Source organism: Lachnoclostridium sp. Marseille-P6806 (assembly GCF_964238185.1).
In the GTDB taxonomy this organism is placed as follows: Bacteria; Bacillota; Clostridia; order Lachnospirales; family Lachnospiraceae; genus Brotaphodocola.
This window is the reverse complement of the sequence record NZ_CAXSLG010000002.1, coordinates 115343-173013: the sequence shown is the minus strand read 5'-3', so window position 1 is coordinate 173013 and position 57671 is coordinate 115343. Positions and strand designations below refer to the sequence as shown.

At 46.2% G+C, this 57671-nt stretch carries 56 protein-coding genes (2 of these 56 running past the window's edge); 48 read left to right on the top strand and 8 right to left on the bottom strand.

Annotated elements, in window-relative coordinates; translation table 11 throughout:
- A protein-coding gene (gene polA / locus ACESON_RS02885) for a DNA polymerase I (protein ID WP_373108400.1) crosses the window boundary here: on the top strand, positions 1 to 1427 show its 3' portion. Its footprint begins 1219 nt before the window's first position; 1427 of the gene's 2646 nt are visible here — the last part of the coding sequence; the start codon falls outside the window, past its left edge; it ends in the stop codon at positions 1425 to 1427.
- 32 nt (positions 1428 to 1459) lie between these two features.
- Here polA and sfsA read toward each other — a convergent pair whose 3' ends face one another.
- Positions 1460 to 2149: a DNA/RNA nuclease SfsA gene (sfsA, locus tag ACESON_RS02880; protein WP_177959011.1), complete on the bottom strand. Its 690-nt coding sequence runs from the start codon at positions 2147 to 2149 to the stop codon at positions 1460 to 1462.
- 167 nt (positions 2150 to 2316) lie between these two features.
- Here sfsA and ACESON_RS02875 point away from each other — a divergent pair, with 167 nt between their 5' ends.
- The 7 genes from ACESON_RS02875 (at position 2317) to ACESON_RS02845 (ending at position 7742) form a co-directional block, all read left to right on the top strand.
- Positions 2317 to 2796: a 2-thiouracil desulfurase family protein gene (locus ACESON_RS02875; RefSeq protein ID WP_177959012.1), complete on the top strand. Its 480-nt coding sequence runs from the start codon at positions 2317 to 2319 to the stop codon at positions 2794 to 2796.
- 79 nt (positions 2797 to 2875) lie between these two features.
- Complete coding sequence (locus ACESON_RS02870) at positions 2876 to 3334, top strand: SseB family protein (RefSeq protein ID WP_177959013.1); 459 nt, start codon at positions 2876 to 2878, stop codon at positions 3332 to 3334.
- Entirely contained in the window at positions 3334 to 3930 is a 597-nt protein-coding gene (gene coaE, locus ACESON_RS02865) for a dephospho-CoA kinase (RefSeq protein ID WP_177959014.1), read from the top strand. The genes ACESON_RS02870 and coaE overlap by 1 nt, the downstream gene beginning before the upstream one ends.
- Positions 3917 to 4714: an MBL fold metallo-hydrolase gene (locus ACESON_RS02860; RefSeq protein WP_177959015.1), complete on the top strand. Its 798-nt coding sequence runs from the start codon at positions 3917 to 3919 to the stop codon at positions 4712 to 4714. The genes coaE and ACESON_RS02860 overlap by 14 nt, the downstream gene beginning before the upstream one ends.
- Positions 4715 to 4816: 102 nt before the next feature.
- Positions 4817 to 5089, top strand: a complete 273-nt coding sequence (locus ACESON_RS02855) for an ACT domain-containing protein (protein WP_177959016.1) — start codon at positions 4817 to 4819, stop codon at positions 5087 to 5089.
- A 78-nt stretch (positions 5090 to 5167) separates the two neighbouring features.
- A complete protein-coding gene (locus ACESON_RS02850) occupies positions 5168 to 6532 on the top strand; it encodes a PFL family protein (RefSeq protein WP_373108397.1) in 1365 nt (454 codons plus the stop codon).
- Positions 6533 to 6557: 25 nt separating this feature from the next.
- Positions 6558 to 7742 (top strand): SAM-dependent methyltransferase, encoded by a 1185-nt coding sequence (locus tag ACESON_RS02845; protein ID WP_373108395.1) that lies wholly within the window; start codon positions 6558 to 6560, stop codon positions 7740 to 7742.
- A gap of 90 nt (positions 7743 to 7832) precedes the next feature.
- Here the strand turns inward: ACESON_RS02845 and ACESON_RS02840 are convergent, their stop codons facing one another.
- Positions 7833 to 9158: a nucleotidyltransferase family protein gene (locus ACESON_RS02840; RefSeq protein ID WP_373108393.1), complete on the bottom strand. Its 1326-nt coding sequence runs from the start codon at positions 9156 to 9158 to the stop codon at positions 7833 to 7835.
- A gap of 189 nt (positions 9159 to 9347) precedes the next feature.
- Here ACESON_RS02840 and pta point away from each other — a divergent pair, with 189 nt between their 5' ends.
- From pta to ACESON_RS02815, 5 genes are all read left to right on the top strand, one after another.
- Positions 9348 to 10346: a phosphate acetyltransferase gene (gene pta / locus ACESON_RS02835; protein ID WP_177959019.1), complete on the top strand. Its 999-nt coding sequence runs from the start codon at positions 9348 to 9350 to the stop codon at positions 10344 to 10346.
- Between the two features lie 89 nt (positions 10347 to 10435).
- Positions 10436 to 11629, top strand: coding sequence for an acetate/propionate family kinase (locus ACESON_RS02830; protein WP_177959020.1), 1194 nt, complete (start codon positions 10436 to 10438; stop codon positions 11627 to 11629).
- Positions 11630 to 11941: 312 nt separating this feature from the next.
- The gene (locus ACESON_RS02825) at positions 11942 to 12469 is read left to right on the top strand and encodes a YceD family protein (protein WP_177958681.1); all 528 of its coding nucleotides are present in this window, start codon (positions 11942 to 11944) and stop codon (positions 12467 to 12469) included.
- 3 nt (positions 12470 to 12472) lie between these two features.
- Entirely contained in the window at positions 12473 to 12655 is a 183-nt protein-coding gene (gene rpmF, locus ACESON_RS02820; RefSeq protein ID WP_177958682.1) for a 50S ribosomal protein L32, read from the top strand.
- A 229-nt stretch (positions 12656 to 12884) separates the two neighbouring features.
- Positions 12885 to 14753 carry a diguanylate cyclase gene (locus ACESON_RS02815; RefSeq protein WP_373108391.1) on the top strand — a complete coding sequence of 623 codons (1869 nt, stop codon included), beginning with the start codon at positions 12885 to 12887 and terminating at the stop codon, positions 14751 to 14753.
- A gap of 126 nt (positions 14754 to 14879) precedes the next feature.
- Here ACESON_RS02815 and ACESON_RS02810 read toward each other — a convergent pair whose 3' ends face one another.
- Both ACESON_RS02810 and ACESON_RS02805 read right to left on the bottom strand, forming a co-directional pair.
- On the bottom strand, positions 14880 to 16481 hold the full coding sequence (locus ACESON_RS02810) for an AraC family transcriptional regulator (RefSeq protein WP_177958684.1): 1602 nt from the start codon (positions 16479 to 16481) through the stop codon (positions 14880 to 14882).
- A 32-nt stretch (positions 16482 to 16513) separates the two neighbouring features.
- Complete coding sequence (locus ACESON_RS02805) at positions 16514 to 18307, bottom strand: sensor histidine kinase (RefSeq protein ID WP_373108388.1); 1794 nt, start codon at positions 18305 to 18307, stop codon at positions 16514 to 16516.
- A gap of 252 nt (positions 18308 to 18559) precedes the next feature.
- Between ACESON_RS02805 and ACESON_RS02800 the strand changes: the two genes are divergently transcribed.
- From ACESON_RS02800 to ACESON_RS02695, 22 genes are all read left to right on the top strand, one after another.
- Entirely contained in the window at positions 18560 to 19891 is a 1332-nt protein-coding gene (locus tag ACESON_RS02800) for an extracellular solute-binding protein (RefSeq protein ID WP_177958686.1), read from the top strand.
- A gap of 71 nt (positions 19892 to 19962) precedes the next feature.
- Positions 19963 to 20865: a carbohydrate ABC transporter permease gene (locus tag ACESON_RS02795; RefSeq protein ID WP_373108386.1), complete on the top strand. Its 903-nt coding sequence runs from the start codon at positions 19963 to 19965 to the stop codon at positions 20863 to 20865.
- A 12-nt stretch (positions 20866 to 20877) separates the two neighbouring features.
- Complete coding sequence (locus tag ACESON_RS02790) at positions 20878 to 21705, top strand: ABC transporter permease subunit (protein WP_177958688.1); 828 nt, start codon at positions 20878 to 20880, stop codon at positions 21703 to 21705.
- 49 nt (positions 21706 to 21754) lie between these two features.
- Positions 21755 to 22933, top strand: a complete 1179-nt coding sequence (locus ACESON_RS02785; RefSeq protein ID WP_177958689.1) for a glycoside hydrolase family 88 protein — start codon at positions 21755 to 21757, stop codon at positions 22931 to 22933.
- 110 nt (positions 22934 to 23043) lie between these two features.
- The gene (locus ACESON_RS02780) at positions 23044 to 24435 is read left to right on the top strand and encodes a sulfatase-like hydrolase/transferase (RefSeq protein WP_177958690.1); all 1392 of its coding nucleotides are present in this window, start codon (positions 23044 to 23046) and stop codon (positions 24433 to 24435) included.
- Positions 24436 to 24508: 73 nt separating this feature from the next.
- Entirely contained in the window at positions 24509 to 25441 is a 933-nt protein-coding gene (locus tag ACESON_RS02775; protein ID WP_177958691.1) for a sugar phosphate nucleotidyltransferase, read from the top strand.
- Positions 25441 to 26568 (top strand): phosphotransferase, encoded by a 1128-nt coding sequence (locus tag ACESON_RS02770; RefSeq protein WP_177958692.1) that lies wholly within the window; start codon positions 25441 to 25443, stop codon positions 26566 to 26568. The genes ACESON_RS02775 and ACESON_RS02770 overlap by 1 nt, the downstream gene beginning before the upstream one ends.
- 18 nt (positions 26569 to 26586) lie before the next feature.
- Positions 26587 to 27534 carry an ROK family glucokinase gene (locus tag ACESON_RS02765; protein ID WP_177958693.1) on the top strand — a complete coding sequence of 316 codons (948 nt, stop codon included), beginning with the start codon at positions 26587 to 26589 and terminating at the stop codon, positions 27532 to 27534.
- Between the two features lie 382 nt (positions 27535 to 27916).
- Positions 27917 to 28483, top strand: coding sequence for an alkyl hydroperoxide reductase subunit C (ahpC, locus tag ACESON_RS02760; RefSeq protein ID WP_177960124.1), 567 nt, complete (start codon positions 27917 to 27919; stop codon positions 28481 to 28483).
- Positions 28484 to 28495: 12 nt separating this feature from the next.
- The gene (locus ACESON_RS02755; RefSeq protein ID WP_177960123.1) at positions 28496 to 29185 is read left to right on the top strand and encodes a thioredoxin family protein; all 690 of its coding nucleotides are present in this window, start codon (positions 28496 to 28498) and stop codon (positions 29183 to 29185) included.
- 345 nt (positions 29186 to 29530) lie between these two features.
- Entirely contained in the window at positions 29531 to 30100 is a 570-nt protein-coding gene (locus ACESON_RS02750) for a glycerol-3-phosphate responsive antiterminator (protein WP_177960122.1), read from the top strand.
- Between the two features lie 73 nt (positions 30101 to 30173).
- A complete protein-coding gene (gene glpK, locus ACESON_RS02745; protein WP_177960121.1) occupies positions 30174 to 31670 on the top strand; it encodes a glycerol kinase GlpK in 1497 nt (498 codons plus the stop codon).
- Positions 31671 to 31728: 58 nt separating this feature from the next.
- Entirely contained in the window at positions 31729 to 32433 is a 705-nt protein-coding gene (locus ACESON_RS02740; RefSeq protein WP_177960120.1) for an MIP family channel protein, read from the top strand.
- Between the two features lie 166 nt (positions 32434 to 32599).
- Entirely contained in the window at positions 32600 to 34036 is a 1437-nt protein-coding gene (locus ACESON_RS02735) for an NAD(P)/FAD-dependent oxidoreductase (protein WP_373108383.1), read from the top strand.
- A gap of 18 nt (positions 34037 to 34054) precedes the next feature.
- Positions 34055 to 35320 (top strand): NAD(P)/FAD-dependent oxidoreductase, encoded by a 1266-nt coding sequence (locus ACESON_RS02730; RefSeq protein WP_373108381.1) that lies wholly within the window; start codon positions 34055 to 34057, stop codon positions 35318 to 35320.
- Between the two features lie 3 nt (positions 35321 to 35323).
- Positions 35324 to 35689, top strand: a complete 366-nt coding sequence (locus tag ACESON_RS02725) for a DUF1667 domain-containing protein (protein WP_177960117.1) — start codon at positions 35324 to 35326, stop codon at positions 35687 to 35689.
- A 136-nt stretch (positions 35690 to 35825) separates the two neighbouring features.
- Entirely contained in the window at positions 35826 to 36029 is a 204-nt protein-coding gene (locus ACESON_RS02720; RefSeq protein ID WP_177960116.1) for a hypothetical protein, read from the top strand.
- Between the two features lie 100 nt (positions 36030 to 36129).
- Positions 36130 to 37119 (top strand): dihydroxyacetone kinase subunit DhaK, encoded by a 990-nt coding sequence (gene dhaK / locus ACESON_RS02715; protein WP_177960115.1) that lies wholly within the window; start codon positions 36130 to 36132, stop codon positions 37117 to 37119.
- A gap of 19 nt (positions 37120 to 37138) precedes the next feature.
- Positions 37139 to 37765, top strand: a complete 627-nt coding sequence (gene dhaL, locus ACESON_RS02710) for a dihydroxyacetone kinase subunit DhaL (RefSeq protein WP_177960114.1) — start codon at positions 37139 to 37141, stop codon at positions 37763 to 37765.
- Positions 37766 to 37781: 16 nt separating this feature from the next.
- The gene (gene dhaM / locus ACESON_RS02705; RefSeq protein ID WP_177960113.1) at positions 37782 to 38165 is read left to right on the top strand and encodes a dihydroxyacetone kinase phosphoryl donor subunit DhaM; all 384 of its coding nucleotides are present in this window, start codon (positions 37782 to 37784) and stop codon (positions 38163 to 38165) included.
- A 122-nt stretch (positions 38166 to 38287) separates the two neighbouring features.
- On the top strand, positions 38288 to 38896 hold the full coding sequence (locus ACESON_RS02700; RefSeq protein WP_177960112.1) for a chromate transporter: 609 nt from the start codon (positions 38288 to 38290) through the stop codon (positions 38894 to 38896).
- Positions 38886 to 39464 (top strand): chromate transporter, encoded by a 579-nt coding sequence (locus tag ACESON_RS02695; RefSeq protein ID WP_177960127.1) that lies wholly within the window; start codon positions 38886 to 38888, stop codon positions 39462 to 39464. The genes ACESON_RS02700 and ACESON_RS02695 overlap by 11 nt, the downstream gene beginning before the upstream one ends.
- Before the next feature lie 14 nt (positions 39465 to 39478).
- Here the strand turns inward: ACESON_RS02695 and ACESON_RS02690 are convergent, their stop codons facing one another.
- Positions 39479 to 40381 (bottom strand): LysR substrate-binding domain-containing protein, encoded by a 903-nt coding sequence (locus tag ACESON_RS02690; protein WP_177960111.1) that lies wholly within the window; start codon positions 40379 to 40381, stop codon positions 39479 to 39481.
- Positions 40382 to 40420: 39 nt separating this feature from the next.
- Positions 40421 to 41299, bottom strand: coding sequence for a LysR substrate-binding domain-containing protein (locus ACESON_RS02685; RefSeq protein ID WP_177960110.1), 879 nt, complete (start codon positions 41297 to 41299; stop codon positions 40421 to 40423).
- A gap of 172 nt (positions 41300 to 41471) precedes the next feature.
- Here ACESON_RS02685 and ACESON_RS02680 point away from each other — a divergent pair, with 172 nt between their 5' ends.
- A complete protein-coding gene (locus ACESON_RS02680; RefSeq protein WP_177960109.1) occupies positions 41472 to 42371 on the top strand; it encodes an FAD-dependent oxidoreductase in 900 nt (299 codons plus the stop codon).
- A 64-nt stretch (positions 42372 to 42435) separates the two neighbouring features.
- On the opposite strand, the gene ACESON_RS02675 is transcribed toward ACESON_RS02680, so the two are convergent.
- Positions 42436 to 43317 (bottom strand): aldose 1-epimerase family protein, encoded by an 882-nt coding sequence (locus ACESON_RS02675; protein WP_177960108.1) that lies wholly within the window; start codon positions 43315 to 43317, stop codon positions 42436 to 42438.
- Between the two features lie 19 nt (positions 43318 to 43336).
- Positions 43337 to 44413, bottom strand: a complete 1077-nt coding sequence (locus ACESON_RS02670) for a LacI family DNA-binding transcriptional regulator (RefSeq protein ID WP_373108379.1) — start codon at positions 44411 to 44413, stop codon at positions 43337 to 43339.
- 297 nt (positions 44414 to 44710) lie between these two features.
- Between ACESON_RS02670 and ACESON_RS02665 the strand changes: the two genes are divergently transcribed.
- The 12 genes from ACESON_RS02665 to plsX all read left to right on the top strand — a co-directional run.
- Positions 44711 to 45499 carry an ABC transporter permease subunit gene (locus ACESON_RS02665; protein WP_177960106.1) on the top strand — a complete coding sequence of 263 codons (789 nt, stop codon included), beginning with the start codon at positions 44711 to 44713 and terminating at the stop codon, positions 45497 to 45499.
- Positions 45478 to 46266: an ATP-binding cassette domain-containing protein gene (locus tag ACESON_RS02660; RefSeq protein WP_177960105.1), complete on the top strand. Its 789-nt coding sequence runs from the start codon at positions 45478 to 45480 to the stop codon at positions 46264 to 46266. The genes ACESON_RS02665 and ACESON_RS02660 overlap by 22 nt, the downstream gene beginning before the upstream one ends.
- 108 nt (positions 46267 to 46374) lie before the next feature.
- A complete protein-coding gene (locus ACESON_RS02655) occupies positions 46375 to 47478 on the top strand; it encodes an ABC transporter substrate-binding protein (protein ID WP_373108378.1) in 1104 nt (367 codons plus the stop codon).
- A gap of 167 nt (positions 47479 to 47645) precedes the next feature.
- Positions 47646 to 49091 carry a sensor histidine kinase gene (locus ACESON_RS02650; protein ID WP_373108613.1) on the top strand — a complete coding sequence of 482 codons (1446 nt, stop codon included), beginning with the start codon at positions 47646 to 47648 and terminating at the stop codon, positions 49089 to 49091.
- On the top strand, positions 49088 to 49756 hold the full coding sequence (locus tag ACESON_RS02645; RefSeq protein WP_177960102.1) for a response regulator: 669 nt from the start codon (positions 49088 to 49090) through the stop codon (positions 49754 to 49756). The genes ACESON_RS02650 and ACESON_RS02645 overlap by 4 nt, the downstream gene beginning before the upstream one ends.
- 85 nt (positions 49757 to 49841) lie before the next feature.
- The gene (locus ACESON_RS02640; protein WP_177960101.1) at positions 49842 to 50663 is read left to right on the top strand and encodes a glucosamine-6-phosphate isomerase; all 822 of its coding nucleotides are present in this window, start codon (positions 49842 to 49844) and stop codon (positions 50661 to 50663) included.
- Between the two features lie 30 nt (positions 50664 to 50693).
- Positions 50694 to 51845 (top strand): N-acetylglucosamine-6-phosphate deacetylase, encoded by a 1152-nt coding sequence (gene nagA / locus ACESON_RS02635; protein ID WP_177960100.1) that lies wholly within the window; start codon positions 50694 to 50696, stop codon positions 51843 to 51845.
- 39 nt (positions 51846 to 51884) lie between these two features.
- Positions 51885 to 53081 carry a diphosphate--fructose-6-phosphate 1-phosphotransferase gene (locus ACESON_RS02630; RefSeq protein ID WP_177960099.1) on the top strand — a complete coding sequence of 399 codons (1197 nt, stop codon included), beginning with the start codon at positions 51885 to 51887 and terminating at the stop codon, positions 53079 to 53081.
- On the top strand, positions 53078 to 53914 hold the full coding sequence (locus tag ACESON_RS02625) for a triose-phosphate isomerase (RefSeq protein ID WP_177960098.1): 837 nt from the start codon (positions 53078 to 53080) through the stop codon (positions 53912 to 53914). The genes ACESON_RS02630 and ACESON_RS02625 overlap by 4 nt, the downstream gene beginning before the upstream one ends.
- A gap of 72 nt (positions 53915 to 53986) precedes the next feature.
- The gene (locus ACESON_RS02620) at positions 53987 to 55438 is read left to right on the top strand and encodes a lactate racemase domain-containing protein (RefSeq protein WP_177960097.1); all 1452 of its coding nucleotides are present in this window, start codon (positions 53987 to 53989) and stop codon (positions 55436 to 55438) included.
- A 59-nt stretch (positions 55439 to 55497) separates the two neighbouring features.
- A complete protein-coding gene (locus ACESON_RS02615) occupies positions 55498 to 56652 on the top strand; it encodes a ketose-bisphosphate aldolase (RefSeq protein WP_177960096.1) in 1155 nt (384 codons plus the stop codon).
- Positions 56653 to 56880: 228 nt separating this feature from the next.
- A protein-coding gene (gene plsX, locus ACESON_RS02610) for a phosphate acyltransferase PlsX (protein WP_373108374.1) crosses the window boundary here: on the top strand, positions 56881 to 57671 show its 5' portion. 223 nt of this gene lie beyond the right edge of the window; 791 of the gene's 1014 nt are visible here — the first part of the coding sequence; the start codon lies at positions 56881 to 56883; the stop codon falls past the right edge of the window.

The window sequence follows — 57671 nt, the reverse complement described above, 5'->3', positions numbered from 1 at the left end:
ATCCTTTGAAAGATACGTATGACTATGATGATCTGGCAAGAGATTATCTAGGAATGACGGTTCCCTCTCAGGCAGATCTTCTGGGAAAGGCAGATTTTTGTGAGACATTTGCGCAGGGAAAACAGGAAGCAGTTACCTGCGCCTGCTATATGGCTTATATTGCGTGGAAATCGCTTCCTGTGCTGAAGAGCAGACTGGAGGAGGAGGGAATGCTGTCTTTGTTCCTCCAGATGGAAATGCCTCTGATATACAGCCTTTATCACATGGAGCAGGCAGGTGTCCGGGTGGACAGAGAACAGCTGAAGGTCTATGGAGAGCAGCTAGAGGTGAAGATCCAGAAGCTGGAGCAGGAGATTTACCAGCTGGCCGGGGAGACGTTTAACATTAACTCTCCCAAACAGCTGGGAGAGATCCTTTTTGAGCGGATGCAGCTTCCTCATGGAAAGAAGACAAAGACAGGGTATTCTACAGCGGCGGATGTGCTGGAAAAGCTGGCTCCGGAATATCCGGTTGTTCAGATGATTCTGGAATACCGTCAGCTGACCAAGCTGAATTCTACTTATGCTCAGGGTCTGGCTGGTTTTATCCGGGAGGATGGCAGAATTCATGGAAAATTCAACCAGACCATTACGGCAACGGGACGTATCAGCAGCACAGAGCCGAATCTGCAGAATATTCCGGTTCGCATGGAGCTGGGACGGGCTATTCGGAAGGTGTTTGTGCCAGAGGAGGGCTATGTATTTGTAGATGCGGATTATTCGCAGATTGAACTTAGAATTCTGGCCCACATGTCTCAGGATGAACGTCTGATTCATGCGTATAGAGACGCTCAAGACATTCATGCCATTACGGCTTCGGAGGTATTCCATACTCCTCTTGAACAGGTGACACCACTGCAGAGAAGAAATGCCAAGGCTGTGAATTTCGGAATTGTATATGGAATCAGTGCTTTTGGACTCAGTGAGGATTTAAGCATCAGCAGAAAAGAGGCGCTGGAATATATTAACAAGTATTTTGAAACCTATCCGGGAGTGAAAGCATTTTTGGATGAGCAGGTGCGTCTGGGAAAGGAACAGGGGTATGTGACTACGCTGTACGGCAGAAAACGTCCGATTCCAGAGCTGAGATCAGCCAACTTCATGCAGCGCTCTTTTGGTGAGCGGGTTGCCATGAATTCCCCGATTCAGGGAACTGCAGCCGACATTATGAAGCTGGCAATGATTGCGGTGGATCAGGAACTGAAGGAGAGAAGGCTGGATGCACGGATTGTTCTGCAGGTTCATGATGAGCTGCTGGTAGAGGTGAGGGCTGAGGAGGCAGAGACGGTAGCGGCGCTTCTTACAGAAAAAATGAAGCAGGCAGCGCAGCTGAAGGTTTCTCTGGAGGTAGAGGCCCATACAGGTTCTACCTGGCTGGATGCCAAATAAAACGAGATGAGCCAGGGCAGCACAGCTGCGCTTTAAACAAAGGCCACAGGAACCGGGCGGTCAATATCCAGAGAATTGGGCGTGACATGGCAGTCATAGGCAAGAATATGGACGCCATGGGCTGCGGCATGGGCCAGAGCATCCGCAAATTCTGGATGAGTAGCCCGGTTGGCTTCAAAGGAAGTGACTCCTTTCATGGCAATGACAAAGAGAAGGTAGGCCCGGCAACCCTCTGCGGCAGCCAGCTCCAGCTCTTTTAGATGCTTCAGCCCCCGTTCCGTCGGGGCATCTGGAAAGCGGGCAGTTTTGTTTTCTTCCAGGGTCACACCCTTGACCTCCATAAAGGCAGGAACGCCGTTTTCCTCAAAGGCCAGATCGAAACGGGAATTGCCGAAGCGGACTTCCCGCTTCGGGGAGATTCCCTGGCTGCACAGCCATTCGTACGCAGCCTGATTGGGAGCCTGGGAGTCCATATTGATCAGAATGGAACCATGATCGGTTTCCTTACGGACGCAGATTACAGAATACTCTGTTTTGCGTCCCAGGGCAGCGGCATTGGGATGGTGCTGAAGGAAAAGAGGGGCTCCGGGAACCAGAAGCTCCCGGCAACGGCCTGTATTTTTTACATGACAGGTAACCTGCAAGTTTCCGATTTTTGCATAAGCGATAAAACGGTTGGGGCGGGACTGGAAAACCGCAGGCATCATATGTTCATATTTCATGGAAATGACCTCGTATTTCGTATGATTTTCACAGGAATAAGCCATCCTGTACGATAGGAAAGCTTGCCAGTTTTTCTTTCGTTTGTCAAGTGAATTTGAGAGGAAAATGGAAAAAAGAAGATGCAAAGCTGAACTGTGACGAAAAAAGAGTAATAGGAGATGAGAGAATGGAGAAACCCTGTATTTTAGTGAGTGCCTGTCTGCTGGGGATGAACTGCCGGTACAACGGAAAAGGAGAATTGAACAGACAGGTTCTTGAACTTTCCCGGGACGCGGCTTTGATTCCCTTTTGCCCGGAAATATACGGAGGTCTTGCTACGCCGCGGGATCCGGCAGAGCGGCAGGGAGAACGGGTTATGACTGCAGCAGGAGCAGATGTGACGGAGCAGTACAAAAAAGGCGCTGAGGAGGCGCTTCGCCTGGCCAGAGTTTTTGAATGCAGGGCAGCTGTTCTAAAAGAAAGAAGCCCCTCCTGCGGACGGGGGCAGATTTATGATGGAACGTATACCAGAAGGCTGATTTCGGGAGACGGCGTTACAGCCCAGCTTCTGGAGCAGGAGAAGATTCCTGTTTTTGGAGAGACTTCCTGCGGCCAATGCCGGGAATTTCTGGAAACGTTTAAAACAGGGGAAGAACAAGAAAAATAAAAGTTCTTATAGAAGAGATGAAAAAACTGTGATATAGTATGTGCTAGAATCAAAGCAAGAAAAGAGAGGTTCAGACAATATGAATAATCAGTCATCAGAAGAAATAAAGAATCCCAAACTGGTTCAGGCGATGCAGGATATGTTAAAGCATGACAACGCCCATACCCGCAGCGTTATGGCAGAGGCTCTTATGGAATCCAGAATGCTTTCTCCGATTCTGAAAGAGACCGTTCTGACAGAGAAGGCTGGTCCCAGCACCAGAATCAAATTTGAAGACATTGCTAATACAGAGGGCGAGCATTATTATCTGGCATTTACCGATATGGACGAGTATGAAAAATGGAATGAAGACGGAACACACGATCAGGCACTGATTATGACGATGGAAGATTTTGGAAACATTCTGATTCGTCAGATCAATGATTTAAAGGGCTTTGTAATCAATCCCTATGGCGAAAATGTGAGCATTTCCAAAGGTCTTTTGTTATCCCTGTTAAAGCAGCAGGAAGCAAAGCGGAACGCAGAAGGTATGAATTAATGGAGCTTGTGCTTGGCATAACAGGAGGAGTGGGAGCTGGAAAAAGCCGGATTCTTGAAATTCTGCGTCAGGAATATGGCGCCAGAATCATTCAGGCAGATCAGGTGGCGGCAGCCCTTGAGGAGCCTGGTGAGCCCGGTCTTCTGGCTCTGACAGAGCTGTTTGGAACAGGAATTCTTAATCAGGAGGGAAGCCTGGACAGAAAAGCCTTTGCACAGCGGATTTTTACAGATGAGAAGGCTTTGGAGATGGTAAATCAGGTGATTCATCCCATGACCTGGCAGAGAATTCGGGAAATGATTGCTCAGGAACCCTGCCCAGTTACAGCAGTAGAGGCAGCTCTTTTTAGTGAGCAGAGCCGCAGTCTGTGCCGCCATTTGGTGTTTGTGGATACCAGTGAGGAAAACAGGATTCACCGCCTGATGGAGGGACGGGGGTATTCCCGGGAAAAATGCCTGGATATTATGAAAAATCAGCCGGACAGAGAATATTTTCTGCAGCTGTCGGATTATGTGATTGACAACAACGGAAGTCTGGAGACAGTGCGCAGTCAGATTTGCCGGATGATGGAGGAAGTTACCAATGAGATTCGTTAGCATTGCCAGCGGCAGCAGCGGCAACTGTATTTATATCGGTTCAGAGCGTACTCACATTCTGGTGGATGCGGGAATCAGCAATAAAAGAATTGAGCAGGGACTCAACGCCATTGGTTTAAAGGGAAGCGACTTAAACGGAGTGGTGATTACCCATGAACACTCAGACCATATTAAGGGGATTGGAGTTCTGGCCAGAAAGCATGGTGTGCCTATTTATGCAACCAGGGAAACTCTGGACGAAATAGCATCAAAGACTTCTCTTGGAGAATATCCCAAGGAGCTTTTTCATCCTATTTCTCCAGATGTGGAATTTTCTATTGGAGATTTGGAGATTTCTCCCTTTTCCATTGATCATGATGCGGCAAATCCGGTGGCTTATCGGGTGAAAAATGGGAGAAAATCGGTTGCTGTAGCTACAGATATGGGGCATTATGATCCCTATATTATTGAGCATCTGCAGGGGCTTGACGCTCTTCTTCTGGAATCAAACCATGATGTGAATATGCTGCAGACTGGACCCTACCCCTATTATCTGAAGCGGAGAATTCTGGGGGATCACGGTCATCTTTCCAATGAAAATGCAGGACGTTTGCTGAATTATATTTTACATGATCAGATGAAGCATATTCTTCTGGGACATTTAAGTAAGGAAAATAATTATGAAGAACTGGCTTATGAGACCGTTCGCCTGGAGATTGATCAGGGAGACTGTCCTTACCGGGCTGGAGATTTTCCGATTGATGTAGCCGGACGGGATCAGATGTCAGAGATTGTGAATTTGTAAGCAAAAGCCATACATAGAGATGAGCCTTCCTGGTACATGGGATTTTTCCGTGCAGAAGTGGGATGGATATCATAAATGAAAAATCAGAGAGGTGGAACAGATATGAGTAAGGTGATTATTACCGTAGTAGGAAAAGACACGGTGGGCATTATTGCAAAGGTATGTACCTACCTGGCAGAAAAGCAAGTCAATGTTCTGGATATTTCCCAGACAATTGTACAGGAGTATTTTAACATGATGATGATTGTAGACATGGAGAAGGCTACCGGCTCTTTTGAAGAGGTTTCCATAGAACTGGAGAAGGTAGGCGAGGAAATCGGCGTAACCATTAAGTGCCAGAGAGAAGAAATCTTTACAAAAATGCATCGAATCTGATGGAAATCCGGTGCAGTTTAGGCTCTGTGCCGGACAGAAACGGTGTACGACAAGTAAAAGGAAAAGGTGGAACTGTCTATGTTAAATATGTTTGAGGTAAATGAAACAAATAATATGATTGAGCATGAGAAGCTGGATGTGCGCACCATTACAATGGGTATCAGCCTGCTGGACTGCTGCGACAGCAATCTGGACGCGCTCAATGAAAAAATTTACAGAAAAATCACCACCTATGCAAAGGATCTGGTGTCTACAGGAGAGGCCATTGCCCGTGATTTCGGTGTGCCGATTGTAAACAAGCGAATTTCTGTTACTCCGATTGCTCTGGTGGGCGGCTGCGCCTGCAAGTCTCCGGAGGATTTTGTGACTCTGGCCAGAACCCTGGATCGGGCAGCAAAGGAAGTGGGCGTAAACTTTATTGGCGGCTATTCTGCTCTGGTTTCCAAGGGAATGACACCTGCTGAGGAGAATCTGATTCGTTCGATCCCTCAGGCGCTGGCTGAGACAGAGCGTGTCTGCAGCTCTGTGAATGTAGGATCTACAAAAACAGGACTGAATATGGATGCGGTACGGCTTATGGGCGAGATTGTCAAGAAGACAGCCGAGGCAACAAAGGAAAATGATTCTCTGGGCTGTGCAAAGCTGGTAGTATTCTGCAACGCGCCGGATGATAATCCTTTCATGGCAGGCGCTTTTCATGGTGTGACAGAGGCAGATGCCATTATCAATGTAGGCGTCAGCGGCCCTGGAGTAGTAAAGGTGGCTCTGGAAAAGGCAAGGGGAGAAAATTTTGAAGTGCTGTGCGAAACCATCAAAAAAACGGCCTTTAAGATTACCCGCGTCGGTCAGCTGGTTGCCCAGGAGGCTTCTAAGCGTCTGGGTGTTCCTTTCGGCATTATTGATCTGTCGCTGGCTCCGACTCCTGCAGTGGGAGACAGCGTTGCAGAGATTCTGGAGGAGATCGGTCTGGAACGGGTTGGCGCACCGGGCACAACGGCAGCGCTTGCCATGTTAAATGATCAGGTGAAAAAGGGCGGCGTTATGGCATCCTCTTATGTGGGCGGATTAAGCGGCGCGTTTATTCCGGTCAGTGAGGATCAGGGAATGATTGATGCAGTATCTCTGGGGGCGCTGACTCTGGAGAAGCTGGAGGCCATGACCTGTGTCTGCTCTGTTGGTCTTGATATGATTGCTATTCCCGGAGACACTCCGGATACGACTATTGCCGGTATGATTGCTGATGAGGCGGCTATTGGTATGATCAATCAGAAAACAACAGCAGTTCGAGTGATTCCTGTGATTGGAAAGACAGTAGGCGATACCGTAGAGTTCGGAGGACTTTTGGGCTACGCTCCGGTTATGCCGGTGAACTCCTACTCCTGTGAGAAGTTTGTAAGCCGCGGAGGACGGATTCCTGCGCCGATTCACAGCTTTAAAAATTAAGACACCATCTTAAAGGAGCGATCATATGAAAAAAGAGACAGTGGAATCCATGGTGGAGCTGTTTGCCAATGAGCAGCTTCATCAGATGATTTTCAGTAATCCAGTCCAGAAGGACGGGATTTTGAAGGTACGAATCCGGCCAGTCAATTTGCGGGGCAGACTGTTGTTCCAGGCGGAGGAGCTGGTAGGAACCCAGGCTTTTCATAAGAATCTGCTTCCTGAGGAGATCTGCGGCTATGTAACAGGGCTTCTGTCCGGAGGTCTGCGCAACGGAGAGGTGATTTCCGGTCTGGGAAGCGCTGTTGTACTGGTCAGCAAAAAGGGTACTGTGACTGTCAAGATCAAACGGGCAGCTCAGACAAAGCAGAAGGAGAACCAGGAGGAAAATCGCCTGGCATCAGAAGTAATTTTGGCTCATAACCGGAAAAAACGGTATGTGCTGGAGGAAGGAAAACCGGTAGAATTTCTGGTGGATCTGGGTGTCATGACCAAAGAAGGGAAGATCGTCCGAACCAGGTATGATAAGTTCCGTCAGATCAACCGTTTTCTGGAGTTTATCGAAGACATTCTGCCGAATCTGGATCCGGGGCGGGAGACGACCATCATTGATTTTGGCTGTGGAAAGTCGTATCTGACCTTTGCCATGTATCATTACCTTCACTGCCTGAAGGGATATCCGGTGCGGATTATTGGCCTGGATTTGAAAAAAGATGTAATCAGCCGCTGCAATCTGCTGGCAGAGCAGTATGGATATGAAAAGCTCCGGTTTTACCACGGAGATATTGCCAGCTATGAGGGCGTGGATCATGTGGATATGGTCGTGACTCTCCATGCCTGTGATACGGCAACGGATTATGCCCTTGCCAAGGCTGTTCGATGGGGCGCCCGAGTGATTCTTTCGGTTCCCTGCTGTCAGCATGAGCTGAACCGCCAGATGAAAAATGAACAGATGAAGCCGGTTTTTCAGTACGGTCTGATAAAGGAGCGAATGGCAGCGCTTTATACGGATGCACTGCGGGCTCAGCTGTTGGAGGGACAGGGCTACCGCACCCAGATTCTGGAGTTTATTGATATGGAGCATACACCGAAAAATATTCTGATCCGGGCAGTCTGGGACGGAAGAAAAAAGCACAACGAAAAGGAACTTCAGGAAATTATGGACTTCCTTTCTGTAAAACCTACTCTGGCTTCTTTGCTGGAAGACAGATAAAGAATAATCGTGAGATGCAAAAAGAGTATCGCTGGATTCTGATCGAACATGATGAATCTGCGATACTCATTTTTGATAGTTTACGTTTTTTCAGGGATACAGAATCACAGACCGGGTATATTCATTTTTCATTTTCCGGCCCTTCTGGTAAACAAGAGACTGGTAGAAATGGGAGGCGAAAAGATCCTGTTCAAACCAGTTCATGGCCTGGGGAGGAAGAATTTTTCCTGCGTTGGCTGTTTTTGTGATTATGGGAAGAGAGGCATGTTTCTTCATAGCATTTAAAAGCGGTCCAGCGGATTTGCGGAAGCCCAGAATGCGGATGAAAGCGGCATAATCTGCCTCCTTCTGTCTCTGCTGGGCTTCTTTGGTAAGATTTAAAAGCAGGTGAATCAGGGCACGGCTGATGCGGGTATAGGTGTACTGCTTTGTTTTCAGCTGCTCAATCCTCTGAGAAAATCCGGCGGGAGAAAGAGAAAGGCCCAAAAGCCGGTCAGCAAGCTCCGGGGAAAAATCGGCATAGCGGCTGAGATCCTCATGGCTTTGGACGGCCTGCAGCAGACGATACTGAAGCTGGGCGGAAAGATCGTCCGGGAATACAGGGGCAGAAAGGGCCGCCTCCTGAATGCAGGCAGCCAGAGCCGGTTCCGGAATCTGAGCGAGAACGTTCTTATGAGACGGAGCAAAAATGGCGCCATGGGAATGCGACTCCCGGAAGCTTTTCCGAAGAAAGGAAGCGGAGGCAAAAGCGGCTTCTGCGGGAACTGAGGTATCGTGGTAGCCCTGCCCCTTGCGCTGAATAGATGCCGGTGTGATGGAGCTTTTCCGCCGTTTCAGGGCTTTTAAATATTCTATGGCAAGAATATTGTTGGGAGTGGAGAGAAGGGAGGCATCGGCGCTGTCTCGTCCGGTATCGGCTGTCATGGAAGAGGTCTGAGGAGATTCCGTCTGTCTTTGCGCGGCAATGGTTTCTCTGAGAGCGGCTTCCCGGGCCGCAGGAAAAGAGATTCCCTGCTTTAACAGACCGCGGAGAATGTCCTGAAAGTCTGAAGATTCCTGACAGAGAAGTTCTGCTGTAGCCTGCAGAGATGACAGATCTCCGGATTCACTGCCAAAGCACAGAGTGTCTACAACTCCCGTCTGATCCAAAAGAGAGACGCCGCAGGCGGCAAAGTCTTCTGCACTTCCTGTGGCAAAGGCGGAGGGCAGCTCGATAACCAGATCCACGCCGCAGCTTAAAGCCATGGCAGTACGGGTGTATTTGTCAAAAACAGCCGGTTCCCCCCGCTGTACAAAGTCTCCGCTGACAGCCGCCACAATCCAGTCGGCGCCCAGGGCTTCTCTGGCCTGCCGGATCTGGTATTCGTGCCCTCGATGAAAGGGATTGTATTCTGCAATGATTCCTACTGTTCTCATAAATTCCGGCTCCTTTGGTGTAAAAGTCTGATGATTTTCCATTATAATCACATTTGGGCTGTCCGTAAAGGGAGAAAAAAACCATTGTTTGATAAAAAATGCAAAAAAAAGAGAAATACAGCTTGTTTCCTATTTTTACACCGTTTATAATAGAACTATATGCAACAAAATAATGAAAGGGGTATTATCATGGGATTTATTGATGTAATCAAAGCAAAAGCGAAAGCTGACAAAAAGACGATTGTACTGCCGGAGTCCATGGACCGCAGAACATGGGTTGCAGCTGAGAAGATCCTGAAAGAAGGACTGGCAAATCTGATCATTATCGGTACACCGGAGGATATTGGTGCACACAGCGAGGGACTGGATATTTCCGGCGCTACCATTATCAATCCGCAGACCTATGAGAAGACACAGGAGTACATTGACCTTTTCGTTGAACTGAGAAAAGCAAAAGGCATGACCCCTGAGAAAGCAAGAGAAACCATTTTAAGCGACTATGCATACTACGGCTGCCTGATGATCAAAAAAGGCGATGCTGACGGTATGGTATCCGGCGCATGCCACTCTACTGCAAACACCCTGCGTCCCTGCCTGCAGGTTATTAAGACCAAACCGGGCACAAAGCTGGTTTCTGCATTCTTCCTGATGGAAGTTCCGGATTGTCAGTTTGGCAACAACGGAACCTTCGTATTTGCAGACTGCGGCCTGAACCAGAACCCGAATCCGGAAGAACTGGCAGCAATCGCAGTTTCCTCTGCAGAGAGCTTCCGTATGCTGACCGGTGAGGAGCCGAAGGTAGCAATGCTGTCTCATTCCTCCAAGGGAAGTGCTGCTCATGCAGATGTAGATAAGGTTGTAGAGGCAACCAGAATTGCCAAGGAGATGGCTCCGGAGCTGGCATTAGACGGCGAACTGCAGCTTGACGCAGCAATCGTTCCGGAAATCGGCGCTTCCAAGGCTCCTGACAGCAAGGTTGCAGGACAGGCAAACGTTCTGGTATTCCCGGATCTGGATGCAGGAAACATTGGCTATAAGCTGGTTCAGAGACTGGGCAAGGCTGAGGCTTACGGCCCCATGTGCCAGGGTATTGCAAAGCCGGTAAACGATCTGTCCAGAGGCTGTTCTGCTGACGATATCGTAGGCGTTGTTGCAATTACTGCTGTTCAGTGTCAGAACGCTGAGTAAGAATATTCAGCAGGGGATACCCTGTGAGAAATTCTGAAACGGATTCAAAGAAAAACGGATAGAATGTAGATATAGGAGAAATTCGGATTATGAAGATTTTAGTTATTAACTGCGGAAGCTCCTCTCTGAAATATCAGCTGATTGATATGGAAGATGAGAGCGTAATTGCAAAAGGTCTCTGTGAGAGAATTGGAATTGATGGTTCTAAGCTGACCCATCAGCCTTCTGGTAAGGACAAATATGTTGTTGAGAATCCTATGCCCAGCCACAAGGTAGCAATCGAAATGGTTATGGATGCTCTGCAGGATCCAGAGCATGGCGTAATCAAGAGCACCGACGAGATTTCCGCTATCGGACACCGGGTACTGCACGGCGGCAGAGTTTACAGCGATTCTATCGTAGTAGACGAGGATGTAAAGCGCGTAATCCGCGAGTGCTTCGATCTGGGACCGCTGCATAACCCGGCAAACCTGATGGGAATTGAAGCCTGTGAAGAGGCAATGCCTGGAAAGCCCAATGTAGCAGTATGGGATACCGGATTTGGTATGTCCATGCCGGAGAAGGCATATATGTATGCAATTCCTCACGAGTACTATGAGAAGTACAGCATCCGCCGCTATGGCTTCCATGGAACCAGCCACAAGTTCGTTTCCGGTGAAGCAATTAAGTTCGGCAACCTGGATCCGGAGAACGCAAAGGTTATTGTTTGCCACCTGGGCAACGGTGCCAGCGTATCTGCATCTATTGGCGGCAAGTGTGTAGACACCAGCATGGGTCTGACTCCTCTCGAGGGCTTGATTATGGGTACCAGAAGCGGTGATGTGGATCCGGCTGTGATTCAGTATATCTGCAACAAAGAGAATAAGGACGTGAACGAGGTTCTGAATATTCTCAACAAGAAGTCTGGTGTTCTGGGCATGAGCGGCGGCGTTTCCAGCGACTTCCGTGACATTGAGACAGCTAAGAAGGAAGGCAATCATCTGGCAGAGGTTGCGCTGGATGCATTTATCTACCGTGTTGCAAAATACATTGGCGCTTACACTGCAGCTATGAATGGTGTAGATGCCATCGCATTTACCGCAGGCGTTGGTGAGAATGACAAGGCTGGCAGAAAAGCTATCTGCGAGTATCTGGGCTATCTGGGCGTTAAGATCGATGACGAGGCTAATGATGTAAGAGGCAAGTATGCTGTGATTTCTGCTCCGGATTCCAAGGTAAAGGTTATGTTGATCCCCACCAATGAGGAGTTGGCTATCGCAAGAGAAACCAAGGCTCTGATCTAACGTTCCATAAGGATGGGTACTGTGCGCCAGAGGAAAAGGCTGATGACGTAGCCATGCTTCGGCGCAGGAATGTGCCAAGGCACATTCTTTATGCCATAGGAAATTGCGTCCTATGACACAAAAACGCTCCGCGAGGATCGCCATGCGGCGGAAGAGAATTTTGTCGCAGAAGTGACCCGCCGCAGGCGGAGAAGCTCGTGAGCGAGCTTCTTTCTTGCAGGAAAGAATTGTCTCTGGTAATTTCTGAAAAAACCGGTTGACAAAAGAAAAGCGCCTGTGTATAATATCATAGGTGCGTATTAGGAGATTAATATGCTGATTAACCTGACAGAGCTGTTTTCCAGGGAAGGAAAAGAAAAAACCTACACATGCAGTATTGACATGGACACGCTTACTACAATGAAGGAGGCGTTCCCGATTGTGTCAAAAGGACCTGTATCCCTACAGATTCGGAATCTTGGCAACAGAAAGCTTCTCCTGACAGGAAGCGCAGAGATAACTCTGCAGATTCCCTGCAGCAGATGCCTTGAGCCGGTAGAGTGTCCGTTCTCCCTTGATTTGGAGGAGGAACTGGATTTGGAGCGGACTGAGGAGGAGCGTGCGGAGGATTTGGACGAACAGCCCTACGTAAGCGGTTATACTCTGGATGTAGACCGGTTGCTCAGTAACGAGCTATTGCTGAATCTGCCTATGAAGGTATTGTGCAGGGAAGACTGCAAAGGGATATGCAATAGATGTGGTGCGAATCTCAATTACTCGACTTGTTCCTGTGATAGAAGTTCGCCTGACCCAAGAATGTCAGCAATCCAGGATTTATTTCAAAAGTTTAAGGAGGTGTAAACCATGTCTATCTGTCCTAAGAATAAATCTTCCAAAGCAAGACGTGACAAACGTAGAGCTAACTGGAAAATGAGCGCAATGAATTTAGTAAAGTGCAGCAAGTGCGGCGCCCTGATGATGCCTCACAGAGTCTGCAAATCTTGCGGTTCTTACAACAAGAGAGAAATCGTTAAGGTTGAAGACTAATACAGAGTAATTTTGCTCAATCAATATAACAAGCGAAATAAGGCCTTTGGAGTTGCTCCAAGGGTCTTGTTTTTTATGTCATAGGAAGGTGCGTCCTATGAAATGGATTGTAAGGTTGCATGGCTGAACGGATACAATGTGTTTTAGGATGGACAGGATTGGCACTTGTGAATAAAGGGGATGCTATGATATAATATTTCAGAGACAAAGGATGATCTGGGGGGATGATATGAAAGGGATGGTGGGGAAGAAAAATTCCAGCTGGACGGTTTTTATTATTGTTTCGGTATTATTAATTTCTACTGTAACAATGTATTTCCGCTTCCTTTATTATTCGAAAAATATCCGGGCAACTGTGGTAAAGCAGGAAATTAATCAGATCGAATTGACCTCCAATTATATAACAAAAATTTTTCACACGGAAATGGAGGACTGTGTCGATGTGCTTCGGGAAAATGCGAGAGCGTACTATCTGTCAGATGCGGAAAACACGCTGGAGGATACGGTGGAATTTCTGCAGAACATAAAGCAGCATACGGATTTTACTGTGGTGGGAGTGATTCGTCCAGATGGATGGAGTATGAATGACAGCGGAATCCAGAGGCGATTAAGAGATCGGGCAGTTCTGCAGGCAATTCTGAAGAACGAGATTTACGTATCGGATCTGCTCATAAGCGGGGAAAAGAAGCTGGGGAAAATTCTGATTGCAGTGCCGATTCATGAGAATGGCAGAGCAGTGGGAGCTATCTGGGGCAGATATCCCATTGATGTAATAGCGAAAAAGGTGGAAGAAACTGGAGATCGGGAACGGAATTTTTATATTATCGATGACAAAGGGGCATATATCAGCCGTTCATCCGATCTTTCCGCCTGGAATGGCTCGACGTCAATCTGGGATGAGCTTGGCAAGTGCAGCTTCCCTCAGGGAGATACCGTGGAATCAATCCGCAGCCGCGTGGAAAATCATGAGTCGGGGATTGTCTGTTTTCGGGTTAAGGATGGCAGCAGCCGCTATGCAACCTTCCGGCCCCTGGGAATCAATAACTGGTATATCTTTTCTGTTCTGGCGGGCAGTTCTCCAGACAGATACATTGGAAAGATTCGGGAATTTACCATACATATGCTTTCTTCTCTGACCTGCTTTCTGGGATTGTGGTTTTTCTTGATTTTGCTTCTCGTTTATCGAAATAAGAAAACAACAGAGCGGCAGAATAGCCAGCTGGAGGTAAAGACTGAGCTGTTTCGAATGGTAATGGGAAAAACGAAGAATATTCCTTTTGAGATCAATACCAGCAAAAAATGGCTGAAGCTGTATCATGGAGAGGATGGGCAGCCAGATTATGAGATGATGGATGATTTTTCGCCGGAATTTATGCTGAAAAACGGAAAAATTCGCAGCAGCGATCTGGCGGTATATCAGCGAATTTACGATACAGCCATTGAAGGAAGAGATTCTGAGCCTGTTATTCTTGAAATGGATATGGGAAAGGGAATGACCTGGATGAGGATTCATCTGGTTACAGTCAATTCTGACAGCGTCATTGGTTATCTGGAGGATTATGCAGAGCAGATGAGAAAGAGTCAGGAGCTGGAGGCTGTCAGCCAGAAAACAAAATACGATGTTTTGACCGGACTTTACAATCGGGAAACCTTTATTACATCGGTAGAGGAAGTACTGAAAAAGCCCCAGGCTATGATGTCAGCCCTGTTTTTGCTGGATCTGGATCATTTTAAAGACGTAAATGATATTCTCGGACATATGACAGGAGATCGGGTTCTTCAGGAAATGGCGCAGAATTTAAAGTCAGCAATCCGCAGCAGAGATCTGTCCGGCAGAGTAGGCGGAGATGAGTTTATGGTGTTCATTCAGGATGCGGCAGACACCAATGCGATTAAGAAGTGCGCGGAGAAGATGAATCGGATTTTGCAAAGACCTTATGAGAAGGACAGCAAAAGGGTTAAGGTAAGCGCATCCATTGGTATTGCTGTGGCAGAGGAGGGGGTAACCTTCCGAGAGCTGTATGAGCGGGCGGATAAGGCCCTTTACGATGTAAAAAAGAACGGACGCAACGGGTATTCTATATACGCAGGTTTTTAAAATACTCTGTGAAAGACACAAAAAGAAATACACAGACAGAAGCAGGATAGAAATAAAAAACACAGAAAAGATAAATGCAGGAAACCGGTTTTCACGCCGGAAATCCTGCATTTTTTATATGTTACATTATTTGTGGAGACTGTCATAGTCTCTGGGAGACATGCCTGTTACTTTTTTAAAGACCTTACTGAAGTAATACGCATTGTCAAACCCTAGCTGTCCTGCGATTTCATAAATCAGATACTGTCCGGAATCAATCAGCTCCTTTGCATGCTCAATTTTAACCTGAGCGATATAATCGGAGATAGTCAGATTCATATACCGGCTGAAGGTGGTGCTCAGGTGGCCGGAACTGATCCGAAGATGATCGGCAATGTCAGACAGGGTCAGCTTTTCGGTATAATGCTCGTTGATATACCGTTTTGCCAGATAGACCAGCTTGTCGGAGCGGTTTTCTTTTCGCTCAGTCAGAAGACCGCACATTTTCTCACAGAAGCTGTCCAACCATAAGAGAATGTCCTCCAGACTGCCCAGCTGTGCCAGCTGCTCCGTAATGTCGCTGATATAAGGGAAATCCTCTGTATCAGCACTTTCTTCCTGAAACAGATCGTGGAAGAAGCTGTAGATATTAATGCAGGCGCTGACTGCCTGCGTTTTTCCTGGCTTATACTGACGGAACAAAGAAGAAAGCTCGTCAAAAATCTGGTGCAGCTCACTGCTTTCGTTGTGGAGCACAGCATCGTACATGGCCTTCTTCAGGAAGTTAATATTGAATTCCCGGTTGCTGGAACGGTGGCGTTCTTCAGTCTGCGGCCGATAGAAGGAGATGGAACGATTAGACTCATAATAACAGTCGTCAAGGGCCTTTTTCGCCTCCAGAAAAGCCTCTGGCAGTTCAGAGAGCTGTTCCTTTCTTTTACTTATACCAAACTGTGCTGTCAGGGCAAAATAGGTGCTGAGAGCCACTTTGATTTTATTGCAAAAATCAGAAAGAGCCTTTTCGTTGTCATTTTCCAACTTGGGACATACGGCAAGGGCAAGGGTGTCCTTTTCCTGAGGCAGTGTGGTGCAGCGGGCAAAATAACGGGATGAAATTCCGGAAATAATGTCCAGCAGCTGACTGCGGATGAATTGAAAATCATAAGCGTCAGTCTGTCCGAATTGGATCTGTTCCGGCATCATCTGGAACAGAATCATATAGACAAAGGGGTAATTTTTTTCAAGTTCGCTGTTGACCGGAAACTCGTCTTTTTGAGGATTCAAAAGCTGTGTAAAGTAGGATCGCTCCACTTGGGCCTGGCTGTCTTTTAACAGGAAAGAGTACAGCTCCTTCTTGTGATGGCTTTTCATGAGATTGCAGCAGTCCTTTGCCCGCTCCAGAGCGTCAATCAGAGCCTGGGGCTGGAGATCCAGCTTGACCAGGTAATCTGTGGCGCCAAGGCGGACTGCCTGCTGAGCCAGCTGGAAATCCTCCAGGTTGGTCAGAAGAAGGAATGCAAATTCGCAGCCCTGCTTCTGACAGGCTTCGATCAGCTCCAGGCCATTCATAACAGGCATTCGGATGTCTGTTATTACAATATCTGGATTTAGCTCCAGAATCAGCTCCATGGCGCTGTTGCCGTTGGTGGCCTTTCCCACAATCGTACACTCATACTCCTCCCATGGGATCAAAGAAGCAATTCCTGCTAAAACTAAAGGTTCATCATCAATCAATACAATTCTATACATAAGTAACTCCTGTTAATTAGATGATCATTTTATTATATTTCCTGCATTTCATCGCTGAATTCCAGCGGTAAAGAAACGGTAACACAGGTGTAGCTTCCGATTTCGCTTTCCATTTTCAGACCATATTCCTCTCCGTAAACCAGTTTGATCCGCCGGTCAACATTGGGAAGTCCGATGCCGCTCATATAATTTTTCGTGACTCTTCCTGTGTCTGTCAGAAGACGGCGGATATTTTCTTCAGAAATACCAATTCCGTTGTCGCGGATGCTGATGTAAAGCACCTGGTCTTCTGCATAAATATGAATTTGAATCAGCCCTGGCTTTCCGCTGGGTTCGATTCCGGAGAAGATACTGTTTTCTACAATGGGCTGCAGGGTCAGCTTGACAATGCGGGCGTTGTAAAGCGCCGGATCATCTACGGTAATCTCCACATCAAATAATTCAATATAACGGATCTTTTCAATTGTAATATAGTTTTCCAAAAAATCAAGCTCCTGACGGATTGTTACTTTTTCATTAAAGCCCTTTGCCATATTTTTCAGCAGGGAGGAGAGGGCAGAAACAACCTTTACAATTCCTGTGCTGTGCTGCATGGTGGCAATCCATTTGATGGAGTCCAGAGTGTTGTACAGGAAGTGAGGATTGATCTGGGCCTGAAGGATCTTGATTTCCATATTCATTTTTTCTTTTTCATCCTGGATTCGGCTGTCCATGAGTTCGGAAATCCGGGATGACATTTCATTGATCTGTTTTCCGATGAGACCAAATTCATCTTTTGTTTCAATATCTGGGTTTTTGGTGAACTCTCCAGTTGAAATAACCCTAATGTGCCTGGTCAGCCGATCGATAGGACGAATCAGGTTTCTGGAGAACAGCAGGGAAAGGGCAAGGCCGATTACCATGGCGGACATAAAAATCAGGAAAATCGTAGTATAAAGAACCTGCTTGTCCAGAGGCATTTCCTTAATCGGAAGAATCTCACAGAAAATCAGCCCGCTGACAGGCTGCCGTTCCCAGGCAATGACACAGTCATTTCCATTGACATGCTCGATAATATGTCCGGAAATTTCCGGATGCTCTGCTAAAATCAGCCTGGCAGAGTCAAGCTGGGGTTTTTCCATATTTATAGAGCTGATGGTGGTATAGTCCGCTGTCAGAATCGTAATGTTTTTATCCTGTGGCATGAAGGACAGGGACTGCTCAAACAGCATGGGAGAAATGGCCAGATAAACCCAGGCCTCTCTGGGGGCCTCGGCGGAAACATGCTCCCAGGGGCGCAGCAGGGGAAGCACCTTAGGATCCCGTCTTGTGTAGGGGAAGAAAATATTGTCCTGAAGCGTCAGCTCGTAGGCCTGCAGCTCTCTTGTAAGGAGGGTATCAAACCAGGGCGTCTTCATCAGCGATTCCGGCGCTTGGAGACTTCCATAGGAGGTTCCGGCCTGGAGACACACAGAATCCTTTTCGTATACAATGATCTGATTAATATACTGATTGTAGCCGGAAACTGCGCAGAGATCCTTTAAAACATTTGCCGAATACAGCTGTATCTCATCGGAATGTGCGTAAGTGCTGCGGGTCGAATTGAGAAACAGCGTTTTTCTGCTGGCACAGTTCTGGACAATATTGATCATCTCTGTGTATGCAATATCCAGTCGGGCAGAAAGCGAGTGAAGTCTGTTGACAGAGTTTTCTGTTTCGTTGGCAATGACATCATTTTTATAGGAAAAAAAGGTATAAAAACTGATGGCAGAGGCAATACAGATAATGGTCAGAAAATTAAAAAAAATCAATTTTTTTTGAAAAGTTCGAGGTGTTTTTTTGTTCATAATCATCCTTTCTTTTACAATTCCTATGTTATTATACACAAAAAAAACCATCCTTTCAATGCAAAATGTACATAAAACATAAAAATAGTAATAGAATAGGAAAATTGTATATGTTTTTCAAAAAGAAAGAAAAAACATGTCTAAAAAAAAGAAATCAAAATCCGAAAATTGTTGATTCAGAAAACGATATGTTCCTGTTACACTTATCTTAACAACGGCGGAGCGCTTCCGTCGAAAAAATGGAGGGTTATCATGAAAAAGAAACAGGTAGTCGTAATGACAATGGCAGCAGTCATGGCATGCGGTGCTATGACTGCCTGCGGCGGCAGCAAGTCTGACGCTGGAAACAATGCAGCAGCTGGAAGCGAGGCTTCAGGAGAGACCGGCAGTGCAGAAGGAAAGCAGGTCCTTTCTGTTACTACATGGGACAATGAATCCACTCCTCAGTTCCAGGCAGTGATCGATGCCTATGAGGAAAAGAATCCGGATGTAGAGATTAAGATTATCGATACCTCTGCAGATGAGTATAACAACTCCCTGGGTATCAGCCTTTCTGCAGCACAGCCGGATCCGGATGTTATCTGGGTTAAGGATATGGGTTCCATGCTTCAGATGGCAGACAAAGAGCAGCTGCTTCCAATTGATGAATTCATCAAGAAGGACAATCTGGATTTATCCATTTACAAGGGAGCTGCTGAGCAGCTGCAGTACAATGGTGTTTCCTATGCTCTGCCTTACAGAAATGACTGGTATGTTCTGTACTACAACAAGGATCTGTTTGATGCAGCAGGTGTTGAGTATCCGTCCAATGATATGACATGGCAGGAGTATTACGATCTGGCAGCAAAGCTGACCAGCGGCGAGGGAAGCAGCAAGGTATATGGCTCTCACAATCATACTTGGCAGGCACTGGTTACCAACTGGGCAGTACAGGACGGTGAGCATACTGTAGTTGAAAAGGATTACAGCTTTATGAAGCCTTGGTATGAAGAGGCTCTGGCTCTTCAGAAGAATGGCTACATTCAGGACTATGCAACCTTAAAGACTGCAAACATCCACTATACATCTGTATTTAAGAATCAGCAGTGTGCTATGATGCCGATGGGTACTTGGTTCATCGCAACCATGATGCAGTCCCATGCAGCAGGCGAGACCAGCTTCAACTGGGGAATTGCAACCATTCCGCATCCGGAGAACACAGAGGCAGGCTACACCGTTGGCGCTCTGACTCCTATTGCAATCAGCGCATTTACCGACCAGAAGGATCTGGCTTGGGATTTCGTGAAGTTTGCTTCTTCTGAGGAAGCAGCAACTATTCTGGCAGCACAGGGCGTATTTACTGGTATTCCGTCTGAGGAAGCACTGAAGACTATCGCAGCAGCTGAGAATTTCCCGGAGGGTGAAAGCAATGTAGAGGCTCTGGAATATACCCATTATTCCTTTGACCGTCCGCTGGATCCGAAGATCGAGGAAATCCGTACTGTGCTGAACGAAGTACATGAATTAATTATGATTGAATCCTACTCTGTAGACGATGGTCTTGCAGAGCTTCAGGAGAGAGTAGCAGAAATTAAGGGCTGGTGATAAACCAAATGAGCGGGCTGGTGCAATACCAGCCCCGCCTTTTAAACAGATAAAATCTGAGGAGGATGGATATGAGTAAGCTGACATCCAAACAGAAGAGAGCATTGCGGACCAATATGACAGGTTATGCCTTTATTTTACCGAACCTGATCGGATATTCCCTTTTCGTATTTGTTCCGGTTATTTTTTCTTTTGTTCTGAGTGTAATGAGTTGGGATGGTTCACAGAGACCGATGCAGTTTGTAGGACTGCAGAACTTTACAGAAGTTTTTGGCGACAGAGTTTTCCGCGGCGCACTGGTACATACCTTATCCTATGCGCTGATGACAGTTCTTCCCACGCTGGTTCTGGCACTTTTGCTGGCAGTTCTTCTGAACAACAAAATCAAAGGCGTGGCATTTTTTAGAACCGCATTTTACTTCCCATATATCGCTTCTATCGTTGCGGTAGGCGCTGTGTGGAACATGCTGTTCCAGCCTGATTTTGGACCGGTTAACGAATTCCTGAAATTTATCGGCATCAGTGAGCCTCCTAGGTGGGTAGTTGATAAGGATTGGGCTATGGTAGCGGTTTCCATCGTAAGCGTATGGAAGTATATGGGTTACTACATGATCGTGTATCTGGCTGCTCTGCAGGGTATTTCTAGTTCTCTGTATGAGGCTGCAAGCATTGACGGTGCAAATGGCTTCCAGAAGCTTTTGTACATTACTGTTCCCATGCTGACACCGACAACCTTCTTCGTATTAATTATGCTGACCATTCAGTGCTTCAAGGTATTTGACCTGGTATACGTTATGACCGGCGGCGGTCCTGGTAACGCAACCAAGACACTGGTTAACTTCATTTATGAAAAAGCATTTACAAGCTGGGAGTTTGGTCCGGCTAGTGCAGGTGCAATTGTACTGTTTGCAATTGTACTGCTTATCACTCTGATTCAGTTCAGCGGTGAGAAGAAGTGGTCTAAGGATTTATAAGGGGGGAAAGGTATGGAAGCCAAGAAAAAAATAACAAAGACAATACTTTACATCCTTCTGATCTGTCTGGCCCTGTTCATGCTGGTTCCGTTCTATTGGATGGTAATTTCTTCATTAAAGCTGAATAAAGACGTTTTCTCTATCCCCATGAGATGGTGGCCGGAGACAATGCACCCGGAAAACTATTCCACAATCTGGAAAAAGCTTCCGTTGCTTACTTTCTTTAAGAACACTGCAAAGCTGACCCTGTGTACAACAACAATTCAGCTGTGCACCAGCTGTTTCGCAGCATATGGTTTCACAAAATGTCACTTCAAAGGAAGAGATACTCTTTTCCTGATGTATGTTACTACCATTGCCGTTCCGTGGCAGGTATACATGGTTCCTCAGTTCATCCTGGTTTCTAAAATGGGACTGAACGATACTCATATCGGACTGATGCTGATGCAGGCTTTCTCCGCATTCGGCGTATTCCTGATGAGACAGTTCTACATCAGTATTCCGGACGAGCTGTGTGAGGCTGCAAGAATTGACGGACTGAATGAGTTTGGTATTTTCTCCAAAATCATTTTCCCGTTAGGTAAGCCGGGTATGGCTACCCTGACCATCTTCACATTCACCAATGTTTGGAACGACTTCATGGGACCGTTGATTTACTTAAAGACCCAGGAATTAAAGACCGTTCAGCTTGGTATCCGTATGTTTATTTCTCAGTACGGCGCCGACTATGCATGGATCATGGCAGCATCTGTATGTTCCCTGATTCCGGTTGTAATTGTATTCTTAAGCTGTCAGCGCTTCTTCGTTGAGGGTGTTGCTGCCAGCGGTATCAAGGGCTAAGATTTTACAGCTAATTGTTTTAGGCTAATATTAAGGAGAAGGAATTATTATGGCACAGACATTTGAGTCAATCATGAACTATCCTGTTATGGATGCAGAGGGTGCAAAAAAGGCACTGGAGGAAGCGGTAAAGATTGTAAAGGCAAATCTGCCGAAATATACCGATCATTTCCAGTCCTCCAACAGCTTTGATGGTTTTTACGAAGCAACGGAGAACGTAGAATGGACAACAGGCTTCTGGACAGGCGTTATCTGGCTGGCTTATGAATTTACCGGAGACGAGGCATTCCGTAAGGCAGCAGAAGTACAGGTAGAAAGCTTCCATGACAGAATTCTCAATAAGATTGATGTAAACCATCATGATATGGGCTTTCTGTTCAGCCTTTCCTGCGTAGCAGCTTACAAGCTTACAGGAAATGAGCGGGCAAAGGAAGCTGCTCTGATGGCAGCAGATCACCTGGCATCTCGTTACAGAGAGAAGGGTCAGTTTTTACAGGCATGGGGTAACGTAGGAGAAGCGAAAGAATATCGTATGATTATCGACTGTCTGCTGAATCTGCCGATTCTTTACTGGGCAAGTGAGGTGACTGGTGATGGACATTATGCTCAAATGGCTGAAAACCATATTAAGACAGCGATGAAATGTATCCTTCGCCCGGATAATTCTACCTATCATACTCATTTTATTGATATGGAAACCGGAGAGCCGACTTACGGTGTAACCCACCAGGGTAATAGAAACGGTTCTGCATGGGCGCGTGGACAGGCATGGGGAGTTTATGGAATCGCGCTGAGTTACCGTTATTTGAAGGATCCTTCTTATATTGATTTGTTCTGCAGAGTAACCGATTTCTTTGTAGAGCATCTGCCGGAGGATTTAATTCCTTACTGGGATTTCGATTTTGATACAGGAAGTGATGAGCCGAGAGATTCTTCAGCAGCTGCAATTGCATGCTGTGGTATCTTCGAGATGGCAAAATATCTTGAGCCGGAAAAAGCAAAGAAATATCTTGACGCAGCATACCGCATGATGTATGCTCTGGATGAAAAGTGCGGTAATAAGGATATTACCAAGTCCAACGGCATTCTGCTTCACGGAACCTATGCAAGAGATTCCAAAGAAAACACCTGTAAAAACAGGGGCGTAGATGAGTGTAACACATGGGGAGATTATTTCTATATGGAAGCACTGACCAGGATGATTACTGACTGGAAGCTTTACTGGTAATTTTAGCAAAGCGGCAAACGCCAGAAAACTGTGGTACCCTGAGATGGAGTTCTTCCGTCTCAGGGTGCCCTTTTAGTTCTTTTGAATCAAGAGAAAAGAAAGGGTTGCTTATGAAAACAAATTTAATTTATGTGTTTGCAGATCAGTGGCGGTATCATGCCATGGGCTGTGTAAATCAGGACCAGGTGCAGACACCCAATATGGATCGGTTTGCTCAGGAAAGCCTGCAGTTTGACCATGCCTACAGCACCTTCCCCCTCTGTACACCCCACCGCGGCTGTCTGATGACGGGAAAATATCCGCTTTCTATTGGTTTGTGGACCAACTGCAAAATCGGTCTGGAAGAAAAGCTGATGTTAAAGCCTCAGGAAACCTGCATTGGAAATGTATTAAAAGACAGCGGATATCAGACTGCTTATATAGGAAAGTGGCATCTGGATGCTTCAGAGCAGAATTTCTGTGAACATCCGGAATCCGGCGCAGAGCACTGGGATGCCTATACGCCGCCGGGAGAGCGCAGACAGGGCTTTGATTACTGGCTGTCTTATGGTGCCTGTGATGATCATCTGAATCCTCATTACTGGCAGGATACGCCGGAACAAATTCGTCCAGGTAAGTGGTCGGCAGAATATGAGACAGATAAGGCGCTGGAATATATGGACAGTCATAGGGACAAGGACGAGCCTTTTGCGCTGTTCGTATCCTACAATCCACCGCATCTTCCCTATGAGCTGGTTCCTGACCGCTATTATGAGAAGTTTAAGGATATGCCTGTGAACTGGAGACCCAATGTACCTGAGGAAAAGAGAACTCCGGAGATGGAGGTTATTGCCCGTCAGTATTTTGCAGCAGTATACGGAATTGACGAGCAGTTTGGACGAATCACCCAGTACCTGAAGGAGCATGGAATGGAGGAAAACACTCTGGTGGTGCTTTCAGCCGATCATGGTGAGATGCTTGGTTCTCACGGAAGAATGAGCAAAAATGTGTGGTATGAGGAATCGATCCATATCCCGCTTCTGTTCCGTCAGAAGGGACGGATCCATCCTGGCAGCTGTGACAGAATGTTTGCCAGCCCGGATCATATGCCTACGCTTTTGGAGCTTCTGGAGCTTTCCGTTCCGGATACCTGTGAGGGAATGAGCCACAAGGATGCAGTTCTGGGAGAAGAAAGCACAGACGCGCCGGATTATATGTTTTTATGTTCTTATCCAGGAATGCCGGAAAGCGTATCTGCCTATGCGGCGTTGGGGCTGACTCACAAGGCCCATGGATGGCGCGGAATCAAAACGCCGGAATATACATACGTGATTTATAATGGCTATATGCCGGATGAAAAGCAGAAGGAATATCTGTACGATGATAAGAAGGATCCCTTCCAGCTGAATCCGGAAGTGATTGACCGGGACAGCAGCGATCCGAGAATTTTAAAATTCCGCAGTCTGCTGAAGGAATATCTTGCGAAATTAAATGATCCATTTTTATGGGATTGGGAGCGATAGGCGATGATTGCGCCAGGGGATTGGAAAAAACTGCAAAAAGCAGTTTAATTAAAAATAAAGGAAGGTTGTTATCATGAAAAAGAAACCGGTTCTGGTAATTATGGCAGCAGGAATGGGAAGCCGTTATGGCGGACTCAAGCAGATTGACCCTGTAGATGAGTACGGAAATCTGATTATTGATTTTTCCATTTATGATGCAGTGGCAGCTGGATTTGAGAAGATTGTATTTATCATCAAGAAGGCAATCGAAGAGGACTTTAAGGAGCACATTGGAAAACGCATGGAGCAGCACGCAGAGGTTGCTTATGTATATCAGGAGCTGGATAAGCTGCCGGAAGGCTATACCTGTCCGGAAGAACGCGTAAAACCGTGGGGAACTGGCCATGCAATTCTCTGCTGTGCAGAGGAAATCGGAGATGCACCGTTTGCAGTGATTAATGCAGATGATTACTACGGAAAATCTGCATTCAAGACTATTTACGATCAGCTTTGCAGCATGGAGGATGATGACATCTGCCATTACACCATGGTAAGCTACGATCTGTACAAGACTCTGACCGACAATGGCCATGTTGCCAGAGGCGTATGCTCTGTTGATGAGAACAGAATGCTGACTGATATTGTAGAAAGAACAAAGATTGAAAAGCATGGAGAGCAGGCTGAATTTACAGAGGATGACGGAGCAACCTGGAATCCGCTTCCACAGGGAACAGAGGTTTCCATGAACCTGTGGGGCTTTACACCCAGCATTTTCCGTGAATTAAAGGGACGCTTCTCTGCATTCCTGGATAAGAATCTGCCGGTAAACCCGCTGAAGTGTGAGTATTTCCTTCCCTTCGTTGTAGACGAGATGTTAAAAGAGGGAATGGCTGACGTTAAGGTTTTAAGCTCTGCTGACAGCTGGTATGGCGTAACCTACAAAGAAGATAAAGAAAAAGTAATGAGTGCAATCCGTGGATTTAAGGAAGCCGGTCTGTATCCGGAGCGTTTGTGGGAGGAGAAATAATGGACTATCAGAAAGTTGCAGAAGGTGCCTGCGCAAAAATAGAAGAGGCAGTGGCAAAATTCGCTTTTAAAGGAACTCCGGTTGAGTGCAGACGGTATGGAAACGGACATATTAATGATACCTTCCTTCTGGTTACAAAGGACGGAGAAAAGGAGTACCGTTATATCTGGCAGCGTATGAATACAAATGTGTTTAAGGATCCCAAGGGTCTGATTCAGAACGTTTCCGGAGTAACCGGATTTTTAAGAGAGCAGATTATTGCCAATGGCGGAGATCCGGACAGAGAGACTCTGACTCTGGTAAAGACTCTGGACGGACAGGACGCCTACGAGGACAGCATTGGTTCCTGGTGGAGAATGTATCTGTTTATTGATGATGCAACCACCTATGACGTCGTTGAGACTGAAGAAGATTTTTATCAGAGCGCAAAGGCTTTCGGTCATTTCCAGCGTCTTCTGGAGAAGTACCCGGTTGAGAATCTGACAGAGACAATTCCGGACTTCCACAATACGCCAAAGCGTTTCGAGACCTTTAAAAAGGTTCTGGAGGCAGATGTATGCGGACGGGCAAAGGACGTTCAGGCTGAGATTGATTTTGTAATGGCTCATGAAGCAGATATGTCTGTTGTTATGGATAAGCTGAAAAGCGGGGAAATGCCGTACCGTGTTACCCACAATGATACAAAGCTCAACAACATCATGATTGACAACAAGACAAGACAGGCTCTGTGCGTGATCGATCTGGATACGATTATGCCGGGTGCTTCTGTATTTGACTACGGCGATTCTATCCGTTTCGGTGCGAATACAGCAGAAGAGGATGAGACTGATTTAAGTAAGGTTTCTCTGTCTCTTCCGTTGTTTGCAGCCTATACCAGAGGTTTTCTGGAGGGATGTGCAGGAAGTCTGACAAAAACTGAGCTGGAGATGCTTCCATGGGGTGCGAAGCTGATGACTCTGGAATGCGGTACCCGTTTCCTGACCGATTATCTGGATGGAGATCATTACTTCCGGATTCACAGACCGAACCACAATCTGGATCGTGCGCGGACACAGTTTGCACTGGTTGCAGATATGGAGAAAAAGTGGGATGAGATGAAGCGCATCGTAGAAGAGGCATCCAAATAAAAGGAGCAGATGTTAAAAATGAAACAGTGCTGTGTGGGAATTGATATTGGTGGAACAACGGTAAAATGCGGACTGTTTACTCTGGAGGGGGAGCTTCTCGATAAATGGGAGGTTCCCACCAGAAAGGAAGACAGCGGACAGCATATTTTACCGGATGTAGCAAAAAAATTAAAGGAAAAACTGGCAGATCACGGGTTGACTGCAGACGAGCTTAAGGGTATCGGAATGGGGGTTCCGGGACCGGTTATGCCTGATGGGTGTGTAGAGGTCTGTGTCAATCTGGGATGGCATGACTGCTGGCCTGCCAGAGAAATGCAGAAGCTGATGGGAGCAGAGATTCGCTGTGAAGCAGCAAATGATGCCAACGTTGCCGCACTGGGAGAGATGTGGCAGGGCGGCGGAAAAGGCTGTTCAAATGTAGTAGCAGTGACTCTGGGCACCGGTGTAGGCGGCGGCGTGGTAATTAATGGCCACGTGATTGCAGGCGTACACGGCCTCGGAGGCGAATTGGGGCATATTCATGTGCGTGATGAGGAGAAGGAATTTTGTAATTGCGGCGGCAGAGGTTGTCTTGAGCAGGTTGCAAGCGCAACGGGAATTGCAAGAGAAGCCAGACGGAATATGGCCGCAAGCACACAGCCGTCGGCTCTTCGGAAATTTGGCGATAAAGTAACAGCAAAAAATGTCTGTGACTGCGCAAATGACGGAGATTCCATGGCAATGGAAACACTGGACACAGCCTGCCGATATCTGGGGCTGGCTATGGCCTATGTTACTCATATTGTAGATCCGGAGGTTTTTGTAATCGGCGGTGGGGTAAGCCGGGCAGGAAAGATTTTAACGGATCTGACTATGAAGCATTACGAGGAGTTTACGCCTGTCTCCAAGAAAAAAGCAGGCATTGTCCTGGCATCGTTGGGGAACGATGCAGGTATATACGGGGCAGCTCGCATGGTACTTGACTAACAGGTACCTGCATAGGGGGTAGTGTTTTAAATAGAGGGACGCAGCAAACGTTGGGGGACGGTTGCTGCGTCTGTTTTTTTGTGTCATAGGAAAGTGCGTCCTATGACATAAAAACGCCTCCGCGAGGATCGCCATGGGTTGGAAGAGAATTGGGCCGATGAGACGACCCGCCGCAGGCGGAGAAGCTCGCGAGCGGGCTTCTTTTTTTCGTCCTCTCTTACAAGAGAAAAATTCATTGACAGTGTCCTCTTTATTTCCGTATAATGAAAATAGAATCCCTGTGGAGGGATGGCTGTATGCAGAGCATAGAAACGGAAACGAGTGTATTTTATCCGTAATAGATCCGGCTGGCAGGGCAGGATTTTCGGGGAAAGGAGTACGGATGCATCATTTGATTGGAAAGGAAGCGGAAGAATTTAAGGTTCAGGCCTTCTGCAGAGGAAAATTTGAAGAAGTGACGAAGGAAAGCCTTCTGGGGCACTGGTCTGTGCTGTTTTTTTATCCGGCTGATTTCACCTTTGTGTGTCCCACAGAGTTGGGAGATCTTCAGGATTATTATGAGGATTTCCAGGAAGAGGGATGTGAGATTTATTCTGTTTCAGAAGATACCCATTTTGTACACAAGGCATGGGCAGATGCTTCTGAGACTATTCGGAAAATTCAGTATCCCATGCTGGGGGATCCGGCAGGTGTTCTTGCCAGGCAGTTTGGCGTCCTGGAGGAGGAAGCAGGGCAAGCTCTTAGGGCAACCTTTATTCTGAATCCAGAGGGAAAGATCCGGGCTTACGAGATTCATGATATGGGAATCGGTCGAAATGCCCAGGAGCTTTTAAGAAAGGTACAGGCGGCAAAATATGTAGAGGAGCACGGAGATCAGGTGTGTCCGGCCAAATGGAAGCCGGGAGAGGAAACCCTGATGCCAAGTCTGGATCTGGTAGGACTTTTATAGGGAGGTGATGGGATGATAGACATTTCTCTGATTTCTGCAGAAACTCCCCTTCTGGATGAAAAAACTGCGGAAACTATGAGAGGAGTTTTTCAGAAGCTGGAAAAAGCTGTGGTTCTGAAAGCGGTGGTGGATCTTAAGGAGGAAAAATCTGCTCAGATGGCATCATTTCTGAAGGGAATTGCAGGACTTTCTCCAAAGCTTTCCCTGGAGCTTTATAGTCCGGAGGAATCCGGTATTCTTTCGGCTCAGACCAGAGAACAGGGGACAGAGATAGATGTTTCCCATTTGCCTGTAACCGGTATTTTTGTGGACGGGCTCTATCAGAGGGCAGCATTTCATGGAGTGCCGGGAGGAAAGGAAATCAACTCCTTTGTTATTGGAATCTACAATGCGGCAGGGCCTGGGCAGGAGATTTCCAGGGCTGCCATAAAAAAGATTGGAAAGCTGAAGCGGCCAGCCGATGTGAAGATTTGTGTTTCTCTGGCCTGTCATCACTGCCCTGGCGTGGTGATTGCCAGTCAGCGGATTGCCATGTTAAATCCCCTGGTTCAGGCTCAGATGTACGATGCCAATTTGTATCCGGATTTGGTGGAAGCCTATCAGATTGAGCGGGTTCCTCTGGTTATTATTAACGACAGTCAGGTTTATACAGGGCCCCGGAGTATTGAGGATCTGACCCAGCTTTTGCTGGATGCCAGGTAAAGGAAAAAGAAATTCAACAAAAAAGCAGATTATGTGCATTGTGATAAAAAAATAACGAATTATTTATGAAATATGCACAATTTAAGCAAAAAGAATCTAATGGAATTTTCAAATAATGCTGAAAAAATAAATTACTATTGAAAAGAATATGTACAGTGTGCTATATTAGAGATAGGAAAACAAATAACATGCTGAGAGAGTGAGAGCATAGCGTTACAACAGAAATGTTGTTTGAAGCTATGCTCTTTTTGTATTTTCTTGCAGGAAATTTTACAGCTTTATGCAGGAAACAGCAGAGGAATACTACGAAGAGAGAACAGCAGAAAGTAGAGGGTTCATACAGAAATGGAACAAAGATTTTATGACATGGTTGAGGCAAATCCAGTGATTGCGGCAATTAAGGACATGGATGGTCTGGAGCAGTGCTGTCGGGTGCCGGATATAAAAGTAGTATTTATTCTGTATGGAGATATCTGTAATATTGCAGATATCGTTAGAAAGATAAAAGAAGCAGGAAAAATTGCGATAGTCCATGTGGATTTGATTGCGGGACTCAGCTGTAAGGAGGTTGCTGTTGATTTTATCCGGCAGCATTCCGGGGCAGATGGAATTATTTCCACAAAGCCTTCTATGATACGGCGGGCAAAGGAGCTGGGGCTTTACACCGTTATGCGTTTCTTTGTATTGGACTCCCTGTCCTTTGAAAATATTGAAAAGCAGCTGGTTTCTGTAAAGCCGGATTTTATTGAAGTGCTTCCCGGCGTGATGCCTAAGATTATCCGGAGAGTCTGCAAAAGAGTCAGAACGCATCTCATTGCAGGCGGTCTGATTTCTGACAAGGAGGATGTGATGGCAGCGCTGGATGCAGGTGCTATTGCTGTCTCTTCCACCAATCAGAAGGTGTGGCTTATGTAGATACTTTCTGCCGAAGGGGGTTCGGCAGAAAGTATAGTTTCACTTTTATTATTATTTTTATAGGAGGTATTTTATGGCAAAGTATGTAATGGCTCTTGATGCAGGTACCACCAGCAACCGGTGTATCCTTTTTAATGAGAAGGGCGAGATGTGCAGCGTGGCACAAAAAGAGTTTACTCAGTATTTCCCGCATCCCGGCTGGGTGGAGCACGATGCCAACGAGATCTGGTCAACACAGCTTGGTGTTGCAGTTGAGGCTATGTCAAAAATCGGTGCAACTGCAGAGGATATTGCGGCAATTGGTATTACCAACCAGCGTGAAACCACTATTGTATGGGATAAGAACACAGGTGAGCCAGTTTATCATGCAATTGTATGGCAGTGCCGCCGGACATCCGAGTATTGCGATACTCTGAAGGAAAAGGGGCTGACAGAAACCTTCCGTCAGAAAACAGGACTGGTTATTGATGCTTACTTCTCTGGAACCAAATTAAAATGGATTCTGGACAACGTAGAAGGCGTGCGGGAACGGGCAGAGAACGGAGAGCTTCTTTTTGGTACCGTAGAAACATGGCTGATCTGGCGTCTGACAAAGGGCAAGGTTCATGTAACAGATTACAGTAATGCTTCCAGAACCTTGATGTTCAACATCAATACCCTGGAGTGGGATGATGAGATTCTGGCGGAGCTGAATATTCCGAAATGTATGCTTCCGGAAGCAAAGCCCTCCAGCTGCGTATACGGCGAGGCAGATCCTTCCTTCTTAGGCGGTCCTATCCCCATTGGAGGAGCAGCCGGAGATCAGCAGGCAGCTCTGTTTGGACAGACCTGCTTCCGTCCTGGTGAAGCAAAGAATACATACGGAACAGGATGCTTTATGCTGATGAACACAGGTGACAAGCCGGTATTCTCTAAAAACGGTCTGGTTACCACAATTGCATGGGGCCTGGACGGAAAAGTAAAATATGCTCTTGAGGGCTCCATCTTCGTAGCTGGTGCAGCAGTTCAGTGGCTTCGTGATGAGATGCGCCTGATTGATTCTTCACCGGATTCTGAATATATGGCAAGTAAGGTAAAGGATACGAATGGCTGCTACGTTGTTCCTGCATTTACCGGACTGGGCGCTCCCCATTGGGATCAGTATGCAAGAGGAACCATTGTAGGAATCACCCGAGGCGTGAACAAGTATCATATTATCCGTGCGACTTTGGAATCTCTGGCTTACCAGACAAACGATGTTCTGCAGGCAATGAAGGCAGACTCTGGAATTGAGCTGGCAGCTTTGAAGGTAGACGGCGGCGCCAGTGCAAATAATTTCCTGATGCAGACCCAGGCGGATATTATCAATGCTCCGGTTGAGCGTCCCAGATGCGTAGAAACAACCGCTATGGGTGCGGCTTATCTGGCAGGTCTTGCAGTTGGCTATTGGTCCAGCAAGGAAGATGTTATCAATAACTGGGCAATTGATAAGGTATTTATGCCGGAGATCTCCGAAGAGGATCGGGCCAAGAAGGTTGCCGGCTGGAATAAGGCAGTGAAGTATTCCTATGGCTGGGCAAAAGAAAATTAAGAAAACAGGAAAAAAGGGTAACAGCAAAATTCATACTGTATGAAAGGGGAAATTAATTATGTTGCCATATATCGCAGAATTTATTGGGACGATGCTTCTGATTCTTTTAGGTGATGGTGTAGTAGCAAACGTAACCCTGAACAAATCCGGAATGAAGGGCGCAGGCTCCATTCAGATTACTTTTGCCTGGGGTCTTGCTGTTATGGTTCCGGCATTTATTTTCGGCGCTGCATCCGGCGCACATTTTAACCCGGCTCTGACCATCGCTCTTGCAGTGGATGGCAGCTTTGCATGGTCCATGGTTCCCGGATATATTGTTGCTCAGTTTGCAGGTGCATTTTTAGGTGCGTGCCTTGTATACATTCTGTTTAAAGATCAGTTTGATGCAACCGACAATCCCGGAACAAAGCTGGGCGTTTTCTCTACTGGCCCGTCCGTTGCCAATATGCCTCTGAATATTTTAAGTGAAGCAATCGGAACCTTCGTTCTGGTATTTGCAATTAAGGGAATCCCTGCAACTGCAGCTGCAGGCGTTGAGAAATTTATGGTATTTGGCATTATTGTTTCCATTGGTATGTCCCTGGGCGGACTGACTGGATATGCAATCAACCCGGCCCGCGACCTGGGTCCCCGTCTGGCACATGCAATCCTTCCGATTAAAGGAAAAGGCGATTCCAACTGGGGTTATGCACCGGTTGTGCTGGTGGGCCCGCTGCTTGGCGCAGTAGCAGCTGTACTTCTGTATGGAGCAATTCCGTGGTAGGAAGCGCTGGACACAGGTGCAAAAAAAATTAGCAGGTTTCTGTAGAGACAAAACAGCCAGAGTACCTGACTCAAATTAAATAGTGAATTTTGAGAGCGGAGCCTGGCAAATGGATATCGAAAGATACGAAGATGCCGGGTTCTGTTTTTAAGGAGGAATAAGAAACATGTATGATGTAATTATTATCGGCGCAGGTGTTTCCGGAGCGGCCTCTGCAAGAGAGCTGTCCCGTTACCAGGTAAAGGCCTGCGTTTTGGAGAAGGAAGAGGATGTGTGCTGCGGAACCTCAAAAGCAAACAGCGCTATTGTCCATGCAGGATACGATGCTGCAAGCGGTTCTCTGATGGCTAAGCTGAATGTTCAGGGAAACAAAATGATGGCTAAGCTGGCAGAGGATCTGGATTTTGAGTTTATGCAAGCGGGTTCTCTGGTTGTCTGCACAGAGGAAGAAAACCGTCCGGGGCTGCAGATGCTTCTGGAGCGGGGCATCAAAAACGGAGTAGAAGGTCTCCGGATTATTGAGCGGGATGAGCTGGTGAAAATGGAGCCTAATATTTCTGATGAGGCAGTAGCAGCTCTTTATGCACCCACCGGCGGTATTGTATGTCCTTTTAATCTGAATATCGCTATGGCAGAAAATGCCTGTACCAATGGTGTGGAATTTAAGTTTAACACTCAGGTGGAAGGAATCGAAAAGAAAGAGGACGGATTCCTGATTCATACCAATAAGGGCGATTTTGAAGCACGATGCGTGGTAAACGCAGCAGGCGTTTATGCAGATCAGATTCACAATATGGTCAGTGACAGGAAGCTTACGATTACACCAAGACGGGGAGACTACTGTCTGCTGGATAAGACGGCAGGAAAGCATGTAAATCATACCATTTTTGCTTTGCCTGGAAAATATGGAAAAGGCGTTCTGGTATCTCCAACTGTACACGGAAATCTGATTGTGGGTCCGACGGCGATTGACATTGAGGATAAGGAAGGAACCAATACAACCAGAGCAGGACTTGACGAAGTAATTACCAAGTGTGCGAAAACAGTGAAAAATGTTCCCCTTCGTCAGGTGATTACCTCTTTTGCAGGACTTCGCGCCCACGAAGACGGACATGAGTTTATTATTGAAGAGCTCAAAGAGGCTCCTGGTTTTGTTGACTGTGCAGGCATCGAATCTCCGGGGCTGACCAGCAGTCCGGCGATTGGCTGCATGGTGGCAGATATTGTAAAGGGAATCCTGGATCTGAAAGAAAATCCAGACTTTGTAGGAACAAGAAAAGGTGTGCTGAATCCGGAGAAGCTCTCCATGGAGGAGCGCAATGAGCTGATTAAAAAGCAGCCGGCTTACGGAAATATTATATGCCGCTGTGAAATGGTGACAGAGGGAGAAATCCTGGATGCCATTCATCGCCCATTGGGAGCCCGTTCTCTGGACGGTGTAAAGCGCAGAACCAGAGCCGGAATGGGACGCTGCCAGGCAGGCTTTTGTTCGCCGAGGACTATGGAAATTCTTTCCAGAGAGCTTTCTATGGATATGGAAGAGATTACAAAATGCGGCGGCGATTCAAAAATCGTTGTTGGAACAAACAAGGATCGGATATAGAAGGAGGGGCGTCGAAACATGAAAGCATATGATATCGTAATCATTGGCGGCGGCCCTGCAGGGCTTGCAGCTGCCGCAGCAGCAAGAAAAAGCGGAGTGGAGAAAATCCTGATTCTGGAACGAGACAAGGAACTGGGCGGAATTTTAAACCAGTGCATTCACAATGGTTTCGGACTTCATACATTTAAGGAAGAACTGACGGGACCAGAATATGCTGCCCGGTTTATTGATCAGGTAAAGGAACTGGAAATTGAATACAAATTGCATACCATGGTTATGGACATCAGTCCAGATAAGGTAGTGACTGCTATGAACCGGGAAGAGGGGATGTTCCAGATTCAGGCAGGAGCCGTGATTCTGGCAATGGGATGCAGAGAGCGTTCCAGAGGAGCGCTGAACATTCCCGGATATCGTCCGGCCGGAATTTATTCTGCCGGAACAGCGCAGCGACTGGTAAACAGAGAGGGATTTCTGCCGGGTCGTGAGGTAGTAATACTGGGATCCGGAGATATCGGACTGATTATGGCAAGACGTATGACCTTTGAAGGCGCCAAGGTCAAGGTTGTGGCAGAGCTGATGCCATATTCCGGCGGCTTAAAGAGAAATATTGTTCAGTGTCTGGATGACTACGGAATTCCCTTAAAGCTGAGCCATACCGTTGTGGAAATTCGCGGAAAAGAGCGCCTGACCGGCGTTACTATTGCAAAGGTGGATGAGAAAGGAAAACCGATTCCAGGAACAGAGGAGGATTATGACTGCGATACTCTTCTTCTTTCGGTTGGACTAATCCCTGAAAATGAGCTTTCCAGAGGAGCCGGTGTGGATATGAGTCCTGTAACCTCGGGACCGATTGTAAATGAAAGTCTGGAAACCAATATCGAAGGCGTGTTTGCCTGCGGTAATGTGCTTCACGTTCATGATCTGGTGGATTTTGTTTCCGAGGAGGCAGCAGCAGCAGGAAGAAATGCGGCTCTGTATGTACAGGGCAGACGACAGTCTGAAGCAGGAAAAGCCATTTTGCTGAATCCGGTGGAGGGTGTCCGTTATACCGTACCTTCTGTGATTCATCCGGATCGGATGGACGACAAGCTGACGGTTCGTTTCCGTGTGGGCGGAGTTTATAAAAACTGTTATATCAGCGTATATTTTGATGATGAACGGGTGATTCATCGGAAACGTCCTGTAGTAGCACCGGGAGAAATGGAAGAGATTAAGCTGGAGAAGGAAAAGCTTCTGGCATATCCGGATTTAAAGACGATAACCGTAAAAATTGAGGAGGCATAGGCAATGGAAAAAAGAGAACTGATCTGCATAGGCTGTCCTCTGGGCTGCCCGGTAACGGTAACCATGGAAGCCGGCGAAGTAATTAAGGTGGAAGGAAATACCTGTAAACGGGGCGACGATTACGCCAGAAAAGAAGTGACCAACCCTACCAGAATTGTGACCAGTACCGTTATGGTGGAGGGCGGTAAGGATGTTACCGTTTCTGTGAAAACAAAGACAGATATTCCAAAGGAAAAGATCTTTGATTGTGTGAAATCCTTAAAGGGCGTGACGGTTCAGGCTCCGGTTCATATTGGAGATGTGATTCTGGCAAATACGGCAGATACCGGTGTGGACATCATTGCCACCAGCAATGTAGAAGCAAAATAAGACAAAATGGGCAGAACATCCCGGCATGGTAAAAAGACCATGGCGGGATACTGCTGATTCGTGGAAGACTGGTTTTCCCGGCAGAAGGAGCCCGGGAGCCATGCAATATGGCAGATATAGAAAGTGAGGAAGGAAAATGGAAGAAAAGAAAAAAGCTTCAGGATGGAGTAATTTAAACGGAATCAGTGATGACGACAAGACGTGCGGACTCAATGATATGAACTGTCTGGAGGATGAAAAAGACACCAGCTGCGGATTAAATGATATGAACTGCTTAAGCGGAGAGGATGACAGCACCTGCGGACTTAATGACATGAATTGTCTGGGAGAAGACAAGTAGACGAAAAAAGAAAATCTGCGGGGAACGAAAGACCTTTATAGAAGAGGGAAGCAGACAGAATGTACAGGAGAAAATAAGCGGAACGAAAGGAGATTTCAGAATGAAGAAATTTATCAATGGCGTTGACCAGGTAGAGGATCAGATGATTCAGGGTATGGTAAAGGCTTATCCAAAGCATCTTAGAAAGCTGGAGTGCGGAAATGTAGTCGTTCGTGCTGAGAAAAAGGAAGGAAAGGTTGCCCTGATCAGCGGAGGCGGAAGCGGTCATGAACCGGCACACGGGGGATTTGTGGGACGCGGTATGCTGGATGCGGCAGTTGCAGGCGCAGTATTTACTTCTCCGACCCCGGATCAGATTCTGGAAGGCATTAAGGCCATTGCTACTGACAAGGGTGTTCTGATGGTAGTAAAAAACTATACCGGTGATGTCATGAATTTTGAAATGGCAGCGGAAATGGCGGAGATGGAGGGCATTTCTGTAAAACATGTGGTAACCAACGATGATGTTGCTGTTGACGGAAGCTTATATACCATTGGCAGAAGAGGAGTGGCAGGAACTGTATTTGTTCACAAGATTGCAGGGGCCCTGGCAGAGACAGGAGCTGATTTGGATGAGGTTCAGACAGTCGCTCAGAGGGTAATTGACAATGTGCGGACGATGGGAGCGGCTATTGCTCCGTGTACGGTTCCGGCAGCAGGAAAACCAGGATTTGAGCTGTCTGAAAATGAGATGGAGGTTGGAATCGGTATTCACGGCGAACCGGGTACCCATAAGGAGGAAATGAGACCGGCAGATGAGATTGTGGATCTGCTTTTGGAAAAGATTCTTGCAGATCTGGATTATTCCGGCAGTGAGGTGGCTGTGATGATCAATGGTTCCGGAGCAACTCCTCTAATGGAGCTGTTTATTATCAACAATCATGTGGCAGACGTTCTTGCAGAAAAGGGAATCCGCATATATCGGACTTTAGTGGGAGAATATATGACCTCTATTGAGATGCAGGGCTTTTCTATTTCCCTGCTGAAGCTGGATGAGGAGATGAAGCAGCTTCTGGATGCAGAGGCAGATACACCGGCTTGGAAAGAATAGGAATCAGGAGGAGAAAACAATGGCAGATAACAAAATGGTGCTTTTGGTTTTAAAGAGAATTGGAGAAAAAATCGAAGCAGAAAAGGAATATCTTACAGAGCTGGATCAGCCTATCGGAGACAGTGATCATGGGATCAATCTGGCCAGAGGATTTCAGGAAGTGGAGAATAAACTGCCATCGATGGAAGATAAGGATATTGGAACGATTCTGAAAACAGCAGGAATGGCTCTAGTATCAAAAGTAGGAGGTGCTTCCGGGCCTCTTTATGGATCGGCATTTATGAAAATGGGCATGGCTTTAAATGGAAAAATGGATATGGATATGAATGATTTTCTCGGAGCTGTAGAGGCTGCTGTCGAAGCGGTGAAGCAGAGAGGAAAGGCAACCGTGGAGGAAGCTACCATGCTGGATGCTATGGTTCCGGCTTTAGATGCCATGAAACAGGCAGCAGCAGACGGAATGGACAGAAATGGCGTTCTGGAGGCTGGCTGCAAAGCATCCTGGGCTGGTGCAGAGCATACCAAGGATCTGGTGGCAACAAAGGGCCGCGCCAGCTATGTAGGAGAGCGGGGGCTGGGACACCAGGATCCGGGAGCCACGTCCTTTTCCTTTATGTTGGAAACGGTAAAAAATACTCTGAGCTAGGAAAGGGGAGAACAGGATGGTTGGATTTGTAATCGTTTCTCACAGCAGAAAGCTGGCTGAGGGTGTTGTGGAATTGGCAAAAATGATGGCTCCGGATGTCCCTCAGGTCGCCGCAGGCGGCCTGGAGGACGGAAGCTTTGGTACCAGCTTTGAGCGAATTCTGGAGGCTGTTAATGAGATATACTCAGAGGACGGAGTCATTGTGCTGATGGATCTGGGCAGCGCGGTGATGACCACGGAGATGGTACTGGAGGCTCTGGATGGACAGAAGCTGGCAATGGCAGACTGCCCTCTGGTAGAGGGCGCTGTTGTGGCAGCCGTGAATGCAGCCGGAGGAATGAGCTTTGAAGAGATTTTAAAGGATTTGGAAAAGGTTCGAGATATGAAAAAGCTCTCATAAAGATAATAATTATTTTGTTATCAGTTTAATCAAATACAGGTATTTTACATATTGCTTAAACTGGGGTATGATTTTCTTCGAAAGAAACACAGAAAAAGTGAAGCTTAAGGAGGAAAATACCAATGAATAAGCAAGTATGGAAAGAAACAAAGCCCGGAAAGCTGTGGACACTGTTCCGGGCTATGTTTGTGTTAAGCGCCTGTACCTTTGGAGGCGGGTTTGTGATTGTATCTCTGATGAAAAAGAAGTTTGTTGAGGAACTGGGGTGGCTGGATGAAGCAGAAATGCTGGATATTACAGCCATTACTCAATCCGCGCCAGGTCCGCTTCCGGTAAATGCCTCAGTGATTATTGGATACCGGATCTGTGGAGTGACAGGTGCTTTGGCTGCAGTTCTTGGAACAATTATTCCGCCGATGGCAATTATTTCCCTGATCTGTGTATTTTACACAGAATTTCGCACCAATGCCTACATTGCTTTGGCCCTTCAGGTGATGCGGGCCGGTGTGGCGGCAGTGATTGCAGATGTTGCCTGGAATCTGGCAAAGAATGTGTGGGATATGGGTTCTGTTTTTTATACGGGTCTTATGAGTGCAGCTTTTGTGGCAACCTGCTTTCTGAATATCAGCGCTATGACAGTGATTCTCATTTGTCTGGGTATGGGCATATTTCAGGCATGGTGGAATGCAGCGTCAGTGAAGGGAGGAAAAAAACGTGAATATGCTTGTTAAACTGTTTTTTGCCTTTATTCAGGTAGGTCTGTTTTCCGTTGGAGGAGGATATGCTGCGATTCCTCTGATTCAGGCTCAAATTGTAAATATTCACAGGTTGATGTCCATGGAAGAGTTTACGGATTTGATTACCATTGCAGAAATGACTCCCGGGCCAGTATCCATTAATTCTTCCACCTTTGTGGGAACAAGACTGGGCGGACTGGGCGGAGCAATTTTATGTACTCTGGGATGTATCCTTCCATCCTTTTTCATCTGCCTGACGCTGGCATATTTTTATTACAAATATCGTTCCTTTTCTGGCGTACAGACGGTTCTGGCCGCTATGCGGCCGGCTGTAGTGGCCCTGATTGGCTCTGCAGGTTTTTCCATTCTTTTACTGGCTTTGTTTGACTCTGGGCTATCTGGTCTTCAGGCAGAAAATCTGAAAATCGTGGAGCTGGTTCTTTTTGCAGGCGGTCTGTTTTTGCTTCGCCGGTTCCGGGAAAAGGTGGGAGCCATTCAGATTATCTTCGGTTCCGGAGTTGTGGGAACGGCGGCCTATCTGATAGGAGGCCTTTTCCTGTAAAGAGAGTACAGCTGTCAGGAGACAGGCTCTCCGATAACAGAGCAGAGTGAGAGGCGGCACAACTTGGCCAAACCTTCCATTTCCGGAGAAAGCAGCTTGTCTTTGTGATAGACCAGCCGGATATCCCGGAGGATATGAACCTGCTCCAGAGAAAGGGCAGTCAGTTTCTTCTCCTTCAGATACGGTTCAACCAGCATTCTGGAGAGAATAGCAAGCCCATGTCCGGCTAAAACAGCATTGATAATTGCCTGGGTGTTGGTGCAGGTCCAGCTTTTTGTCAAAGGAATATGGTGGCTTTGAAGAAACTGCTCAAACTGATTGCGATCGTTGCTTCCGGATTCCCGGGAAATAAAGGTTTCTCCGGCCAGTCGCTCTATGGGAATACAGGGCTGGCTGGCCAGAGGATGATTTGGCGGAGCAACAATTAAAAGTTCATCTTCGCATACCCTTGTGCAGAGCAGGTCTGGATTTACAATGGTGCCTTCAACAATACCTGCATCCAGCTGGCTTTCCAGAAGCATTTGCTCGATTCGGCTGGTATTGTTGACTGTAACCTGAAGATCTATGTCAGGGTGTCTGATTTTCAGCTGACTGGCGAGTTCCGGAATCAGGCAGGTACCTACCGATACGCTGGCTCCCAGCCGCAGACATTGGTAGGTTCCCTGGGAAATCAGAAGCTGTTCCATATCTTCGTAGGTTCTGAGCAAACGATAGGCATAGGCTAAAAGCTTTTCCCCGGCCGCAGTAATGTAAAGCCTCTGAGAAAGCCGCTCAAACAGCTGTACATGGTATTCTTTTTCCAGCTCGGAAATTGCCTGACTGACAGATGGCTGGGAGATATACAGTTTTTTTGCCGCTGCATGCATGGTCTTCTCTTCGGCAATTGTCACAAATATTCGGATAGTTCTTAGTGTCATAACGATTCCTTTCTGCTCCTTTCTGGCGCATGTCTTTTTTTATTTCTGTAATTCCTGGAAAATTGCTTCGTACTGAGCAGAAAAAATACTGTCTTTATTCCAGATAAATGAAAAATCGTGTGCGATTTTAAAATCAGATAAAGGAATTTCTATAAGGGTTTTGTCTTCCAGTTCTTTTTGGACAGCAGACTGGTACAAAAATGAAATTCCACAGTCCTCCCGTAGCAGAGAAACGATGGCATGAATATTTTCTATTTCGATAATATGGGAAAAATCTTCTGCAGACAGGTTGTTGAGGGCCAGGATTTTCGTAAGAATAGCCCGTGTTCCGGAACCGTGCTCTCTCAGAAGAAGACGTTCGCCTGTCAGATCCCGCAGGCAGGAAACAGGCTTTTGAAAAATATGTTTGCTGGAGGCAACGCCGATAAAGGGTTCCTTTTGGAGAATTCGTGTAGTGTAAAGATCTTCCCTAAAATACCCCTCAACAATAGCAAAATCAAGAGTTCCTTCCCGAAGGCGAGAAAGAAGTGTCTGAGTATTGCCGTAGCAGATATGGATCTCCCATTGTGGATGGGCTTTTAAAAAGCGGGCAAGGGAGGGAATGACAGCGTATTCTCCTATTGTCATAGTAACGCCAAAGGTCAGTCCCTTTTTTCCTGCCATACTTTGCTGCATCCTGATTTTCATCCGATGATCATCGCTTTGCAGAGTTTCTAGAGAGTCCTTCAGAATCTGCCCGGCGTCTGTCAGATAGAGTTTCTTTTTCTCACGGATAAATAAAGGTGTATCATATTGCTCCTCCAGATAGCGGATATGCTGGGAAACAGCAGGCTGTGTCAGATTCAATACCTGAGCCGCCCGAGTAAAGTTCATACATTCACATACAGTTAAAAATGTTTTCATACGAAAATCAATCATAGTTTGACACCTCCAAGAACAGGATATTTATATCATAATATAAATTTATTATATAATCAATATACATAATTTTACAAAATGATAAAACAGATCTATATTATAGAGGAAGGAAACAAGAGACAGGCCGGAGACGGCTAGGGAAGAGAACAAGAAGGTCAGGAGGAGCAAAGCTATGTATGATGTAATTATTATCGGAGCAGGTCCCGCAGGTATCAGTGCTGGAATTTATTCTGTAAGCAGAGGAAAGAAAACTCTGATACTGGAAAAGCAGGCCATTGGAGGGCTGATTGGAAAGGTTTCGACAGTAACCCATTATGCCGGAATTACAGAAGGAGAAACAGGAAAAACCTTTGCAGAAAGAATGAAAAAGCAGGCCATGGATGCAGGCGTGGAGTTTAAAATGGAAACAGTCACTGAGGTGGAGTTGAAAGGGAAAACAAAGACGGTTACTACGGAACGAGGCGTATATCAGGCGGAAAAGGTGATTATTGCCGCAGGCACATCTCCCAGAATGCTGGGAATCCCTGGAGAAAAGGAACTCAGCGGAAAAGGAATGACCATGAATGCAGCAAGGGATTGCGATACCTACGCAGGAAAGCATGTATATGTAGTGGGAGGCTCTGATGGTGCTGTAAAGGAGGCGCTGTATCTGTCAAAATCAGCCAGCCAGGTAACGATTATTCATTTTGAAGACGGGCTGGGATGTATTGCAGAATTTCGAGAAAAGGCAGAGAAGTGTCCGAACATGATTGTAAGATTGAATTCAAGACTTCATGGAGTTTATGGAACAGAACGGGTGGAAGCTTTGGAAATTGCCGATGAGAGAACTGGAGCAATTGAAACCATAGAAGATCCGGGCTGTGGAATTTTTGTATATGCGGGAACAGTTCCCAATACGGAATTATACGGACAGTTGAAGCTGGAAAATGGATTTATTCCAGTAAATGAACGAATGGAAACAGAGATTCCCGGGGTGTATGCAGCCGGTGATATTCGAGTAAAGGGTGTGCGCCAGGTATCTACGGCAGTGGCTGACGGCACAATAGCTGCTGTCTACGCAGCCATGAACTAAATTTTGAAAATAAAACTACAAAAAAGAGGAAATGCGGTTGGAGCTGCATTTCCTCTTTTTGGAATTACAAGATCCGGATGCCCAGATGGTAGCTTTTTTCCTCCTGTGGATTCAGAGACTGAACGTGGTGGCGGTGTGCAAACTCATCGTCCTCGTCAGAACGGATGGCAGAACCGTTCCAGGGCTCTACGCAGACGAAAGGAGCCTGAGACTCGTAAGGAGTCCAGAATGCCACAGTTTCAAAGCCGGCATAATCAACTTCGATTCCTTTTCCAGTAGATGGATTTACTACGGAAACCTTTCTGGAACGGATTTCGTCAAAATAAACAGCGTCATTATGGAATAACTCGTAGTCTAAGGGCAGAAAACGGGTGTTTTCCAGATGAAAGCGAGTGCTCTCTGCATTAAATTCCATTCGTTCTGGGTTGTAAGGCATGGAAGCGGTATTTTCTGTCTGTTCAAACTCTAACCGATAATCTTCAAAGGATTCTCCTTCCTCAAGCGGGCATACAAAGCCTGGATGAGCGCCGATACAGTATACCATGCGGCTGTCGCCGATATTTTTTACGGAATAATCCATGGAAAGTACTCCGTCATTCAGGCGGTAGGTCAGGGTAAGGATGAAGTAATATGGATAGAACCGTAGTGTATTTTCGTTGGCTGTAAGCTGGAATGTGGCATGAGTTTCGGACTGATCGGAAACAGAAAATTCAGAAGTTGCACAAAAACCATGTTTTGGCATCTCATACCACACACCATCAAAAAGCGTTTTTCCGTTACGGCAGTTTCCTACAGAAGGAAAGAGAAGGGGAGAACAGCGGGCCCAGACAGCAGGATCTCTCTGCCAGATATATTCCTTTCCGGAAGCGTCTTTCATAGAAATCAGCTGGGCTCCTAAGGTGTCGATAGATGCAGTTGTTTTGGAATCGCAGATAGTAATAATCATGTTTATTCTCCTTTTCATTTTATTTTTTTAATCCATATCGGTCAGCAGAGTGCAAAGCACCTGCTGGCTGTATTTGGACAACAGCAGGACCACAGCTCTCTCGATTGGCAATATAATAGGGGAGGCTGATTTTCATGGGAAGCGTGTGTCCCCCCTCGATTCGATCAATGAGAATTTTAGCAGTCATCTGTCCCATTTCATCGACAGGAATATGAATGGTAGTCAGCATTGGTGTTAAATACTGAGCTGTTTCAATATCATCAATACTGATGAGAGAAACATCCTCTGGGATGGAGAGATTGTGCTCTTTTAGGGCACGCATTACACCTATGGCAGTAATATCATTGGGGCAGAAGTAGGCAGTAGCTCCGCAATTTTTATCAAGAAGACTGCTGGCTCCGCGGTATCCGCCTTCAGAAGACAAAGCAACGTTAGCAGTTAGTTCCTTGCGTAAGAGGATTTTTGCAGCTGCTAAAGCATCACAATAGCCCCGGTAGCGATCCTCGTGTTCTGTTTCTCCAATATAGGCAATCTGCCTATGTCCTAAAGAAAGAAGATGATTGACAGCTGTTACAGCGGTGTCGTAACCACTGCAGATAATCTGATCATACTTGGCATCCAGGCTGTTAAGTCCCGTATAGGCTATACATTTAAAATATCGTTTGAGGAACTTCAGAAGCTGCTTGTCGCAGCGGCCTAAAACGGCAACTCCATCAACATGATTATCTGTAACCAGACGATAAGTGCCTGGATGGTTAATATCAAAGGCGGTAAAGGTATATTTTAAAATATAATTATACCGAAAGGCTTCTTTTTCAATACTTCTTGCAAGTGCTGCAAAAAAGCTGTCCGTTTCTTTTTCAGAAACACGGGCAAAAATGCAGGCAATGGAGCGGGAGCGGCTGCCGGTGCTTTCCTGGATTCCCATTTTTAGCTCACGTGCAGAGCTGTTGGGGACATAGCCGGTGCGGCGTACAATTTCCCAGATTCGATCCTGAACTTCTTGGCTGGCCGGGCATTTGCTGCTTTTGTTAATGACGCGGGATACAGTGGAAATCGATACGCCGGCCTCTGCTGCAATTTCCTTCAGTGTCATAAAGGGCCTCCTTTCTGAACGGTTGCTTTTATTCTATAAAAACACCTGGAAAAAAGCTATGGCAATATACACAAACGTTTGCGTAAAAATTGTGAAAATTGCACGGATTTTTCTTTTCGCAAATGACTTTGATCCCTTATAATAGAAATCATGTATAATAAAAGAAACAGAGCAGGATTTTCAGGCAGCCTTCAAAAGGGTATGATAATATTTCATACTGTTTTTTCTTCCCAAAACACGATACACTTAGGTCAGTGAAGAAAATATACGGCATGACCGAAAAATGGGAGGTTTTTTATGGATAACGTGAAAGACAAAAAAGCCTTTTGGACGCGAATTCCTAACAGCGCCTGGATGGCATTATCGCTTCTTCTGGCAATTCTTCTCTGGATTTTGATTGCATCTACAGAATCCGGCGGAGTAGTATTTGCAGAACCTTGGGAGGTTTTTTCCAAGCTGACTGCAAAGATTCAGGATGGAACTCTGTGGCCTCATATTTATTCCAGCCTGTTTCGTGTAATTGTAGGATTTTCTCTGGGCTTTATTGTTTCTATTCCGATTGCATTTCTGATGGGATGGTATGCTCCTTTTAGAAACTTGGTAGCGCCTTGGGTGCAGTTTGTTCGTAACATTCCGCCTTTGGCATATATTCCGTTGATTATTACAGGAGCAGGAGTAGGCGAAGAGGCAAAGGTAATAGTTATCTTTATTGCATCGTTTTTGGTTCTGGTAGTAACAATTTACCAGGGGGTATGTAATGTAGATGTGACACTGATTAAAGCAGCAAGGGTGTTGGGTGCTTCTGATAAAGATATTTTCTTTAAAGTAATTATTCCGGCCTCTACTCCATTTATTCTGGTAGGTGCCAGATTAGGACTTTCCGCTTCCTTGACAACACTGGTTGCGGCGGAGCTTACTGGTGCTTCAAAGGGCTTGGGCATGATGATTCAGAAAGCACAGGGATATTATGATATGGCAACCGTGCTTCTCGGAATTCTTATTATCGGTGTGATTGGTATGCTGATGGAACAGCTGGTTAAATTCTTAGAAAGGAAGCTAACGGGATGGCAGGAAACGGTACAGTAAAAGTAAAAATTGACAAGGTTGAGAAAATATATAGTGGGCGAAATGGCGATATGGTTGCCTTAAATGGTGTCAGCCTTGATATCATGGAAAATGAATTTGTCTGTGTAGTAGGGCCGTCTGGATGTGGAAAATCGACACTGCTAAATATTATTGCAGGTCTTTTGGAACCTACCTCAGGTGCAGTTTATGTAGATGGAAAAGAAGTACATGGACCTGGTCCGGAGCGTGGTGTAGTATTTCAGCAGTATGCATTATTCCCCTGGCTGACTGTACTGAAAAACGTACAGTTTGGCCTGAAACTGAAGGGAATGGGTGAGGCAGAGTCCAGGGAAATTGCCATGAAATATTTGAAAATGGTAGATTTGGAACAGTTTGCCGATTCTTATCCGAAAGAGTTGTCTGGTGGTATGAAGCAGAGAGTAGCGATCGCAAGAGCCTATGCCGTGGATCCTTCCGTTCTTCTGATGGATGAACCCTTTGGAGCTCTGGATGCTCAGACAAGAACGCAGCTTCAGTCAGAGCTGATTAAAACCTGGCAGGAGCAGAAAAAAACGTGCTTCTTTATTACTCACGATGTGGAAGAGGCAGTGATTCTGGCAACGAAAGTAATTATTATGAGTGCAAGACCAGGACGAATTAAAAAGATTGTTGATGTCAATCTTCCGTATCCACGAACACAGGAAATGAAGATGGAGCTTCCGTTCCTGGATTTGAAGACCTACATTTGGGGCGAGGTATATCAGGAGTATCTGGAGGTTCGCAAATAGAAACAAAGAGATTTGCTGAAAGTGGGAACGATACAGACAGAAATCAAGATGGCAGATAACACAAAATTAAGTAGAAACATACCCTGCGGGGAAGAAGGAGGATAAACTATGAAAAAACAGGTAAGCGTGATTCTGGCAGCAGCATTGGCGGCAGCGTCTCTTGCAGGCTGCGGTGGAGCTAAGAAGGAAGAAACACAGGCAGCAGCAACAGAGGCTCCCAAAACAGAAGCAGCAACAGAAGCTGCGACATCTGCTGAGGCAGAGCCAGAAACAGAGGCAGAAAGCTTTGAACCGGAAACAGTTCGAGTTGCCTATATGCCTAATATGGGAAGTGCTTCCCTGGCTGTAACGGCAAGAGAAAAGGGATATTTTGAAGAGATGGGGCTGACTGTTGAATTAGTTGAGTTCCAGGGCGGACCGGCTGAAATAGCAGCTATGGCGGCAGGTGATATCGCAATTTCTCAGATCGGTCATGGAGCACATGCTCTTTGTGCTGAGGGTGAGGCTGTTATTTTCCAGATTGACTGTACCAGCCTTGCGGATGCAGTTATCGGAAATGCAGACAAAGGAATCAGCTCTATCGCAGATTTAAAAGGAAAGAAGGTGGCTGCAACCAGTGGTACTTCTGCAGAAATTATTTTGAATCTGGCTTTGAAGTCTGCTGGACTGACTTCTGATGATCTTGAGATTGTAGAAATGGATGCTAACGGTATGGTAAGTGCTATGGTAAGCGGCAATGTAGATGCCTGCGCAACCTGGTCTCCGGGAACTGTAACCATCAGCGAAGCTCTGGGAGATAAGACCGTATGGCTTGCTACAAACCAGGATTATATCAATGAAGCAACCTTCCCGTCCAGCTTTATTACAACTCAGAAATATGCAGATGAGCATCATGATGTTCTGGTTCGCTTCAGCCGCGCACTTCAGAAGGCTGCAGATTACAGAAATGAGCATATCGAAGAAGTTGCAGAAATGGTTGCAAAACAGTGTGAGGTTGATGCATCTACTATGCTGGCTTGTGTTGGCGAAGGAAACTGGACTATTACCAGTGATTTCCAGAAAAAAGCTCTGGAAGATGGAACCATCCAGAAGTATTACGAGAACCAGCAGCAGGTATTTATTGATGGTGGACGTCTTACCGAGAAGGTAGATGTAAATGAATATGTTCTGTTTGATGTTATGAAAGAAGCTAACGAGGCAAATAACAAATAAAAATCAGGCAGGAAAAAGGGAAAAGGCAGAAATGTAATGTTTCAGCCTTTTCCCTGCACCTGTTTATGGAGTTAAAAATGCTGTTTATTATTCTACTGTTTCTTGCTGTTTCATCCATAATCCTGTTTTTCTTGAAACGTGACAGGGAAACCTTTTTTTTGCTGGGAATGTGCTTCAGCTTTATTGTTATGTTTATAGGTATTACTATTTACCTGGCAAAAACAGGAGGTCTTTCCCCGGAACAGAAAATGTTCCTTTTTTTTGATACCAGAATTCAGAGATGGCTGTCTTATCTCATTTTCCCTTTGAGAAATCTGGGATATACCATAGCGGTAGGAAGATATTTGTTCCCTTTCTTTTTGCTGACGTTTGCAGCAAATAAAAGTATGATTCCTTCTATCCAGAGGCTCAAACATAAGTTTTGGTTGTTTTTGCTTCTGCCTGCAGTCAGCCTTCTGATTTATTATCCCAATTTCTTTTTCGAACTGGTAAAGGGAAGGTTTGAGCTTCAGAAGCTCTTGATGAGAGGTACCTTCTGCTGGATTCATATTTATTTAGCGGTTTCTGTGTTTCTTCTGTGTTATGAGTATTACCGCATTACAATTCCTCATTGTAAACGCCAGTTCCGGTATATCTTAGTGTTTATCCTTAGTGTAACGGTACAGTATGCTATTTATTGTGTCCAGGATCCGATTCAGGTATATCAGATTTATTCTCAGGAATATATGCGGTTTAATGGGCGTTTATATACAGATTCGACGATGAGTGTCGCAGGCTGGTATCTGTTTGCTGTAATAACACTTTTGTTTGTCGTTCTTGGATTCTGGAGTCTGCGCACCTATACAGAGATCGACAGAAAAGAAAACAGAGATGAGATCCGCATTCAGCGTAAATTTGAAACAGCAAGTATGGGAGTGACGGTGTTTGTCCACAGCATAAAAAATCAGCTGCTTTCAAACCGTGTTCTGTGTAAAAAAATACGCCGGGAATTAGCTGCAGAGCAGCCGGATATGGAAAAACTGAGAGAATATGCCTGTATGTTGGAGCAGTTTAATGAAAATATGCTGGGAAGAATGGAAGAACTATATAAAAGCATTAAATCCAATGCTTTGATTTTATCACCAATTCCGGCAGGACAGGTGGTTACCCAGGCAATCCGGCAGTTTCAGCAGAAATATCGAGGAGTGTCCGTAGATGTTCTCGGAGATCAGGATGAGGTTATTCTGGCGGATGTGCAGCATTTGGGAGAAGCTGTGTATAATCTGCTGACTAATGCTCATGAGGCATTTTTAGTTTCTGGAAAAACAGAAAAAGAAATTCTTCAAATTATTCTTCACAGTGAACGTTTTTATATTGGATTTGAAATTCGGGATAATGGAAATGGGATCGCAGAAAAGGAACGGCAGAAAATTTTTTATCCATTTTATACGAGTAAAAATACCAATAATAACTGGGGAATGGGACTTTATTATGTACGAGAAATTGTAAAGGGGCATTTTGGTATGATGAAGATGGAAAGCGTTCCTGGAGAAGGAACCAGTTTTTGTATGATGATACCTCGATATGAACCCAGAAAGAGACTAAACTTGAAGTGGAAGAGAGGGGAAGTATGATAAAAGTAGCAATTGTAGAGGATTTTGAACTGATTCGGGAAGATCTAAAGGAGCTGATTGACAGCCAAGAAGATATGCAGGTTGTGTGGGCAGCAGAAACAGGTGTCCAGGCAGTAGAGCTGGCAGAAAAAGAAGCGACAGATATTATTTTGATGGATATTGAAATGGAAACCATCAACGCAGGGATTCTTGCGGCAGAAAAAATCAGGGATAAGAATTCGGAACAGAAGATTATTTTTATGACAGCTCATGAAACGAATGAGATGATCATTACTGCCATGGGAACAGGGGCTGTTGATTATTTGGTAAAAGGAGAGGATAGTGAAGAGATCCTGTCTCATATCAGAAATGCTTTTGCTGGGCGGGCGACAATGAATTCTCGCATTCAGGAAACGATTATGCGTGAATACTCCCGCTTGCAGCGTTCAGAACGGAGCCTTTTGTTTTTCATTCATAATGTTTCTCAGCTAACAGCAGCAGAGCGAGAACTGGTAAAGCTTTTGCTGGAAGGAATGAAAGTAAAAGAGATTGCGCAGGTTCGCTGTGTGGAAATGATCACCGTCAAAACTCAGATTAAAAGCTTGCTGCGGAAATTCGGATGCAGCAGAACAAAGGAAATTGTGTCTATGATCCGGGATTTAAATTTATCCCATCTCTTTGTGTAAAAATAAGGCAAACGATTGAGTAAAAATTTGAACAAAAAAGACTGGTTTATGTTACAATGAAAATAAGAAAAGGAGGTATGTCACAATGAGACACGAATACTACGGATACAGCAAAGAGGAACTTCTTGCAAATCCGAAGATTTCCCTTGTATGTATGGCGGATAATGAGCAGGTATTTCGTCATATGGCAGGGGAAATGGCTGAAACAATTGAAGCCCACAACGCAGAGGGAAAAACAACGGTATTTATCTGCCCTGTCGGCCCGGTTGGCCAGTATCCATTTTTCGTTGAAATGGTAAATGAAAGAAATATCAGTTTAAAAAACACATGGTTCATTAACATGGATGAATATCTTGACGACGAAAAGCAATGGGTTCCTATGGATCATCCTCTGAGCTTCCGCGGTTTTATGGAAAGAACGGTGTATTCGAAGGTGAAACCGGAGTTGGTAATGCCGCCAGAACAGAGAGTATTCCCGGATCCCAATAACATTTCCTATATTCCGGAGCTGATTGAACGTCTTGGAGGAGTTGATATTGCATTTGGAGGCATTGGAATCAATGGTCATGTAGCATTTAATGAAGCAGATCCTTCCCTGACAGGAGATGAATTCCTTGCACAGAAAACGAGAGTGCTGGAAATCAGTCCGGAAACGAGAGCAGCGAATGCGATTGGTGATTTTAATGGTGCCCTGGAAGATATGCCACACTATTGTGTAACCATTGGTATTTATGAGATTGCTCATGCAAGGAAAATTCGCCTGGGCTGTTTCCGTAACTGGCACAGAGCAGTTGTCCGCAGAGCAGCTTATGGTGAACCTACTGCTGAATTTCCGGTAACCTTGCTTCAGAGTCATCCGGATCTTACACTGACGTTTACAGATTTCGTGGCAGCATTGGAAGGCTAAACACGGATAGAAAGAAAGGGGAGGTTTTGCATGAAAACGTTGCTGAAAGGCGGCACTGTTTACAGAGATCATAGATTCGTGGCTGCTGACATCCTGACAGAAGATGGTGTGATTCGGCAGATTGGCAGTAATCTTGAAGCAGACGGTGCTGAGGTTTTTGATGTTTCTGGCTATCGGATTGTACCGGGCTTTCTTGATATTCATACCCATGGGGCAGTTGGTGTGGATGTAAATGCTGCAAAACCGGAAGATTTTGAGAAGGTTTGCCGTTTTCAGGCAAGCCAGGGCACTACCGGCTGGTTGGGCTCTGTGCTGACAGATACAAGAGAGCAGACCTTATGGTGCATTGAGCAGTTTAAACAGTGGGAGAACCTGGAGCATAAAGGAGCCGAACTGCTGGGAATTCATTTGGAAGGACCATTTTTGTGCCCGGCCTACAAAGGCGCAATGCCAGAGCATCTGCTTCAGATGCCTAATCTCGAACTTCTGAAGGAGTATCAGGAAGCAGCAGAGGGAAGAATTCGCTACATCACCGTATCACCGGAGCTGGATGGAATGGTTGAGTTCATTGCTGAGATTGGAAAGCTGGGGATTGTTACAGCAATCGGACATTCTGGAGCGGATTACGAGACTGCCCAGGCAGCGATTGCAAACGGTGCAGAAGCAGCAACTCATACAGGAAATGCTATGAAGCTTCTTCATCAGCATTTTCCGGCTATTTGGGGCGCTGTTTTAGAGGATGACAACGTTTACTGTGAGATTATTTGTGACGGACGTCATCTTCATCCAGGAACGGTACGCCTGATCATCAAGACGAAAGGTGTGGATCGGGTAGTTGCTATTACGGATTCTATTATGGCGGCTGGACTTCCTGATGGAAAATATAAGCTGGGCGTTAATGATGTTGTTGTTGTGGACGGGGATGCACAGCTGGCAAATGGAGGAAGCCGGGCGGGAAGCACGCTGACCTCTGGTCAGGCATTGAAGAATCTGCTGAAATTTACAGGACGTCCGCTGGAGGAAATCATTCCTATGCTGACAGAAAATCCGGCAAAGCTGATTCGGGTTTACGATCGGGTTGGTTCCATTGAAGAAGGAAAAGCGGCAAACCTGGTTGCTCTGGATGAAGAATGTAATGTCTGCAGAACTTATGTAAAGGGAATGCTGGTATACGAAAAATAAAACAGAAGGATTTCTGAAATGAAAGGAGAGGAAAACGGGATGGCAGGAAATGTACTGGTAGTACACGGCGGTGGCCCTACGGCAGTGATTAACGCTTCTTTATATGGTGTTATTATGGAAGCAAAGGAAAGCGGCGTCATCGATCATGTGTATGGAGCCATCGGAGGAAGCGAGGCGGTGTTAAAGGAGCAGTTTCTTGATTTGATGAAATATCCCCAGGAAAAACTGGAGCTTCTTTTAACCACACCGGCTACGGCTATCGGCTCCTCCCGCTATGCGCTGGAGGAAGAGGATTATCAGGCCATGGGGGCGATTTTTAAAAAGCATGATATCCGGTATGTTCTGTTAAACGGAGGAAACGGAACCATGGATACCTGCGGAAAAATTTATCGGGCATGTAAGGATGCAGGTGTCTGTGTTGTGGGAATTCCCAAAACCATTGACAACGATATTGCTATTACCGATCATACCCCTGGATATGGAAGTGCTGCTCGCTATATTGCGGAAACAACGGCAGAGGTTGGCGTAGATGTAAAGGCGCTGCCGATTCATGTCTGCATTATTGAGGCTATGGGCCGTAATGCCGGATGGATTACCGCAGCCTCTGCTCTGGCAAGAAAAAAACCAGGCGATGCGCCGCATCTGATTTATCTTCCGGAGCGTCCATTTAAAGAAGAAGAGTTTCTGAAGGATGTAAAACGGCTGTATGATCAGCTGGGCGGTGTTGTCGTTGTTGCCAGTGAGGGACTGAAAAAAGAAAACGGGGAGCCGATTGTTCCTCCGATTTTCAAGAGCGGCCGTTCTGTATACTATGGTGATGTCAGCGCTTATCTGGCAGAGCTGGTAATTAAGAATCTGGGAATTAAAGCCAGAAGTGAAAAGCCGGGGCTTTGTGGCCGGGCATCTATCGCGCTTCAGTCCAGTCTGGATCGGGACGAGGCTGTTCTGGCTGGCCGGGAAGCTTTGAAAGCAGCCATGCGAGGCGAAGGCGGAACTATGGTGGGCTTTATCCGGGAAGAGACACCGGACGGCTCCTATAAAATGCATACCCGCATGATCCCCATCGAAGAGGTTATGCTGTATGAGCGTACCCTTCCAGGAGAATATATTAACGAGCGGGGCAACGATGTAACCCAGGCATTTACTGACTGGTGCAAACCGCTGATTGGAAGCGAAATCCGTGATTTCATTGATTTTCAGGAGCTTTACAGAGAAGAAAAGGGAGAACAGGCATGAAACATATTTTTTTAAATCTGAAACGGTTTGATATCCCCAAAGAACTTGGCGGAGTCAATGCCATTGCCCCCATCCATCAGTGGGGAAGCTATATTGTTGAGAATACACAGGAAGCGCTGAAGGCCTATGAGGGAGAGGACGTGGAGTTTGCCATGTATTTTCCAGAGGCTCATCTGATTCCGGCAGTCAATGCTCTCTGTGAAAACAGCCCCGTACAGGTAGGCTGTCAGAGCGTATACCGGGATGATACGGCAGTTGGCGGAAATTTCGGTGCCTTTACTTCAAACAGAACTGCTAATGCAGCAAAGGCAATTGGATGTGCAACAACCATCATTGGTCACTGTGAGGAGCGCCGCGACAAGGCTGGGGTTCTGGCAGAGGCAGGTGTTACCGATACAGCAGCAGTAAACCGTCTGCTGAATCAGGAGATTAAGGCTGCTGTAAAAGCAGGTCTTAAAGTACTTTACTGCATTGGAGAATCCTCTGAGGAGCAGTCCAGATGGCAGGAGGTGCTGAGAGAACAGCTGGAAACTGGTCTGGAGGGTGTAGACAAGTCTATGGTTACGATTGCCTATGAACCTATCTGGGCTATCGGACCTGGAAAAACTCCGCCGGATCAGGAATACATAACTATGATTGGTACCTTTGTAAAAGAAGTGACCGGAGGAATGGATGTGGTTTACGGCGGCGGTCTGAAAACAGACAATGCGAAAATGCTGGCATCGATTCCGGTAATGGACGGAGGTCTGATTGCTCTGACCCGTTTTTCCGGCGAGATCGGATATTATCCGGAGGAATATCTGGAAATCATCCGTACCTACATGGGTAAATAATTAAAACAGCTGTTTGTGCCGCGGCAAGCGGCACAGAAAATAAAAATGCGATCAAAATCAAGGAGGTAATATATGAAAGTATCATTTGAGTACGGACATGGCCTGATGACAGCAGAGCTTCCGGATTCTACAGACATTTTTATTCCAGGAGAAACTGTTCCGGATCCGCCTTATATTCCAGAGGATCAGATTGAGGCAAAAACCCTGGAATCTATCCGCAATCCAATGGGAATGGAGCCGCTTTCCAAGCTGGCTCATAAAGGCTCCAAGGTTACCATTATTTTTCCGGACCGTGTAAAGGGAGGCGAGCAGCCGACCTCTCACAGAAAGGTGTCTATTCGTCTGATTCTTCAGGAACTGTATGCAGCAGGTGTAGAAAAGAAGGATATTCTTCTGATTTGCTCAAACGGTCTTCACAGAAAGAATACAGAGCAGGAAATCCGCGGTGTTCTGGGTGATGAGCTGTTTAACGAATTCTGGTATACGCATCAGATTATTAACCATGACAGTGAGGATTACGATCATCTGGTTGATCTGGGAACTACCGATCGCGGTGACCCTGTACTGATGAATAAATATGTATATGAAAGTGACGTGGCAATTCTGATTGGCCATACACAGGGTAACCCGTACGGCGGTTATTCCGGAGGATACAAGCACTGTGCAACAGGTATTACCCACTGGAGATCCATTGCATCTCATCATGTTCCGCAGGTTATGCATCGCAAGGACTTTACACCGGTAAGCGGCAAGTCTCTGATGCGTACTAAATTTGATGAGATTGGACAGCACATGGAAAAATGCATGGGCAAGAAATTCTTCTGCTGCGATGCAGTTCTGGATACAAGATCACGCCAGATTGAGATTAACAGCGGCTATGCTAAGGTAATGCAGCCTCATTCCTGGATTATGGCAGATAAGCGTACCTATGTTCCGTGGGCAGAGAAAAAGTATGATGTTATGATTTTTGGTATGCCTCAGTTCTTCCATTACGGCGAAGGTATGGGAACGAACCCCATCATGCTGATGCAGGCGATTTCCGCTCAGGTAATCCGTCATAAGAGAATTATGAGCGATAATTGTGTCATTATCTGTGCTTCTCTGTGCAACGGCTATTTCCACGATGAGCTGTGGCCGTATTTAAGAGAAATGTATGATATGTTCCAGAAGGACTACATGAATACTCTTCCGGATATGAACCGGTATGGTGAGTATTTTGCAACCAATGAGGAATATATCCGCAAATACCGCTTCTGCAATGCCTTCCATCCGTTCCACGGCTTTTCTATGATTAGCTGTGCTCACATTGCAGAAATGAACACCTCTGCTATCTATCTGTGCGGCGCTCAGGAGCCGGGCTACGCAAGAGGAATGGGTCTTAAGACAAGAGCGACGATTGAAGAGGCTCTGGAGGATGCAAAGAAGAAATTTGTAGGACCGAACCCCAACATTCTGGCTCTGCCTCAGACCTTTAAGCTGGGCGCAGTTCATCTGATGATGAAGGATGATGTATATCAGGGCTAAGACACAGGGAATTGCTTATGCGTATTTTTGATGCATGCAGTCGTGAAAGGAGAAGCAACATGCCATTAATTCCATTACGGCCTCTTCTGGAGGCAACAGTGAAATACGGTTTTGGTCAGGGCGCATTTAATGTAAATGCTGTTGCTCAGGCTAAGGCAGCGATCGAGGTTCATGAGATGTTCCGTTCCGCAGCGATTCTTCAGGGCGCGGATCTGGCTAACGGATTCATGGGCGGAAGAACAGATTTTATGAATGCAACACTGGAAGATAAAAAAATCGGTGCTAGAAATATTGCGAATGCAGTGAAAAAGTACGGTGCTGATTCAGAGATTCCAATTGTACTCCACCTGGATCATGGAAGAGACTTTGATTCCTGTGTGGCGGCGATTGAGGGAGGATATACCTCTGTTATGATTGATGGTTCTTCCCTTCCGTTTAAGGAAAATATTGAGCTGACCCGGGAAGTTGTTAAGTATGCGCATGCCAGAGGCGTTAGTGTAGAAGGAGAACTGGGCGTTCTGGCAGGAGTAGAGGATCATGTTTTTTCTGCGTCTTCCACTTACACCAATCCCCTGGATGCAGTAGAATTTTTCCAGAAAACAGGTGTAGATGCTCTTGCAATTTCTTATGGAACCATGCATGGTGCATCAAAAGGAAAAGATGTTAAACTGAGAAAAGAGATTGCAATTGCAATCCGGGAATGCATGAATCATCTTGGAATATTCGGTGCCCTTGTTTCCCATGGCTCTTCTACCGTTCCGAAATATATTGTAGACGAGATTAATGGTCTGGGCGGCGAACTGACGAATACTTATGGTATTTCTATTGAAGAGCTCAAGAGTGCTATTCCCTGCGGCATCAGCAAAATCAACGTAGATACCGATATTCGTTTGGCAGTTACCCGCAATATGAAGGAACTTTTTGCCAAATATCCGGAGAAACGGAGCAGCAGCTCCATCGGTGCTATTTATGAATTGCTGGAAAGCAAGAAGAATCAGTTTGATCCTCGTGTGTTCCTTCCTCCGATTATGGATACCGTAATGTATGGAAACATTCCGGATGATGATGTTGCAGCAATTGTAGATTGCGTGGAACGCGGAGTTCGGGAAGTTGTTGGTACTTTGATTGTTCAGTTTGGCTCCTTCGGAAAGGCTCCTCTGGTTGAGCAGGTAAGCCTGGATGAGATGGCAGAACGTTACAAGAAAATGAAATAAAAGACCGAACAGCCCTGCTCCCTGATTGTGGGAGCGGGGTTGTTTAATTTCACAGAAAAGTTTGTTTCGTGAAATTAAATATTCTTCGAGAATCTGTCCTGATATAAGCTTTTCTGTTTTATGAGTTCCGTGTGGAGCTGTAAAAATATATATTGATTTATATACCATAATTTAGTATATTAGTTAAGGAACAGAGTTACCGGCAGACACCGGAAAGGAGATACGTAAATGATTAGGATAGCTGTGGACGCCATGGGAGGCGACAATGCCCCAGGCGAAATTGTAAAGGGTGCAGTGGATGCAGTGTCCAAAAGAAGCGATATTCAGGTGCTTTTAACAGGACAGGAGGAAGTGGTGAGAAAGGAGCTGGAGAAGTACAGCGTCTCCCAGGACCGGATTACGATAGTCCCTGCCTCAGAGATCATAGCTACGGATGAGCCTCCGGTGAACGCCATCCGCCGCAAGAAGGATTCTTCTATTGTTGTAGGAATGAACCTGGTGAAAAAGGGTGAGGCAGATGCCTTTGTTTCTGCCGGAAATTCCGGAGCGGTTTTAGTTGGCGGACAGATGATTGTCGGCAGGATCAAGGGTGTGGAGCGAGCTCCCTTTGGTGCGCTGATTCCCACAGAAAAGGGGGTATCCCTTCTTCTTGACAGCGGTGCCAATGTGGACGCCAGACCGTCCCATCTGGTTCAGTTTGCACGGATGGGTTCTATTTACATGGAACATGTAATAGGTATTACCAGACCCAGAGTGGGAATTGTGAATGTCGGCGCGGAAGAGGAAAAGGGCAATGCACTGGTGAAGGAAACCTTCCCTCTGTTAAAGGCATGTGAGGATCTGAATTTTACAGGAAGCATTGAGGCCAGAGAGATCCCTCATGGCGGAGCAGATGTAATTGTGTGTGAGGCGTTTACCGGAAATGTAATTTTAAAGCTGTATGAAGGAACCGGGGCTACGCTGATCAGCATGGTAAAAAAGGGAATGATGAGCTCCTTTAGGAGCAAGCTGGGTGCTTT

Excerpts from the sequence above, each read along its gene's own strand:
- sfsA (WP_177959011.1), bottom strand. The coding sequence starts at position 2,149 with ATGAAATATGAACATATGATGCCTGCGGTTTTCCAGTCCCGCCCCAAC.
- ACESON_RS02875 (WP_177959012.1), top strand. The coding sequence starts at position 2,317 with ATGGAGAAACCCTGTATTTTAGTGAGTGCCTGTCTGCTGGGGATGAAC.
- ACESON_RS02870 (WP_177959013.1), top strand. The coding sequence starts at position 2,876 with ATGAATAATCAGTCATCAGAAGAAATAAAGAATCCCAAACTGGTTCAG.
- coaE (WP_177959014.1), top strand. The coding sequence starts at position 3,334 with ATGGAGCTTGTGCTTGGCATAACAGGAGGAGTGGGAGCTGGAAAAAGC.
- ACESON_RS02860 (WP_177959015.1), top strand. The coding sequence starts at position 3,917 with ATGAGATTCGTTAGCATTGCCAGCGGCAGCAGCGGCAACTGTATTTAT.
- ACESON_RS02855 (WP_177959016.1), top strand. The coding sequence starts at position 4,817 with ATGAGTAAGGTGATTATTACCGTAGTAGGAAAAGACACGGTGGGCATT.
- ACESON_RS02850 (WP_373108397.1), top strand. The coding sequence starts at position 5,168 with ATGTTAAATATGTTTGAGGTAAATGAAACAAATAATATGATTGAGCAT.
- ACESON_RS02845 (WP_373108395.1), top strand. The coding sequence starts at position 6,558 with ATGAAAAAAGAGACAGTGGAATCCATGGTGGAGCTGTTTGCCAATGAG.
- ACESON_RS02840 (WP_373108393.1), bottom strand. The coding sequence starts at position 9,158 with ATGAGAACAGTAGGAATCATTGCAGAATACAATCCCTTTCATCGAGGG.
- pta (WP_177959019.1), top strand. The coding sequence starts at position 9,348 with ATGGGATTTATTGATGTAATCAAAGCAAAAGCGAAAGCTGACAAAAAG.
- ACESON_RS02830 (WP_177959020.1), top strand. The coding sequence starts at position 10,436 with ATGAAGATTTTAGTTATTAACTGCGGAAGCTCCTCTCTGAAATATCAG.
- ACESON_RS02825 (WP_177958681.1), top strand. The coding sequence starts at position 11,942 with ATGCTGATTAACCTGACAGAGCTGTTTTCCAGGGAAGGAAAAGAAAAA.
- rpmF (WP_177958682.1), top strand. The coding sequence starts at position 12,473 with ATGTCTATCTGTCCTAAGAATAAATCTTCCAAAGCAAGACGTGACAAA.
- ACESON_RS02815 (WP_373108391.1), top strand. The coding sequence starts at position 12,885 with ATGAAAGGGATGGTGGGGAAGAAAAATTCCAGCTGGACGGTTTTTATT.
- ACESON_RS02810 (WP_177958684.1), bottom strand. The coding sequence starts at position 16,481 with ATGTATAGAATTGTATTGATTGATGATGAACCTTTAGTTTTAGCAGGA.
- ACESON_RS02805 (WP_373108388.1), bottom strand. The coding sequence starts at position 18,307 with ATGAACAAAAAAACACCTCGAACTTTTCAAAAAAAATTGATTTTTTTT.
- ACESON_RS02800 (WP_177958686.1), top strand. The coding sequence starts at position 18,560 with ATGAAAAAGAAACAGGTAGTCGTAATGACAATGGCAGCAGTCATGGCA.
- ACESON_RS02795 (WP_373108386.1), top strand. The coding sequence starts at position 19,963 with ATGAGTAAGCTGACATCCAAACAGAAGAGAGCATTGCGGACCAATATG.
- ACESON_RS02790 (WP_177958688.1), top strand. The coding sequence starts at position 20,878 with ATGGAAGCCAAGAAAAAAATAACAAAGACAATACTTTACATCCTTCTG.
- ACESON_RS02785 (WP_177958689.1), top strand. The coding sequence starts at position 21,755 with ATGGCACAGACATTTGAGTCAATCATGAACTATCCTGTTATGGATGCA.
- ACESON_RS02780 (WP_177958690.1), top strand. The coding sequence starts at position 23,044 with ATGAAAACAAATTTAATTTATGTGTTTGCAGATCAGTGGCGGTATCAT.
- ACESON_RS02775 (WP_177958691.1), top strand. The coding sequence starts at position 24,509 with ATGAAAAAGAAACCGGTTCTGGTAATTATGGCAGCAGGAATGGGAAGC.
- ACESON_RS02770 (WP_177958692.1), top strand. The coding sequence starts at position 25,441 with ATGGACTATCAGAAAGTTGCAGAAGGTGCCTGCGCAAAAATAGAAGAG.
- ACESON_RS02765 (WP_177958693.1), top strand. The coding sequence starts at position 26,587 with ATGAAACAGTGCTGTGTGGGAATTGATATTGGTGGAACAACGGTAAAA.
- ahpC (WP_177960124.1), top strand. The coding sequence starts at position 27,917 with ATGCATCATTTGATTGGAAAGGAAGCGGAAGAATTTAAGGTTCAGGCC.
- ACESON_RS02755 (WP_177960123.1), top strand. The coding sequence starts at position 28,496 with ATGATAGACATTTCTCTGATTTCTGCAGAAACTCCCCTTCTGGATGAA.
- ACESON_RS02750 (WP_177960122.1), top strand. The coding sequence starts at position 29,531 with ATGGAACAAAGATTTTATGACATGGTTGAGGCAAATCCAGTGATTGCG.
- glpK (WP_177960121.1), top strand. The coding sequence starts at position 30,174 with ATGGCAAAGTATGTAATGGCTCTTGATGCAGGTACCACCAGCAACCGG.
- ACESON_RS02740 (WP_177960120.1), top strand. The coding sequence starts at position 31,729 with ATGTTGCCATATATCGCAGAATTTATTGGGACGATGCTTCTGATTCTT.
- ACESON_RS02735 (WP_373108383.1), top strand. The coding sequence starts at position 32,600 with ATGTATGATGTAATTATTATCGGCGCAGGTGTTTCCGGAGCGGCCTCT.
- ACESON_RS02730 (WP_373108381.1), top strand. The coding sequence starts at position 34,055 with ATGAAAGCATATGATATCGTAATCATTGGCGGCGGCCCTGCAGGGCTT.
- ACESON_RS02725 (WP_177960117.1), top strand. The coding sequence starts at position 35,324 with ATGGAAAAAAGAGAACTGATCTGCATAGGCTGTCCTCTGGGCTGCCCG.
- ACESON_RS02720 (WP_177960116.1), top strand. The coding sequence starts at position 35,826 with ATGGAAGAAAAGAAAAAAGCTTCAGGATGGAGTAATTTAAACGGAATC.
- dhaK (WP_177960115.1), top strand. The coding sequence starts at position 36,130 with ATGAAGAAATTTATCAATGGCGTTGACCAGGTAGAGGATCAGATGATT.
- dhaL (WP_177960114.1), top strand. The coding sequence starts at position 37,139 with ATGGCAGATAACAAAATGGTGCTTTTGGTTTTAAAGAGAATTGGAGAA.
- dhaM (WP_177960113.1), top strand. The coding sequence starts at position 37,782 with ATGGTTGGATTTGTAATCGTTTCTCACAGCAGAAAGCTGGCTGAGGGT.
- ACESON_RS02700 (WP_177960112.1), top strand. The coding sequence starts at position 38,288 with ATGAATAAGCAAGTATGGAAAGAAACAAAGCCCGGAAAGCTGTGGACA.
- ACESON_RS02695 (WP_177960127.1), top strand. The coding sequence starts at position 38,886 with ATGCTTGTTAAACTGTTTTTTGCCTTTATTCAGGTAGGTCTGTTTTCC.
- ACESON_RS02690 (WP_177960111.1), bottom strand. The coding sequence starts at position 40,381 with ATGACACTAAGAACTATCCGAATATTTGTGACAATTGCCGAAGAGAAG.
- ACESON_RS02685 (WP_177960110.1), bottom strand. The coding sequence starts at position 41,299 with ATGATTGATTTTCGTATGAAAACATTTTTAACTGTATGTGAATGTATG.
- ACESON_RS02680 (WP_177960109.1), top strand. The coding sequence starts at position 41,472 with ATGTATGATGTAATTATTATCGGAGCAGGTCCCGCAGGTATCAGTGCT.
- ACESON_RS02675 (WP_177960108.1), bottom strand. The coding sequence starts at position 43,317 with ATGATTATTACTATCTGCGATTCCAAAACAACTGCATCTATCGACACC.
- ACESON_RS02670 (WP_373108379.1), bottom strand. The coding sequence starts at position 44,413 with ATGACACTGAAGGAAATTGCAGCAGAGGCCGGCGTATCGATTTCCACT.
- ACESON_RS02665 (WP_177960106.1), top strand. The coding sequence starts at position 44,711 with ATGGATAACGTGAAAGACAAAAAAGCCTTTTGGACGCGAATTCCTAAC.
- ACESON_RS02660 (WP_177960105.1), top strand. The coding sequence starts at position 45,478 with ATGGCAGGAAACGGTACAGTAAAAGTAAAAATTGACAAGGTTGAGAAA.
- ACESON_RS02655 (WP_373108378.1), top strand. The coding sequence starts at position 46,375 with ATGAAAAAACAGGTAAGCGTGATTCTGGCAGCAGCATTGGCGGCAGCG.
- ACESON_RS02650 (WP_373108613.1), top strand. The coding sequence starts at position 47,646 with ATGTGCTTCAGCTTTATTGTTATGTTTATAGGTATTACTATTTACCTG.
- ACESON_RS02645 (WP_177960102.1), top strand. The coding sequence starts at position 49,088 with ATGATAAAAGTAGCAATTGTAGAGGATTTTGAACTGATTCGGGAAGAT.
- ACESON_RS02640 (WP_177960101.1), top strand. The coding sequence starts at position 49,842 with ATGAGACACGAATACTACGGATACAGCAAAGAGGAACTTCTTGCAAAT.
- nagA (WP_177960100.1), top strand. The coding sequence starts at position 50,694 with ATGAAAACGTTGCTGAAAGGCGGCACTGTTTACAGAGATCATAGATTC.
- ACESON_RS02630 (WP_177960099.1), top strand. The coding sequence starts at position 51,885 with ATGGCAGGAAATGTACTGGTAGTACACGGCGGTGGCCCTACGGCAGTG.
- ACESON_RS02625 (WP_177960098.1), top strand. The coding sequence starts at position 53,078 with ATGAAACATATTTTTTTAAATCTGAAACGGTTTGATATCCCCAAAGAA.
- ACESON_RS02620 (WP_177960097.1), top strand. The coding sequence starts at position 53,987 with ATGAAAGTATCATTTGAGTACGGACATGGCCTGATGACAGCAGAGCTT.
- ACESON_RS02615 (WP_177960096.1), top strand. The coding sequence starts at position 55,498 with ATGCCATTAATTCCATTACGGCCTCTTCTGGAGGCAACAGTGAAATAC.